Origin of the sequence: Brevibacillus nitrificans, from assembly GCF_003710965.1 — a bacterium.
Taxonomy (GTDB): Bacteria; Bacillota; Bacilli; order Brevibacillales; family Brevibacillaceae; genus Brevibacillus; species Brevibacillus centrosporus.
In genome coordinates this window covers 1-57,671 of record NZ_RHHU01000002.1, presented here as the reverse complement: position 1 = coordinate 57,671, position 57,671 = coordinate 1, and the positions used below count along the sequence as shown (strand labels likewise).

Below are 57,671 nucleotides of genomic sequence, written 5' to 3'. Positions count from 1 at the left end.
TTCTGAAGTCCCTCTCCGACTTTAGCGTGACCGGACACAGTCTGAGCGCGGCGGTGGTTGCGACCTTGTACGGAGCGCTTCTGGCCAACCTGCTGGCTCTGCCATGCTACTACCGCATGATGGATATCTATGACCGGGAAATGTTTGAAAAGCGCCTGTTTATTGAAGGCTGTGTCGGCTTGCAGCGGATGGAAACACCGCGCTTGCTGTTCGAAAAATTGAATTCGTTCCTGCCAGGTGACCAGAAGCTGGTGCTGATCAAAGAGGCGGGCAGTACGAAAGGAACGATTGAAAGGCAGGATCGCTATGCATGATGATCGGCTGTACGATGAAAAGGAGCTGGAGAAAAGCTGGCTGCTCAGCTACAGCGATCTGATTACTCTCTTGTTCGTCATCGTGGTGATTATTGCCGCATCCCAGGCTAGCAATATCCAATCGCAGCGTGAAGAGGCGCGAAAGGAAAGCGTGGAGCAGCAGGCAACCCTCAAGCAGGTGCATGAGAGCCTGGATCTCTTGAATCTGCAAAAGCTGGAGCTGCAGCGGGAAGTGCATCAGCTGGAAGCGCAGAAAAAGTCGCTGACGGGCACAGAACAGGACAACCCGGATGTTGCCTCGGCAGTGAAACCGCCGCCACCCATTGGTTCGCAGGATAAAGACGTTGCTGAGCGCGATATGGAGACAGTCCGAACGCAGCTTTCCTCTGCATTGGCAGAACTGAATCTGGATTTCGAAGAGACCGAAGAGGGATTGCGTATCCGTCTGCCCGTAAGCATTTTGTTTACGAGCGGATCCTCTGAGCTGAAGGACCAAGGGAAGCAGGTGGTGGGGACAGTCGCTGGGGTATTGCAGCGTTTTGGCAACCGGGTGAGGATCGAGGGCTATACGGATGATACACCGATTGCCCATAGCTCCTACCAAACCAACTGGGAGCTTTCTACGGGACGCGCTATTGCAGTAATGCGGGAAATGGTTGATGCGTACAGTTTGCCGTCCACCCGATTTACCGTGGCGGGACTGGGAGAATCCAAGCCATTGGTGGATAATTCGAATGAGGAGAACCGTGCTCGCAATCGCAGAGTGGAGATTATCATTTTAGCGGAAAAAGAATAATTCATATTTTTCTGCAAATATATCGGATTTTGAGAAGGATTCCTGTGTATCAGATAGAAGTATATCTGACAGGAATCTTTCTTTTTTTCTGACCATTTTCCGTTCGATGTAGGTGCCGCTCTCTCGCAAAATCGCGCCTTGTGACCGGAAAATAGTTATGCCCAGCTTGTGCACAACCGCATGTGGATAATGTGGACAACTCTGTGGAGAACGCAAAAAACACGTTATTTGGTTGTGGATAATGTTGGGGAAAAGCTGTACACACAGAGATAGAATCAAGGGGGTTTTACAGTTGAAGATCGGGAAAAAGTGGTTGGCAACACTTGCGTTGACCGTTGGGGTGGGACTTTTGGTCTCAGCATGTGGATCGGGTGGTCAGCAAGCATCAGGTGGTGGTTCCGCAGCGTCAGGAGGAGACAGCAAAGTATATGTGGTAGGTACGGACGCTGCTTATCCGCCATTTGAGAAAATGGAAGCGGACAAAATCACCGGTTTTGACATTGATGTGATTCAAGCAGTTGCAGATGCAGGTGGCTTCAAGATCGAAGTGAAGAACACCGGTTGGGATCCTTTGTTTGATGGCATTGACAAAGGGAATGTCGATTTGGGCATTTCCGCAGTGACGATTACAGATGAGCGTAAACAAAAATATGATTTCTCGGAACCTTACTTCGATGCAAACCAGCTGATTCTTTTGCCGGAGGATACGACGGTTACCAAGCTGGCTGATCTGAAAGGGAAGAAGATCGGGGTACAGTCGGCGACGACAGGCGAGCAGGTCGTGAAAAAAGCCTTTGGCGATACGTATGAAGGAATTAAAGGCTTCGACGATACGCCATCCGCTGTGGACGACTTCTTTGTGGGCCGTGTAGATGCGGTGGTGGCTGACAATGCCGTTCTGCAGGATTATGCGAAAAAAGTGAAAGACAAAAAGTTCAAGCTGATCAAGGACGATTCGTTCGAGGTTGAACACTATGGCATCATGGTGAAAAAGGGCAATGCAGACCTGCTGAACAAAATCAACCAAGGTCTGAAAACCATTAAAGAAAACGGCAAGCTGAAAGAAATCAACGAAAAGTACTTCGGTCAGTAATGGCTGAAAATAGCCCCGGGGCGGGTGCGTCTATTGGCGTACCCGTTCCTTGTGCTCGGATGACTTTTTGGAAGGAGGAATGGGTTTGGATTGGAGCGTAGTCTATGATTATCGGGAATTATTTATACGTGGTGTATGGAATACGGTTCTTCTAACGACGGTTGCGGTCATTTGCGGGACGATCCTGGGCTTGTTCATCGGTTTGGGAAAGATGTCGGATAAGATTTACTTGAAAGCACCGGCTGCCATTTATGTTGAGCTGTTTCGCGGCACGCCCTTGTTTCTTCAGATTCTCTTGATTCACACGGCTGTGATCCCAGGCATTTGGGGGCTGTTTTTTCCTGAAGCGAAAGTGCCGGAAGCTCTTTTTTCCGGTTTTGTAGCCCTGACCTTGAACGCGGCTGCTTATATCGCGGAGATCTTCAGAGCGGGGATTCAATCGATTGATCCTGGTCAAATGGAAGCCGCACGATCGCTGGGAATGACAAAGGGAATGGCCATGCGGTTAATTACCATTCCTCAAGCATTTTTACGCATGCTGCCTGCGCTCGGAAATGAGTTTATAGCGTTACTGAAGGATTCTTCCTTGCTGGCCATCATTTCGACACCAGAGCTCGGCTATGCCGCTTTCAACATCGCCAAAAACACCTTCGAGCGCTTCCCGCCGTATCTCACCTCAGGGGCCATCTACCTGGTGCTTACCTTGTTCCTCTCCCGCGTTGTCGTGAGAGGACTGGAGAAAAGATATACTCCTAAATAAAGGGAATGACTGTCGCCATTTTGGGTAAACTAGGAACGAACGCTGCAGGATACTTATCCTAATTTTTTGCAAAAGAAAGGGTTGTGCTGTTTCATGCAAGGCAAAGTAAAATGGTTTAACGCAGAAAAAGGTTTCGGTTTCATTGAGCGGGAGGGTGGCGATGATGTATTCGTCCACTTCTCAGCTATCCAATCAGACGGTTTTCGTAGTCTGGAAGAGGGCCAAGCTGTAGAGTTTGACATTGTGGAAGGCGATCGAGGTCCACAAGCAGCTAACGTGGTCAAATTGTAGAAAAACACATGAAATCCCCCTGGCCCAAAGTTGGGTGCAGGGGGATTAGTATATCAGCTGATCATTTTATGAATATGTAGCTGGCGGTGCTGCCGCAAATCGAGGAATTCCTCTCCGCGACGCACCAGGGGACGCATGGGCTCATCGGTATGAATCATAATAATTTCGACGTCATCTCCGTTGCTCAAGACGGCCTTGGAGCCGACGTACAACAGGACGATGTAATGAATAAAACGGGAAACAATTAAAGGGTTCAGCTTGCCCGTGCAGGCTTGTTCCCATAAGATATGGGCGGCTTCGAAAGGCGAAGTGCCTCTGCGATAGACGCGGTCGGTACAGATGGCATCAAAAACATCCGCGACACTGATGATCTGGCATTCAAAGGGAAGCGAGTCATGGCTTCGAGCTTGCGGGTAACCAGTGCCATCCAGGCGCTCGTGATGCAATAACGCACACAGGGCCATCAGCTCGCTGGCATCTTCCATCGATTGCAGCAGGTTGTATCCGTATTTTGTGTGCTGTTTCATGATCGTGTACTCTGCATCAGACAGACGGCCTGGCTTGTTCAGCAGCTCATCGGGAATCATCATTTTTCCGACATCGTGCAAGAGGCCGCTTTGCCCCAGAAAGTAAATGTCCTGCTCCGATCTCCCTAGCAGCTTTCCTATGAGGGCAGCAACGATGCCGACATTCAAGGAATGACGATACGTATAGTTATCCGTTCCTTCTTTTAAGTAAATGAAGCGGAGAAACCCCCAGCGCTGCAATACTTGATCGAGCAAAGGGTAAAAAGCATCGTTGAAATGCTTCAAGGGCGGGATTGTGCCCGAGGCGATTTGTTGGAACAATCCTTTGGTTTGCTGCACGGCCTGCACGTATTGACGTGCTGCTTGGACTTCACTCCAATGCAAAATAGGGAGAGGCATCTCGGGCTTTGAACCGTGATCCGAGATGTGGATGTATTGGACTTGATGGGCTTCTAGCAGCCGTATGTCACTCTGATGCAGTACTGCTCCGGCGGGCAGGAGCAGCAGGCCGTACTCATTGTTAACGTCTTGTGCAAGTGTTGCTCCGATAAGAGAATGGGAAGGTTTCACCTCTGCCATGAGGATTCCTCCTGTGCGATATACGACCGCGAAATATGGATGAGTAGAGTGACTACTAGGGTATTATATCATAGGGAACATAGTAAGTATTGGTAAAATTCTGTCGATTATTAATGGAATGTAAATATTTAGTATCATTTTTTGATGGGAAACAGGAGGATTATTTACATGGACGGCGAATATTCTTAACTAGACGGAAGGAGGTTGGAACCATGAAATTTAACATTCGTGGAGAAAACATTCAAGTCACCGCAGCACTTCGAGAGTATGTGGAAAAGAAAGTCGGCCGTCTCGAAAAATATTTTGAAACACCACAGCCTACCGATGTCCATGTAACGATGAGAGTACATCGAGGAGAAGGCACGATCGAGGTAACCATCCCGCTCGGCGGGGTAATTATCCGGGCAGAGGAAACCCACGAGGATATGTATGCTGCTATCGATCTTGTGGTAGAAAAGCTGGAACGCCAGATTCGCAAGCACAAAACGAAGCTGATGCGACAGCTGAGGGTGGATACGATTAGCAAGCAGCCTCAGCGTGAAAATCAGCAAGTTGCAGTAGCGCTTGCCGAAGACAGCGAGGAAGAAGACGTGGACATTAACATCGTCCGCACGAAAAGATTCGATTTAAAACCGATGGATGCGCATGAAGCAGTGATGCAAATGGATATGCTGGGACACAGCTTTTTCGTCTTCCAGAATAGCGACACGAACGATGTGAGCGTGGTGTATCGCCGAAATGACGGCCGATACGGTTTGATTGAACCGAAATAACGAAACTTTATCTCAAATCACTCGTATAAGACTAGGGAGTTGCTATTGGCAACTCCCTTTACTTGTGTATATGTGAAACAATTTGTTAAAATAGATTTTTAGAGAGAGTTGAATTTCGGAGAATCGGTATTCCTACTTCAGGGATACGTTGAGCACTCCTATAAAGAGGCGATTCGGTCTGTTTAGGGAGCATATGGAAGGGGTGTCCTCATGTTAGGACTCGTTAAAAAGATTTTTGGCGATAGCAATGAGCGCGAAGTCAAAAAAATGTTTAAGCGCGTAGAATCCATCAATGCGCTGGAACCAAGCATAGCGGCACTCTCTGACGAGCAGCTGCGTGAGAAGACAGCAGAATTTAAGGCGCGCCTGCAAAACGGAGAGGATCTGGACAAGATTTTGAACGAAGCGTTTGCCGTCGTTCGGGAAGCATCCAAACGGGTTCTCGGTATGAGGCACTTTGACGTTCAGCTGATCGGTGGTATGGTCCTGCAAGAAGGACGCATCTCCGAGATGAAGACCGGTGAAGGGAAAACGCTGGTGGCAACACTGGCTACCTATCTCAATGCCCTGTTGGGAAAAGGTGTTCACGTTGTAACGGTCAATGAATACTTGGCGGAGCGCGACTCGACCATCATGGGTCAGCTGTACAACTTTTTGGGACTCACTGTTGGTCTGAACAAAAATGGACTGGATGCCGAAGAAAAACGGGCAGCCTACGCGTGCGATATTACTTACGGTACCAACAATGAATTCGGTTTTGACTACCTGCGTGACAACATGGTGCTGTACAAAGAACAGATGGTACAGCGTCCACTGTTCTATGCCATCATCGACGAAGTGGACAGCATCCTGATCGACGAAGCGCGTACGCCATTGATCATTTCGGGTTCTGCGAATCGTTCGACAGAGCTGTACTACATTTGCTCGCACTTCGTCAAACGCATGGAGCAAGACAAAGACTTTACGATCGATGAAAAGCTGAAAATCGTTTCCTTGACAGATGATGGTGTCAGCAAGGTCGAGCAAGCTTTCAATATTGAAAACCTGTATGACACCGCGCACATGACGCTGAACCATCACATTACAGCTGCTTTGAAAGCACAAGTGCTGTTCAAGCGCGACGTAGATTACGTCGTTCAGGAAGGCGAAGTTGTGATCGTTGACGAGTTCACAGGTCGTCTGATGGTGGGACGTCGTTACAGCGATGGTCTGCACCAAGCGATTGAAGCCAAGGAAGGTCTGCGCGTTCAGAGCGAGAGCATGACGCTCGCGACCATTACCCTGCAAAACTACTTCCGTATGTATCAAAAGCTGTCCGGTATGACCGGTACGGCGAAAACGGAAGAAGAAGAATTCAAGAAGATTTACGGTCTCGATGTTGTTGTGATTCCGACAAACAAACCGGTAGCACGTATCGACCTGCCAGATCTGGTGTTTAAAACAGAGGCAGCCAAGTATCGCGCGGTTGTGAACGACATCGTAGAGCGTCATAAAAAAGGCCAGCCGATTCTGGTCGGTACCATTTCTATTGAAAACTCTGAGCGACTGTCTCAGATGCTGAAGCAAAAAGGTGTTCCGCACAACGTCTTGAACGCGAAGCAGCATGCGCGCGAGGCAGAGATCGTCGCACGTGCCGGTCAATACGGTGCAGTCACCATCGCAACCAACATGGCAGGTCGTGGTACGGACATTCAGCTGGGCGAAGGTGTAGCTGATTTGGGCGGCTTGCACATCATCGGTACGGAGCGTCACGAGAGCCGCCGTATTGATAACCAGCTGCGCGGTCGTGCCGGCCGTCAAGGGGACCCGGGTTCGTCTCAATTCTTCCTGTCGATGCAGGATGAGCTGATGCGCCGCTTTGGTGCCGACAACATCATGAACATGATGGACCGCTTGGGCATGGAAGAAGACATGCCGATCGAGAGCCGTCTCGTAACACGCGCTGTCGAATCCGCTCAAAAACGGGTAGAGGGCTCCAACTTCGATGCTCGTAAAGGCGTCCTGCAGTACGACGATGTCATGAACCAACAGCGTTTGGTGATCTACAAGCAGCGCCGCGACATTTTGGAGCAGGAAAACCTCAGCGAGATCGCACTTGGCATGCTGAACAGCGTGCTGGAACGCAATGTCGAGCTGCATTGTCCAAAAGAAGAGGTACCAGAGGATTGGGACCTGCAAGCTCTGGCGGATGCAGCCAACAATACCTTCCTGCACGACGAAACGATTACCGCAAAAATGCTGAAAGGCAAAGAAGCGGAAGAAATCATGGAACTGCTGAAAAACGAAGTCTCCAAGCAATACGCACAGCGTGAAGCGGAGATTGGCGATATGATTCGCGAATTTGAAAAAGTGGTCATCCTGCGTGCGGTCGACAGCAAATGGATGGATCACATCGATGCGATGGATCAGCTGCGTCAAGGGATTCACTTGCGCGCGTACGGTCAAAACGATCCATTGCGCGAGTACCAATTCGAGGGCTACGAAATGTTCCAATCCATGGTGGCTGCCGTGGAGGAAGAAGTGGCCATGTATATCATGAAGGCAGAAGTCAGTCAAAACCTGGAGCGTCAGGATGTCATTCGCGGGCAAGGCATGGATCCAAGCCAGCTCCAAACCTCCGGACCATCCGAGCGTCCTGACGATGAGACTTCCGGTGATGCCGATCCGAAAAACCGTGCGCAGCGCCGTGCACAGGAGCAGGAGCGCCGCCGCAGCAACAAGCGCAATCAATAATGGTCCAAACGCCAAAGCATCCCTTCCAAACAGCGAAAGCTGCGGAAGGGATGTTTTTTTCTGCTTCAATCCCTCCTGCATAGACAGCGTTCGTCCCGATCCTGTGTTCCTCGTCGGCATCGGCACGTCGATTTGTCTAACACTGGAAAAAGCCATCGAACGATTCTAGTGGAAAAGATTTGTAAAAACCATAGAATCATAGGTACAACACTTTTTTCCAAATACACGATGACGGGGGAATGAACAATGAAGGCGTCAGTCAACGTGATGGGCATACAAGCGGTAAGCATCCTGGAGCGAATTGCCGGCACATTAAAAGCGGTGCTGCGTGTAGGAAAAGAAAATAGATCGGTACAAATCATCAGTGAGAAAGAGGAGCAATCCTACAAAAAGCCAATCGAGGTGTTTACGGCAAGGGACGCAGTCTTTGCTGAAGAGAGAGTCGTTTCAGAAATTCCGCAGACGCTCTGGATGAACGCCTTTGTGGTTGATCCCAAGGTACTCACAGACAAAGGAAAAGCCGGGGAACCAATACAGGTGCATAACGAATACAAAAAGGTGAATAAACATACATCCGGTAAAAAACGAGCGACAACATCGCGAGGCGGCCATTTAACATTGGTGAAGGCAAATCAGGTGGGGACAGCCTCCAGAGAAATCCGAGATCTCCGCTCCTCGCCATCACCACCGGCTCGCTGAGTGGCTAAAAACAGAAAAACCAATCACCTTCCCCCTGCCTGGCACTGAAGTCAGGTTGCGGATCTGGCAAATTACGTTACAATAAACATAGCTTACAGAAGAGAAGGTGATTCGCAACATGGCATTAATCGATATTGCGGACATCAAACAAGAGATGTCCAGTATGGCTAAGCGTTTAGCAGATATCAGGGGGTCTCTTTGACCTCCCAGTAAAAGAGGAGCGGATCGGGGAACTGGAAGAGCGCATGCTGGCACCAGACTTCTGGGATGACAACGATGCAGCGCAGAAAACAATCAGTGAACTGAACGCCGTGAGAAGTCTCGTGGAGACGATGGGCAAGCTGGATTCCCAATACGAGGACCTGCAACTGATGCTCGAGCTGGTCATTGAAGAAGGGGATCAGTCCCTCATCCAGGATTTGTACGACAGCACCCAAGAGCTGAGGAAAGCTTTTGAGAGCTTTGAGCTGGAACTGTTGCTGAGCGATCAGTACGATAAGAACAATGCAATCCTGGAGCTGCACCCTGGCGCGGGTGGTACGGAATCTCAGGATTGGGCATCCATGCTCCTGCGCATGTATACACGCTGGGGCGATGCCAAGGGCTTCAAGGTGGAAACCCTGGACTATCTTCCAGGGGACGAAGCGGGCGTCAAAAGTGTAACGCTTTTGATCAAAGGACATAATGCTTACGGGTATTTGAAATCAGAAAAAGGGGTTCATCGACTCGTACGCATTTCGCCATTCGACGCATCCGGACGTCGGCATACTTCCTTTGTGTCCTGCAACGTTCTTCCAGAAATTGAAGACGATAATGCAATCGACATTCGCTCGGAGGACCTCAAGATCGATACGTACCGTTCCAGTGGTGCCGGCGGTCAGCACATCAATACGACCGACTCCGCAGTCCGGATCACCCACTTGCCGTCGGGGATCGTCGTGACGTGTCAAACAGAGCGTTCGCAGATTAAAAACCGTGAGCGTGCGATGAAAATGCTGACAGCACGATTGTTTGAGCGCAAACGGGAAGAGCAGGAAAAAACGATGGCAGCCATTCAGGGTGAGCAAAAAGACATCGCATGGGGCAGCCAGATTCGTTCCTATGTCTTCCACCCGTACAGCCTGGTCAAGGACCACCGCACCAACGTAGAGGTAGGCAACGTGCAAGCGGTCATGGACGGGGAGATTGACGTTTTCATCGACGGTTACTTGAGATCTCAAATTAAACGGTAATCAAAGGGTAAAGCGGCCAGGGTGCATCCTGCCGCTTTTTTTATGGCCACGCACCTGTACCTGTATCCCAAGGTAGGCAGCAGGTTGTGACAGTGGTAAAATTCAAAATAAACAGACGAGCACTGGAGAGGAGAGCGCGCATGATCAAAAAGGCAGAGCATGTAGCCATCATCGTTACAGATATGGACAAGTCAATTGCGTTTTACCAGGAGATGTTTGGCTATCAGGTACGTCTGAGGGGAGAGGGAGCCACTCGTGAGATGGCTTTTTTGTTTCACGAAAACCAGCCAAGCTTTGAGATTGAGCTGATTCGCGACCTGCAGCCAATGGGGGATTACGCAGCAGCAGGGATTGTCAATCACCTGGCATTTACAGTTGATAATATCGACGAAGCCATCGCCTACTACCGGGAGAAAGGTATCACGTTTAAAACAGACGGGCCAACCCCTTCCCTGGATGGAGGCAGAATCATTCTCTTTGATGGACCGGAAGGCGAATTGCTGCAATTTGTAGAGCCGGGCAAGGACCGAAAGCGCTAAAAAGGTTTACCGTCTCATCGGCAAAGTGGTAATTTGATTAAAGGAATGAATACATACCCAAACAAAGGAGCGATTCTCATGTTGTATGTAGCGTTTTTACCGATTATCGATCAAGAACTGAATGCAAAAGTAAGACCTGCCCACCTGGAATACCTCAACGACTTGTACAAGCAGGATAAAGTCTTTATGGCAGGCCCTTTCACGGATAAAGAGGGTGGCCTCGTCATTTACAAGGCGTCTTCCTTGGAGGAAGCACGGAAATTGGCTGAAGCAGATCCCGTAGTTGCGGAAGGAGCGCGTACTTTGGAGTTGCGTGAATGGAGCCCACTGGAGCTGCCGCTGACGTAATTTAAGGAATGAGTTTGGGATCCATGAGGCATACTTAGCGAAGAATTATCTAGTAAAGGAGGAAACAGCCCATGAAACGTTCATCACTGTTTGTGGTTGCGGCTGTACTCGTATTCTCGCTAAGTGCCTGTGGCGGAGGAAACACTGCACAACCGCCGGCCAATCAGCCTTCTACCGAAACACCGTCCACGACTGCTCCATCGGGTAGCTACGATGCGGCGACTGCGGAAGCCTTGTTCAAAAATACTTGTGCAGGCTGCCACGGTCAAACTCTGGAAGGTGCTGTAGGTCCGAATCTCCAAAAAGTTGGCGGGCAGCTGAACAAAGATCAGATTTTGGAAATTTTGAATAACGGTAAAGGCGCCATGCCCCCTGGTTTGGTAAAGGGTGCCGATGCAGAAACACTGGCAGCGTGGCTGGCAGATAAGAAATAAGTAGGTTCGATCCAAGGAAGCGTCCGAGCATATCGGGCGCTTTTTCACGTTCTTCCGGTTTTTAGGGTTGTATTCTCCATGAATTTTTATTATTATTCATGTATAAAAATACAGAGAATTCAGCGGAGAAGGGGAGAGATCTATGATTCGGGTCGGGATTGTTGGGGCTACCGGTTACGGTGGAGCGGAATTGATTCGCTTACTGGTGGGACACCCACATGTGCAAATCGCCAATTTGTATTCAAGCTCAGCCGAAGGAGAGTCGTTGGAAAAAACGTTCCCGCACGTGAGCGGACTGGGGCTGCCGAAATTGGCGCCAATCGATGCGCAGAGCATGAGCAAGGATAACGATGTCATTTTCCTGGCAACTCCAGCGGGTGTAAGTGCAGATCTTTCCCCGCAATTGATGAAGCTCGGTGGTACAAAGGTCATCGACTTGTCGGGGGATTTCCGACTGGAGTGCGCCGATGCCTATCGGAGCTGGTACAAGAAAGAGCCCGCCCCAGCAGAGTGGGTGGAAAAAGCGGTGTACGGCTTGACGGAGTGGAACTACGAGCAAGTGGCAGGAGCATCGCTCGTCGCCAATCCTGGCTGCTATCCGACTGCTACCTTGCTGGCTTTGATCCCCCTGATGCAAAAAGGATGGGTGAAGCCGGACAGCTGGATCGTCGACGCGAAATCCGGTGTATCGGGAGCGGGACGCGGCTTGTCTATGGGGGTTCACTACAGTGAAATCAATGAGAGCATTCATGCCTATAAGGTGGCGAAGCATCAGCATACACCTGAAATTGAGCAGGAGCTGGCAAAACAATCCGGTATAGCATCACTCGTGCAATTTACTCCCCACTTGGTTCCGATGACCCGCGGGATTCTGGTAACGGCATATGGTCAGCTGGAAACCAAAGTGACACAGGCGCAGGCTCAAGAGCTTTTCGAGGCCACTTATGCGGATAAGCCTTTTGTACGCGTACGTCCGGCAGGAACCCATCCCCATACCAAAGAAGTGCTGGGCTCCAACTACTGCGATATCTCGGTGCATGTAGACGAACGTACGGGTCGCGTCATTGTCCTGTCTGTCATTGACAACATGGTCAAAGGAGCTGCAGGTCAAGCGATCCAAAACATGAACGTTATGTTCCAATTCCCAGAGAAAGCCGGACTGCCGCTCGTGCCGGTATTCCCGTAAAGAGGAGGAAAGAGGATGGAAGGAATTATCGTCATCAAATGTGGCGGCTCGACGATGGAGCAGCTGCCGGATACCTTCTTTCAAGCCATCGCCAAGCTGCAAGGCGAGGGGAAACCAATCGTCATCGTTCACGGGGGCGGACCGGCTATCAACGGGATGCTGGATAAGGTGCAAATCACACCGCAGTTTGTGGATGGATTGCGCGTGACCTGCGAGGATACCTTGCGTGTGGTGGAAATGGTGCTGTGCGGGAGCATTAACAAAGCGCTGGTTCGACGACTGACGCAAGCGGGAGCAAAGGCTTGGGGAGCGAGCGGGATCGATGGTCAGACCTTGATCGCGGAAAAGACGACCAAGCCACTCGGATGGGTAGGCGAGGTCAAGCAAGCGGATACAACCATTCCTCTGGCGATACTCGGTCAAGGCTATGTTCCGGTTATCGCGCCTCTGTCTGTGAGCGCAGACGGCTCCGATGCCTTCAATGTGAATGCAGATATTGCGGCAGGAGCCATCGCAGCTTCATTGTCGGCCGAGAAGCTGGTCATGGTGACAGATGTTCCAGGTATTCTGCGACCGTTATCCGATGGCAGCAAGGAGCTGGTACAGGAAACGAGCGCAGACGAGATCCATCAGATGATCGCAGATGGCGTGATTACTGGAGGAATGATTCCGAAGGTTCAGGCGGCTCTGGATGCTTTGGGTCAAGGCGTCGAACAGGTCGTCATTTGCCGGGGAACGGCTGAGGATATTCTGGCAGTCAGCGCAGGAGAAGCAGTCGGAACCACAGTGCGGATGAACGTGAATCAACCACAATAGGAGGGGATTTTCCATGAGTACGGTTACAGCACCCATGCATCTTATGAATAACTATGCACGATGGCCGATTAGTCTGGTGAAAGGCCAAGGCAATCAGGTCTGGGACGATCAAGGAAAGGAATACCTCGATTTTACTTCCGGTATCGCCGTAACTTCCTTGGGCCATGTTCCACCAAAGGTAACGGCCAAGCTGCATGAACAGCTCGATACGCTGTGGCATTGCTCCAATCTGGTTCATGTTCCCCAGCAAGGCATTCTCGCAGAAAAGCTGAGCCGCCTGTCCGGTCTGGACCAAGCCTTTTTCTGCAACAGCGGTGCCGAGGCAAACGAAGGGCTGATCAAGCTGGCTCGCCGCTACGCACAAAAAGTAAAGGGGACAGGACGCTACGAAATCATTACGTTTGAACAGTCCTTCCACGGCCGTACGCTGGCTACGCTTACAGCGACAGGTCAAGAGAAAGTAAAAGACGGCTTTGCTCCTCTTCCACAAGGGTTTGTCACTGTACCATACAATGACCTGGATGCAGTCAAGGCAGCCATCACGGATCAAACATGCGCGATCATGCTGGAGCTGGTCCAAGGAGAAGGCGGCGTGCACCCAGCAGAAGAAGCGTGGGTCAAAGCCCTTCGCGAGCTGTGCGATACGCACGGACTGCTCCTGCTGGTAGATGAGATTCAGACCGGTATTGGACGCACGGGCACCTGGTTTGCCTTCCAGCAGTATGATGTGAAGCCAGATGCCATTTCACTGGCAAAAGGTCTCGGCAGTGGATTCCCGATCGGTGCAGTAGTAGCGACGAAAGAAGTGGCAGAAGCCTTTGCCCCAGGTACACATGGCACCACCTTTGGGGGCAACCCTCTCGCGACGACAGCAGGAATCGCTACGCTGGATATGATGGAAGAAGAAAACATACTGGGGAAAGTGGCGAAAATCAACAGCATGATTATTCAGGAGCTGGAGCAGCTCAAAGCCCAGTATCCAGATAAAGTGGTAACCGTTCGCGGAAAAGGACTTCTTCTCGGTGTAGAGCTGTCGATCCCTGCAGCCAATGCCGTGAACTACGCCCGGGAGCAAAAGGGAGTGATTCTGCTGATGGCAGGCCCAAATGTGGTTCGTCTGCTGCCATCCTTTATTACGACCGAGGCAGAAATCAAGCAAGCGGTCGCTGCGCTGAGCGAGGGTCTGGCGCAGTCCTAAAACAAATATTGTGTGCATTGGAAAAATGCAACGAGTGAGAAAGGACAAAAAACTCGTTGCATTTTTATAATTACAAATGTATATTAATACAAAGAGTTGCATAAATTTTCGTTAGATGTGCCCTTTGGAGAGGAGTGGCTTTCATAGATGAGCAGAGAGAAAAAAGAAATTGGTGTCGGTTATCTCACGCTTGAGAGCGGGGAAGTATTCACAGGAACGTTGTACGGAGCGCCTATCACAGGATTTGGCGAAGTGGTTTTTCATACAGGAATGACAGGATACCAGGAAGTGATGACTGATCCCTCCTTTGCAGGGCAGATCGTTACATTCACATACCCATTGATCGGAAATTACGGCATTAACGAAAGAGACTACGAAGCCGCACAGCCTGCCCTGACAGGAATGATCGTGAGCGAGCTTTGCCTGGAGCCGAGTCACTACGAATCAACCAAGACGCTGGCAGAAGCAGCAGAGGATTTCGGATTCCCGATCTTGGCTGGAATCGATACACGGACGATCACCAAGCGCGTACGCCAAAACGGTCCCGTATTTGGTGTCATGTCCGACCATCCGCTAGCGGTGGAGGAAGTTGTCGCGATGCGTTACAAGCACGCGAAAAAGTCGCTGGTCGCAAACGTATCCAGCCAGCAGGTCGAGCGTCATCCCGGATCGGGGGAGCACGTCGTACTGGTCGATCTCGGCATGAAGCAATCCATTTTGGATTCCCTGCTGGAGATGGGCTGCCGCGTGACTGTAGTGCCATTTGACACGAATTTTGCTCAGATCAAAGCGCTGCAGCCAGACGGCCTGATGTTCTCCAATGGCCCTGGGGACCCGGAGCATTTGCTCGCGTATTGCAGTGAGTGGCGCAAGGCCGTCGAGCAATACCCAACCTTGGGAATTTGCTTGGGGCATCAGGTCCTGGCGCTCATGTATGGCGGCAAGACCGAGAAGCTCGCTTACGGCCACCGTGGCAGCAATCATCCGGTGAAAGAGCTTATGACCGGAAAAGTCTATCTGACTTCCCAAAATCACGGATACGTGGTCAAAGAAGAAGCGCTGGATAAGCGGTACCTGGCTGTTTCGTATCGCAACGTCAACGATGGCTCAGTCGAAGGACTCCGTCATCTCAGCCTGCCCGTTTTCAGTGTGCAATTCCATCCGGAGGCTCATCCCGGACCTAGCGATACCTCACACATTTTCCACCAATTCTTGCAGTCGATGCGCGTAGTAGGAGCGAAGAATTATGCCTAAATTGTCCCACATCCATAAAGTGCTGGTTATTGGTTCAGGCCCGATCGTCATCGGTCAGGCAGCAGAATTTGACTATGCGGGCGCACAGGCCTGCCTCTCTCTGAAAGAAGCGGGCGTGCAAGTCGTCCTGGTGAATAATAATCCAGCTACGATCATGACAGATGAACAAGTAGCTGACAAAGTATATTTGGAGCCGCTCACGGTGGAATCCGTGACAGCGATCATCGCGAAGGAGCGTCCAGACGGCCTGCTGCCGACCCTGGGCGGTCAAACCGGTCTCAACCTGGCTGTTTCCTTGTCAGAAGCGGGTGTTCTCGAAAAGTACAACGTAGAACTGCTGGGTACACCGCTGGCTGCCATTCAAAACGGGGAAGACCGTGAGCTGTTCAAACAACTGATGCAACAAATCGGCGAGCCGGTACCGGAAAGCGACACTGTTGAATCCGTGGATGCGGCTATTGCTTTTGCAAGTTCCATCGGCTATCCCGTCATCGTGCGTCCTGCCTATACATTGGGCGGAGCAGGCGGAGGGATCGCGGAGGATGAAGCTACTCTGCGCAAAGTAGCGGCTGGCGGTATCGCGGCTAGCCCGATCGGCCAAGTGCTGATCGAGCGCAGCGTAAAAGGCTGGAAAGAAATCGAATACGAGGTCATGCGGGATGCCAATGACACCTGCATCATCGTGTGTAATATGGAAAACCTCGACCCAGTGGGGATTCATACAGGTGATAGTATCGTCGTAGCCCCTTCCCAGACGCTGACGGATCGCCAGTACCAAATGCTGCGCAGCGTTTCGACCAAGGTTATTCGCTCCTTGGGCGTTGTCGGTGGCTGTAACATTCAATTCGCCCTGGATCCAAAATCGGATCGTTATGTGCTGATCGAAGTAAACCCGCGGGTGAGCCGTTCCAGTGCGCTCGCATCCAAAGCGACGGGCTATCCGATCGCTCGTATCGCTGCAAAGCTGGCTTTGGGCTTTGGTCTGGATGAAGTGCTAAATCCGATTACGGGCTACACATACGCAAGCTTCGAGCCAGCGCTGGACTACATCGTCGTAAAAATCCCGCGCTTCCCGTTTGATAAATTCCCACTGGCTGACCGCAAGCTGGGTACGCAGATGAAGGCGACCGGGGAAGTCATGTCGATCGCCCGCAACCTGGAGGCAGGGCTCTTGAAAGCCGTGCGTTCCCTGGAGCAAGGCTGCACGCACCTGTCCCGTCCCGAGATGGCGACCTGGACAAAAGAAGAGCTGTCTTTGTCCCTGCAGGAAGCGACAGACATTCGCCTGTTCGTATTCGCAGAAGCCATTCGCAAGGGCTTCACCGAGCAAGAGCTTCACAGCTTGACCGGGGTTGATCCATTCTTCCTGCGCAGCCTTCGCAAAATCATCGATCTGGAAATCGAGCTGGCTTGCTGCGAGGGCACCGAACTGCCTGAGCAATTGCTCCTGGAAGCGAAGCGCCGCGGATTTGCGGATGAGACGATCGCGTCTTTGACCGGACGCACGCCGGCTGAAATCAAAAATATGCGCGGTCAGGCAGGCATTGCCCCGACCTACAAAATCGTAGATACATGCGCAGCCGAGTTCGATGCGCAAACGCCGTATTATTATTCCGACTGGCAGGGTGTAGATGAAGTGGCTACCTTGGAAGGCCGCAAAGTCATGGTGCTCGGCTCGGGTCCTATCCGGATCGGACAAGGGATTGAGTTTGACTACTGCTCCGTGCACGCAGCCAAATCACTGCAAAAGAACGGGATCGCCGCTGTCGTGGTGAACAACAACCCGGAAACGGTAAGTACGGACTATGAAACAGCGGACCATTTGTACTTTGAACCACTCCATGTGGAGGACGTCCTGCATATTGCAGAGCGCGAGCAGGTAGAAGGCGTCATGGTGCAATTCGGTGGCCAAACGGCAATCAATCTGGCAGCCAAGCTGGAAAATGCGGGGCTGAAAGTGATGGGTACGTCCCTGTCGGCTATCGAACGTGCGGAAGACCGCGAGCTGTTCTATGAAATGCTGCGCAAGCTGGACATCCCGCACATCCCGGGAAAAGGTGTTTCCTCGCTGGAGGACGCGACCGCGATTGCAGAAGAAATCGGCTTCCCTGTCCTGATGCGCCCGTCTTACGTAATCGGCGGTCAAGGGATGGTTGTCGTTCACGACCTCACCGAGCTTGAGGCGACGATCAACGGCTGGCTGAATCATCCTGACAGCAAGACGTTCTTCCCGCTGCTGGTGGACAAATACGTACCAGGCAGCGAAGCAGAAGTGGATGCCGTTTGCGACGGCGAAAGCGTCATTATCCCAGGAATCTTCCAGCATGTTGAAAAGGCCGGAATTCACTCCGGCGATAGCGTGGCTCTGTTCCCGGCTCCTGGCTTGTCAGATGAAATCAAGCAGAAGATCGCGAGCTATACCGAGGCAATCGCGAAAGAAATGGGAGCGGTTGGCTTGATCAACATCCAGTTTGTGATCGATGGAAGCACAGTTTACGTGTTGGAAGTGAATCCGCGTGCCTCCCGTACAGTTCCAATTACGAGCAAGGTAACAGGTATCCCAATGGTTCAACTGGCTGTTCAAGCACAACTGGGTGAGAAATTGGCGGATATGGGATACGGTACAGGACTCTTGCCGGAAATTCCTTTCGCGGTCGTAAAAGCACCCGTGTTCTCAACGGTAAAGCTGAACGGCGTAGACCCGGTCTTGGGTCCAGAAATGAAATCGACAGGCGAAGTGCTCGGCTTGGGTCGCTCCTTTGCGGAAGCGGCTGGCAAGGCATTCGCGTTCAAAGATCATTTTTACGGTGACTGGAAGCAAGGCCATCTGGTGATTGCGTCCTTAAAAGACTCCGACAAGCAGGCAGATGTCAGCAAAACGCTCGCACAGCTGCAAGCAGAGGGGGGCGTGCTGGTAGCGACAGCCGGAACAGCAGCATGGCTGCAAGAGACCGGAGTAGCAGTCAGTCATGTCATCGAAAATGAGGCAAAGCTGAACGAGCTGCTGCAAAAAGACAAAGCAGCCTTTGCCCTGATCACAGCGACGATCGGAAATCGTCATGGCCGTACCGGATTCGCCCTGCGTGGTCGTCTGGTGCAGCACGGTGTACCGCTGTTCTCAGCAGTTGAAACCTTTGATTTGTACGTGAAATCCATTCTTGAGAAAAGAGGTGGCTCGCATGCAGCCAGTGAAGATATTGGAACACTTTCCAAACTTGCCGCTCAGCAAGCATAAAGGAAAGGACCTGCTCAGAATCGACGAGTTCAACGGGGAAGAACTGATGGAGCTGCTGCATCTGGCCGCTCACATCAAGCAACTGCAAAAGCTGGGACAGCCGTTCCAGCCGCTGCAGGGCAAGACCTTGGGCATGATTTTTGACAAAGCGTCTACTCGTACCCGCGTATCCTTTGAAGTAGGGATGTATCAGCTGGGGGGCATGGGTATGTTCCTGAGCGGAAAAGAACTGCAGCTGGGCCGCGGTGAGCCGATCAGCGATACAGCGAAAGTGCTGTCCCGCTATGTAGATGCGATCATGATCCGCACGTTCTCCCACTCCTATGTAGAAGAGCTGGCAGAGCATGCATCCATCCCGATCATCAACGGACTGACCGATCTGTACCACCCTTGCCAAGCCTTGGCTGACATGCTCACGATCTGGGAGCATAAAGGCAAGCTGAAGGGAATCAAGCTGGCGTATGTCGGTGATGGCAACAACGTAGCAAATTCACTGGTTCTGGCAGCGGTCCTCTTGGGGATGGACGTGCGCGTAGCGACTCCGGTCGGCTATGAAATGGACGCCGCAATCGTTCAAAAAGCGACAGAATACGCGAAACAAAGCGGCGGAAACATGACTGTGACGTATGACCCAGCTGAAGCGGTTGCCGGAGCGGATGCGGTGTATACCGACGTTTGGACCAGTATGGGCTTTGAAGCAGAGAATGAAGTCAGATTGAAAGCCTTCGCGAACTACCAAGTCAACGAAAAGCTGGTCGCACAGGCAGATCCGAGCTATTTGTTCCTGCACTGCTTGCCTGCTCACCGCGGGGAAGAAGTGACTGCCGGCGTGATTGACGGAGCTCGCTCCTTCATTTTCGATCAGGCAGAAAATCGCCTCCATGCACAAAAAGCAATTCTTGCCGCGCTAGTGTGAGGAAAGGCTAATTCAAAAGAACTATTTATAGATAAAATCTAGTAAACTATGAATATTTGATTGCCGAAATTTGTCACTTATGTGTAAAATATAGGTATGAAAGTCGCGAAGAAGTACGGACTGTATTTGGTCGCTTGGTCCGTATGGAGCCAGTAGCGAATCCGCCCTTTTTACAAAAGAAAAGGAAAGATGCGCAGGGGCTGTAAATGGTCGCTTGGCCCCTGGGTTATGACCAGTAGCGAAGCCAGCTTTCTCCACTATCTTAAAGGGGGGGAAATATATATGAAAAAATGGGTCGCAGCAATCTTGATGGTGGCAGCTATCGTAGCAGCTACATCTGCAAATTTCAACATTGGCTAATAATTGCATGGAAGAAACACCGCTTTGATGAGTGGTGTTTTTTCTTCAACCCTTGGAGGAAAGCCAAATGCTTTTGGATGTAATCTGTTTATCGTTTATAGTTGCGCTGATTCGGAAGGGAAGAATCAGAGAATTCCCTAAATTTAACAAGATATGGCTTTTAGCTATAAGTATTGGACTCCAAGTTTGTTCCGCGCTTTTTCACACACTAGGAGGCATCTTCATTTCAGCAGCATACGTGTTTATCTTGGCTTTTTTACTGTTTAATCGAAAATATGAAGATATGAGAATTTTTATGGTCGGTTGGTTTTTAAATGCCATTGCAATATGGACAAATGGTGGGAAGATGCCAATTGATTTAGAACAGGCAAAGAAGCTGCCGTATGATCTAGAACCAATTATTAATGGCACAAATTTTAAGCATAATGTACTGACGGAGGCTTCCAATCTTCCGTTTTTAACGGATGTCATCTATATGCCGTCTATTATTCCGCGGGTTATTAGTATTGGGGACATTTTTATTATGTTAGGGGCATTTTTACTTATTCAGCGCTTAATGAATAAACCAATCTCATTATTACAACTCCGAGAAGGAAAAAGTTATGCGACAAAAAGCTGATATTCTAATCTTCATAAAAGGCATTATTGTGCAATTTGGTTTTGCAATATCAGCCATGCTTATATTTGCTTCTTCCTTGTCTGAATGGGAACCGCGTGATCACTGGGGAGTATTATGTACATATACTCTCCTCACCATTTTTTCTACTTTTGCGCCGATTCGATTATCAAATACGATATTAACCTTAAATAACGCTGTGATTTTTTCGGGTATCCTACTCTTTGGCTCTTGGGTCGGTGTATGGTCTGCGGTTATTGAAGCGCTGATTATTGGTTTTTTGATTCGGTTTAACCCATCTAAAGCTTTGGCCAATATTGGTCAGTTAATGATGACTATCTGGGTAGTAGACCAATTGAAAAATTGGCTAGGAAGTTTTGAGGCATTTTCTCCAATCATTACAGATCTTTTTTTAGCGGTCATTTACTGGTTCGTAAACCTCACTCTCTGTGGGCTGGGTATTTCCTATTTTTATAAAAGCAATTGGATTACAACGATAAAAGACATGGCAAGAGGCTTTACTTCTACATATTTACTGCTGATGATATTGGCTGGAGTGGGCGCGCGTTTAGTTGAGTCATACGGCCCGCTTACGCTAATTCCCATGATGGTTGCATTTATTACGATCAGCGTTGTATTCCATCATTACTACGATAGTATTCAAAAGCTTCATCAAAAGGTTGAAGAAGCAAAATCATTTAACCATCGCTTTTTGACTACAATGGCTGCCTCTATTGATGCAAGGGATCGTTACACAAGCGGACATTCACAAAGGGTCGCCCACTGGGGCAGAGAAATCGCCAGGAAAATAGGGATGTCATCCGAGAAGGTCGAAGAAATATACGTAGGCGGCATTTTGCATGATATCGGGAAAATAGGTATTGAAGATGAAATTCTGAATAAAAAGGGCAGATTGACGCCTGAGGAATACGACAGAATCAAACAGCATACCGTCATCGGGTACGAGATCATTTTGCAGGCGGGAATGTTCAAGGAGTTGCTTCCGGCGATTCGTTCTCATCATGAACGAATTGATGGTAAGGGCTATCCGGATGGGCTCGCCGGTGATGAGATTCCGTTGATGGCGAAAATATTGGCGATTTCTGATGCGTTTGACGCGATGGTTGCTGATCGACCGTATCGAAAAGGCCTGCCTGTTGAGGAAGCGCTAAATGAAATCAGACGTGGATCGGGCACTCAGTTTGATGAGATACTGGCAGCTCATTTCATCGAGATTGTAGAAAGACTGCCACGGGAAGAATTGGAAAGCATTATCAGCCAAGAAACCCAAAGCCAAAAACAGTTACAGGAGGCGATCCATTAACGATGCCTTTTCTGTAGCTGTTTTTGTTTTTGGGAAGCACATGCGTTGTTCGCTTGCATCAAGAATCAATAGCAGACATACTGGTAGAGAATGGAAATGTCGATGAGGTGATGGAGAGATGATTCCTACCTATCAAGACGCAGAAATGATGGTAAAGCTTTACGAGCAGTACGAATCAGAGCGGCTCAGGAAAGCAAGAGCTTGGTTTACAGCCGTTCTAGGGCAAAAGGAAGAAATCGCACCCGAAGTATTTTGGGAGAAGTATCCACGAACGGGTGAAGAATTCTCGCAGTTTACGACGCTCTACGGTTTTTTTGAAATGGTTGGTGTTTTGCATAAAAACGGTCTTATACATCCAGATCTCTTGTTTGATATGTGGTATATCAATGGATTTTACAGTCGGATGTATCCGATCATCGCCTCCTGGAGAGAGGAGGGGGACATCCATATCGCAGAGAATTTCGAGCGCCTGGCGTTAGCTGAGCTGGAGTGGATTCGCAAGCATAAGGGTGCAGAGTTTGTCCCTCAGGTATCGTATACAAAGCATGAATAATAGAGCATAAAACAGCCGGACGAGTGATCCTGTACGGGGAGGATTCTATTTTTCCATCCCGTACACAAGAAGCTATGGCTACACCAAAACCTTGGTGCAGCTTAGCTTTCTCACAGGTCCGGCTGCTTTGTTTCTGTCTTCCTAAAATTGCACGGGGAAAAAGTAGAGGACAAATAAGAAAAGTGGTTGTATTTTTATTAGTTCGTTTGTATAATTACTCACATGAATAAATCTTCGGAACAGGGAGAGAGAACGATGGCAAAAGATAAAATTGTGTTGGCCTACTCGGGCGGCTTAGATACATCCGTAGCAATTAAATGGCTCCAAGAAACATACAACTTTGATGTAATTGCGGTGGCACTGGATGTAGGGGAAGGCAAAGACCTGGATTTCGTACAGAAAAAAGCGCTGCAAGTCGGTGCGCTGAAATCCATCGTCGTTGATGCGAAGGAAGCATTTGCAGAAGAGTTCGTATTGCCTGCATTGAAAGCAAACGCGATGTATGAAGGAAAATATCCGCTGGTATCTGCGCTGTCCCGTTACCTGATTTCGCGCGTACTGGTAGAGATCGCAGAAAAAGAAGGCGCTGTAGCGGTTGCTCACGGCTGCACAGGGAAAGGAAACGACCAAGTACGTTTTGACGTCTCCTTCACAGCGTTGAACCCAGATATCAAAATCGTAGCTCCAGTGCGTGAGTGGGGCTGGACTCGTGACGAAGAGATCGAGTATGCGAAAAAGAACAATATTCCAATCCCGATCGATCTGGACAATCCGTACAGCATCGACCAAAACCTGTGGGGCAGAAGCTGCGAGTGCGGCGTACTGGAAGATCCTTGGGCTGCTCCACCAGAAGGTGCGTATGATCTGACAAAATCCATTGCAGATGCACCAGAGGAAGCAGAAGAAATCGAAATCACTTTCGTACAAGGGAAGCCAACTGCACTGAACGGTGAAGAGCTGCCATTGTCCGAGCTGATTCTGAAGCTGAACAAAATCGCTGGTAACCACGGTGTGGGCCGTATCGACCACGTAGAAAACCGCTTGGTCGGTATCAAATCCCGTGAAGTATATGAAACACCTGCTGCAACTACATTGATCCTTGCTCACCGTGAGCTCGAGTTCCTGACCCAGCCTCGCGAGGTAGCATCGTTCAAACCTATCGTGGAGCAAAAGCTGGCACAGGTGATCTATGAAGGTCTCTGGTACTCGCCGATCCGCAATGCAGTTCAAGCATTCATTGAAGAAACTCAAAAACACGTAACAGGTATCGTACGTGTGAAACTGCACAAAGGTCATGCGATCGTAGTGGGCCGCAAATCCGCTTCCTCGCTGTACAGCCACGAGCTGGCTACCTACAATGCAGGCGACCAATTCGACCACAAAGCAGCGCTCGGCTTCATCAAGCTGTGGGGTCTGCCAACCAAGGTATACGCACAAGTAAACGAAGGTGTCTTGCATGAGAACATGAATACAGACATCAAGATTTTGGACGAAAAGGATGCGATCAAGCAATGAAACTCTGGGGAGGACGCTTCACGAAGCCGACGAATCAGCTCGTAGAAGAGTATACTGCTTCTATCTCTTTCGACCAGAAGATGTGGCGTCAGGACATCGTCGGTAGCCTAGCACATGTCGCTATGCTGGGTAAGTGCGGTATCCTGCCGATGGAGGAAGTACGACAAATCATTGCTGGTCTGAAAAAAGTAAAAGAAAAGATTGAGCATGGGCAAATGGAGTTTCTCGTTGCTCATGAAGATGTTCATATGAATATCGAAAAGATGCTGATTGAAGAAATCGGTCCGGTGGGGGGAAAACTCCACACCGGCCGCAGCCGCAACGACCAGGTTGCACTCGATATGCACCTGTTCCTCCGAGAAAAGCTGATGGAGATTATCCAGCTGGCTATGTATCTGCAGGAAGCGATGATCGAGCAGGCGAACCAGCATCTGGACACTGTAATGCCAGGCTATACTCATCTTCAGCGTGCGCAGCCGGTTCTCTTCGGCTACCATCTGATGGCGTACGTATCCATGCTGCAACGTGATATCGAGCGGATGACGGAGACCTGGAAGCGGGTAAATGTGCTGCCACTCGGCGCAGGTGCATTGGCTGGGACGACATTCCCGATCGACCGTGCCTTTGTGGCAGAGCTGCTGCAATTTGATGGCATCTATCAAAATAGCATGGATGCAGTCAGCGACCGCGATTTCATCGTCGAGTTTTTGGCAGATGCTTCTCTCTTGATGGCGCATCTCTCGCGTTTGTGCGAAGAGCTCGTGATCTGGAGCAGCCAGGAGTTTTCCTTTGTAGAGCTGGACGATGCCTTCTGCACAGGCTCCAGCATCATGCCGCAAAAGAAAAACCCGGATGTTGCGGAGCTGGTACGCGGAAAAACAGGTCGCGTGTACGGCAATCTCGTTGGTCTGTTGACCGTTCTCAAAGGCTTGCCGATGGCGTACAACAAAGATATGCAGGAAGACAAGGAAGGCATGTTTGATACCGTTTCGACAATCCACGGTGCCCTCGCTCTCCTGACGCCTATGATTCAAACCATGCAGGTAAGAACCGAGCGTATGCGTCAGGCAGTGACCAATGACTTCTCGAACGCCACAGACTTGGCAGACTACCTCGTACGCAAGGATATGCCTTTCCGTCAAGCGCATGAAGTTGTAGGCAGGGCAGTTCTGTATTGCATCGAGCAGCAAAAGTATTTGCTGGATCTGTCAGTGGAAGAGTTCCAAAGCTTTTCTGAAGTGATCGGCGAAGACGTATACGAAGCGCTTGCGGTTGAGACGGTTGTCAATGCGCGCAATGTCATGGGTGGTACGGCTCGTAATCAAGTAGAACAACAGATCGAATGGTATCGCGGCAAGCTGGTTGATACCCATGCATGGGTGGACACGAACAGCCAAAAGGTCATGATCGAGGCGTTGATTGACATCGGTGCACCGGTGCAGCGCGCTTTGTAAAAGAAAAAAGCGGATGGGCGACGAGCCTATCCGCTTTTTCATGTGCCGAAAGGGAGTATCTACAGTCTTACACACGTGCTTTCCATTTCTCCAGTAAGGTGAATCCATAGGCGGAAAGCCTTGTGCCCTGCTTTTTATTTCCTACCTCTATGCATCCTGTGCGGCTTAGATAGTGGAGCCTTTGGCGGATTTGAGCGTCGGTCATGGGAACTGGCAACAAGGCGTTTAATGTCTGGCGACCGATTCTCTCCTGGCGCTTGCTACAGGAAGCAAGGATCTGCAAGATCGACATGTATTCGTGCAACGCCCCGTGTCGGGACAAAAAATCAATCGTCTCCTCTAAGTCTTCTGGCTCCGAGGGCATTGTCGCAGAGGAAGCAGCAAGAAGAATTTGCTCGGGTAAGTGACACAGCTCCACGCGATTTCCCTCTGCGATCACGACGGCATAATGAATAAAGTTTTCCAGCTCCCGGATATTCCCTGGCCAGCTGTATTTCAGGAGGAGCTCCTCTACATCGGGTGAAAACGTGAGGACCTTGTTCTTTTTTTGCAGGAAGTAGTTGATCAACACCATGATATCCTCGCCTCTATCCCGCAAGGCCGGTATTTTCAGTGGCAAGACATTCAGACGATAGTACAAATCCTCGCGAAAGGTACCTCGTTGGATCATCTCAACCAGATTTCGATTGGTTGCCGCGATCACGCGTACATTTATCGGAATGACACGGTGTCCGCCGACTCTCATGACTTGGCGCTCCTGGAGGACACGAAGCAGGGAAGCCTGGATGCTGAGTGGAGCATCCCCAATCTCATCAAGAAAAATAGTTCCATTGTGAGCGAGTTCAAACAGCCCCATCTTTCCGCCTTTTCGCGCCCCTGTGAAAGAGCCTTCCTCGTACCCGAACAATTCACTCTCCACCAAGCTTTCTGTGAGTCCTGCGAAATTGACGGGAACAAAAGGACCGTCCCTGCGAATGGAGTGCTGGTGTATGGCTTGGGCAAACACTTCCTTCCCGGTGCCGTTTTCACCTGTGATGAGAATGGTAAAATCACTTTCGGCAAGCTTCATCGCGACTAGTCTGTTTGCCTGCGTCGATGGACTGCACCCGATGATGTGATCGAAGGAGTATTTGGTCATAAGTCCTAATTGTGTACTCTTTTTCCGAATCTCCTGTTCGAGCTGCTGCACCTTGGTTACGTCCTGGAAGCTAATGACGAGCCCTAAAACGTGCCCATCCAGCATCATGGGGACTTGCGAGACCAGCAGATACAGATTGCGAAAGGGAGTCAGCTGATTCACTGCCTCCACATGAGACTCCAACACCATATGCACTTGAAATTCGGGAAGGACGTCCTGAACACGTTTGCCGATACTCTCATGGGTAGACAGCTTCAAAATCTTTTCGGCTTCTGCATTCATCACGGTGATGTTCCCTGAGGCATCTGTCGCGATAATTCCTTCGTGAACGGCATCCAAGACGGATTCGAGCTTTTCATTTAGCTGTCGTTCGTTCCGCACAGAATTCGTGAGCTTCCGGCCCAAGCGTACAAAATCACTGATAAACTCAGCGGTGTAGAGGTTTGCCTTTTCCGGAGATAAATCGAGCAATCGTGCAATGTCAAAGATCGTTGTCAAATCAAGCGGGCGATGTCCCAGCTCGATGATCCTGTCAAAATGCGCCGGAATGAGCTCAGGCAAGCCGTGGCAAACCGCATAGTCTACTTCTTCCTTTTTCGGAAGAGGAGTACTCGTGCCGGGAACATAGGGAATGAAGGAGAGATGGGCAAAGCCGAGGTGTCGGAGCAGCTCGATCGCTCCCTCGACCATCTCGAGCGTATTGGATACGAAGAGACAGCGGGTTCCAGGCTTTAGGTCCATCAATCGGTCGAGATTGTTCAGATCAATGGTACGCCTCGCGACCAGGATGGGAACGTGCGCTGGCGGCTTCGGTTGGTCATCTAAAAGCTTGATATCCGATAAAAGGATGAGGTCTGCCTGATTCATTTGTTCTTGCGTGATCGGCTGGAGACCAAAATGAGCCTCCATCTGGATCCGATCGCCGAAGAACAGCTTCAGGCTATTCACAAAAAGATGGGAGATCGTCTCTAAGTTGTTGATTAATAAAACAAGTGGTTTCTCATTTGTCATGAACAGAACTCCTTTGTATGCGACAGCAGCCAATTTGGTGCGGTTTTAGGAACGTTTTAAAATAAAAACAACCTAAATTATAACCTAAAAATCCAAATGATTGTTTGTGAATACTGAAAATAATAAATTCTCTTTATTGGCATCAATCTTGCTAAAAGTAAGTCTTATACAACTGGAGGGGGATGACAGAACAGGTGAAGGATCTACACATGCCATTGAGGTTCCTGGACGGACAACGGGACAACATTCTGCAGACTTACCAAGAGCTGCACGCTTTGGCGGAGCCGAGCTGGCAAGAGGAAAAGACAGCGGCGTATCTGCGCAACAAGCTGCTCGATGCAGGGATACAGGTGAAAAGATTTGACGGGCATCATGGTTTTATCGCTGAAATCGCTGGAGAAACGAATGAAGTGGTGGCGCTCCGGGCGGACATGGATGCTCTCGTTCAAGAAGTGGATGGCGTGGTGAGGCCGAATCACTCTTGTGGCCACGATGCGCATTCAACGATGGTTTGCTATAGCGCACTAGCGATTGCGGAGTGTGGAGAAAAGCCGCTCAAGACGATTCGGTTTTTGTTTCAGCCTGCGGAAGAAAAGCTCGGTGGCGCTCTGCAGCTGATGAAGGACGGCGCTTTGCAGAATGTCACGAAGCTCATGGGAGTCCATTTGCGGCCGGAAAACGAAGTTCCTTACGGGATGGCAGCACCTGCGATTTTGCACGGTTCGTCTACCTCCTTGACCGGAACGATTACTGGTGTCCAGGCTCATGGAGCGCGTCCGGCATTCGGTCGCAACGTGATTGAGGCAGCCTCTTTCTTGGTTCAGGCGCTGCAAAACATTCGCTTGGAAACAAGCTGTCCGTTTTCTGTGAAAATGACACAGCTGCAAGCAGGCGGAGAAACGTCGAATGTTATCCCTGACCATGGGACGTTCACGTTGGACGTGCGGGCTCAGACCAATCAGGGGATGGACGAGCTGCGGAATAAAATCGAGCACGCGATAAAGCAAACAGCCGAGTTAATGGGTGTTGGAATCGAATGGAACTGGAGAGGAATCGCTCCTGCAGCGACTGCAAACGCGGAGATGATCGCCATTGCCCAAAAAGCCATTGCGCATGTCATCGGTAGCGATAACGTCGCTGAGGTATGTGTCACTCCGGGGGGAGAAGACTTTCACTTCTATTCCCTGCATCAGCCTGAGGTAGGCTCTACGATGATCGGACTCGGTTGTGGCCTGAAACCCGTGCTGCACCATCCCAAAATGACCTTTCGTCCAGACGCACTGGTCTATGGTGCGAAAATCCTGACAGCCGCTATAGTAGAAGCAGCCCATTCATAGAGATGATTTTATAAAAGCAGGGGGAACGTTCATGGAAGGCAGCAAGAATTTGTTGAAGAAGAGCTTTGCTCGCTTGGATGCTTACGTCTTATTATTTTGTATTCTCGTGGTGTGTGCCATTGCTACCTATGTAGTACCGACTGGCGAATTCGATCGTGTAAAAAACGGCAGCGTGACTGTCGTTGTACCGGGAAGCTATCATGCGGTGGAGCCCAACCCGACCGGATTTATTGACTTTTTCACTGCAATTCAGACAGGGATGGTAAAGGGCGCGCCGATCATCTTCTTGGTGCTCTTTACAGGCGGTGCCTTGTCTGTTTTGGACAAGACCGGGGCGCTGAATGCAGCCATTTTGACCTTGGTACGAAAGCTGGGGAATAAGGAGTGGCTCCTGATCATTTTGGTCACTGCCGTGTTTTCCGTATTGGGAACGCTGGGGGTTATCGTCAACTCGGTTATTGCGTTTGTCCCGCTTGGCATCATGATTGCCAGAGCGATGAAAATGGATGCCATCTTTGGTGTCGCGTTGATCTATATCGGGGTTTACTCAGGCTTCAATACGTCCATCGCCTTTCCAGGGACGCTAGGTTTGTCCCAGCAGATCGCCGAGCTTCCGCTGTTCTCCGGGATCGGCTATCGAACGATCATCTATCTTTCCTTTGTACTCGTGACCATTTTGTACATTATCCGTTATGCTCGTAAGCTGCGGAAGGATCCTTCCAAAGGCATTCTGGGCATCACTCCTTTCCCGTCCGATAGCGGTTCAGCTGCGGGAGATCTGGATAGCAACATTCTCTTTACCCTGCGACACAAGCTGACGCTGGCTTTCACCGGGACTGTGTTAATTGCCTTTATTGCATGTACCATTCTGTTCAAATGGGACGTCAACGAAATGGCTGGAATCTTTATCTTTATTGCGATTGGTGTAGGCTTGATCAACAAAATGAGCGGAAATGACATCGCCAAAACCTTTTTGAAAGGATGTCAAAGCCTCGTTTATGGTGCACTGATCGTGGGGATGGCTCGCTCGATCACGGTTATTTTGGAGGACGGAAAGTTCCTGGATACCATCGTGTATGGACTTGCTACCCTCTTGGAGTCGCTATCGCCGATGGCAGGAGCGGTAGGGATGTTCCTGGGAAGCGCTGCCTTGCACTTCCTGATCTCGTCCGGCTCAGGGGAAGCTGTCATGCTGATGCCGCTCCTCGCGCCGCTGTCCGACCTCATGAACATCACACGTCAGGTCGCTGTAGAAGCGCTGATGCTGGGAGAAGGCGTGGTCAATTGTATCAATCCGACGTCAGGGGTGCTGATGAGTATTCTCGCCATCAGCGGTATCTCCTATGGCAAATGGCTGAAGTTTATGCTCCCGTTGACAGCGATATGGACGGTTTTGTCGATTATTTTCGTCATGATCGGTGTTGCGATCAACTGGGGACCCTATTAAAAAACAACAAGAAAGCCGAACTCCTCATGGGGGTTCGGCTTTTTTCGCATGTATCGATTCATCGTGATTGGGTCACGAAAGAGGTTTTCTGCATGCTGGGTTTCTTTAAAGCGACATGCGCAGGATTTCCGCTACATCTTCGCTGGTCAGCTTCTTGAAGCTTCCGATTGGACCAAATGGCGTTGCTTTTTCCGCCATCACTTGCAGCTTGTCATCGCCGATTTGGTAGTCAGCGAGGCGAGTAGGAGCGCCGATACGTGCGAAGAAGGCTTCTACCGCAGCAATACCTTCGAGAGCGACTTCCTCATCTGATTTTCCGGTTGGATCGACATTCCATACTTCTACGGCAAAGCGAGTGAAGCGGGCCACATTTTCACGATAAACGTAGCGCATCCAGTTCGGGAAGATGATCGCCAGTCCGCCGCCATGCGGGATGTCGTAAATAGCACTGACAGCATGCTCGATAGAATGAGTCGCCCAATCCGTCTCAACACCAACAGGCAGCGTTCCGTTCAGGGCCATCGTCCCGCAATAGAGGATGTTGGCACGCGCATCGTAGTCCTCTGGGTTTTCCAGCACGCGCTCTGCATTTTCAATAACGGTTTTCAGGATCGATTCGGCAAAGCGTGTCTGCAAAGGAATTTCCGGTGTATGACTAAAGTATTGTTCAAATACATGTGACATGATATCGCTGATTCCGTAAATCGTCTGATCGCGGGGAACCGTGAATGTATTTTCAGGATCAAGAATGGAAAACGTCGGGAAGGTAGTCGTGCCTCCGTGCTTTTCTTGCGTCTCCCAGTTGGTCACCACGCTGCCGCGGTTCATTTCAGAGCCGGTAGCTGCGAGAGTCAGTACCGTTCCCAGCGGCAAAGCTGCTTGTGGCTGTGCGACTCGCGAATAGAAGTCCCACACATCGCCTTCATAGGGAACACCCACTGCTACGGCTTTGGCTGCGTCAATAACGCTTCCGCCGCCTACCGCGAGAATCCAGTCGACGCCTTCTTGACGGCAAATCTCGATCCCTTTCTTTACCGTGCTCAGGCGAGGATTTGGTTCTACACCAGGCAGTTCAAGCACGCGACAACCTGCATCCTGCAACAGGGAAACGGTTTTGTCATACAAACCGGAGCGCTTGATGCTTCCGCCACCGTAAACAATCAGGACAGTGGACCCAAGCTGTTTGGCCTTTTCTTGCAAGAGGGAAAGCTGGCCCTTCCCGAAAATAAGCTCTGTTGGATTGTGATAAACAAAGTTGTTCATCGTGCATGGCTCCTTTCGAAATCAAACTTCTTTTATTGTATCCCACGCAACAGAAAGCAGGCTAGGCTGCGATGTGCGAATTAAAACGGTTTCGACAAGAAATGAGAGATTTAGTGGATACCATACGCGAAACAGGGTGGTATAATAGGTACGATGGAAATTTCCGCTGTTTTTGTCGATACGCAGGATAGAGCGGCAGTGGATGGCAGAAGGTTTGGGTTTTCGTCGAAATTTAAAAGATCAAGAGATAGATGGATCTGACATTGTAGGATGTGATGGGCATGATCGAGATGTTTGACGTATGGAAAACGTACCCTAACGGCACAAGTGCGCTCAAGGGTGTAAACATTCGCATTGAAAAAGGTGAATTCGTGTATGTCGTGGGTCCCAGTGGTGCCGGGAAATCCACGTTTATCAAATTGATGTACCGCGAAGAAAAGCCTTCAAAGGGCCAGATTTTTCTGGGCGGCTTCAACGTAAGCCGGATCAAGGAAAGACAAATTCCATTGGTACGCCGCAGCATTGGCGTCGTATTTCAAGATTTCAAACTGTTGCCGACACTCACGGTATTTGAAAATGTGGCATTTGCCATGGAGGTTATCGAGAGCAATCCGAAGCAGATCAAGCCCCGCGTGATGGATGTACTGGGCTTGGTGAAGCTGAAGCACAAAGCGAAAATGCTTCCAAACGAGCTCTCCGGTGGGGAGCAGCAGCGCGTCGCCCTGGCACGTGCGCTGGTCAACAGCCCTGGGATTATCATTGCCGATGAGCCGACCGGAAACCTGGACCCGGAGACGTCGTGGGAGATCATGAAGCTGTTTGAAGAAATCAACCAGCGCGGCACGACGGTCGTCATGGCAACGCATAACCGGGAAATTGTAAACACCATGAGAAAGCGCGTTATCGCGATTGAAGCGGGACAAATTGCCCGTGACGAGCAGAGAGGGGAATACGGTTATGAAGATTAGAACGCTGGGGCGCCACGTCCGTGAAGGGGTAAAAAACCTCGGTCGGAACGGCTGGATGTCGTTCGCTTCAATCAGTGCCGTTACCATTACTCTTTTCATTCTGGGAGTTTTCCTCGTCCTAGCGATGAACGTCAACTACTTTGCTCAATCGGTGGAAAAACAGGTGGAAATCCGTGTATTCCTCGATGTTTTGGCAACGAAGGATAACGTCACACAGGTCGAGCAGAACATCAAGACGATCGACAAGGTGGAGTCGGTCACGTTTATCCCGAAAGATGAAGGATTGAAGCAATTTAAAGAAAGCCTCGGGGAAAAGGCTTATTTGTTTGAAGGACTGGAAAAGGACAATCCTTTGCCGGATACCTTTGTCGTAAAAACCAAGGATCCAAAGGACACATCCGTAGTTGCTGCACAGATCAAAAAGCTGCAGTACGTGAAAAACCTCAATTATGGGGAAGGAACGGTTGAAAAGCTGTTCGCCTGGACGGGAGCAGTCCGCAATGTAGGGATTGCCTTTATCATCGGACTTGGCTTTACCGCCATGTTCCTGATCGCCAATACGATCAAGCTGACGATTGTCGCTCGTCGCCGTGAGATTGAGATCATGAAGCTGGTCGGGGCTACGAACTGGTTTATTCGCTGGCCGTTCTTTGTAGAAGGGCTCCTGATGGGAGTTCTGGGTGCTTTGATTCCTACGGCCATGCTGACAGTTGGCTACTACTATTTGCTGGATGCGATTCAGTCAAGCTTTGAAGCTGCCCAACTGTTCAAACTGTTGCCACTGTTCCCGCTCGTTTATGAAGTGGCACTTGCTCTGATTGCGATTGGTGCATTTATTGGCATCTGGGGCAGCTTGGTGTCGGTTCGCCGATTCTTGCGGGTTTAATTCAGGAGAATGTGGGAGGAGTATCATGAGGAAGAAGATTATATTGGCACTCTTGATAACCGGTCTGGTAGCCGGATCTGCAATCCCGACAAATGTGACCTGGGCAGCGAGCAAGGCATCTTTGGATAAAATCAATCGGGAGCTCAAAGAGATTCAAGCCAAGAAAAAGAGTCAGCAGCAGCAGGTGAAGCAGGTAGAGGCGAAGATTAACGCCGTGCAAAAAGAACAAAAAGACCTGCAAACCGAGCTGATGCAGATCGATTTGCGTCGAAACGAGACGCAGAAAAAGCTGGACAAGCTCGAAACGCAAATGGATGAAACAAAGGAAAAGGCAGCGGAGGCGCAGGACAAGCTCGATGAAGCAAAGGATCGCGTCGCCAAGCGGGAAACCCTTTTGAAAACACGTGTGAAGTCCATGTATGAACGCGGAAATGTATCCTATCTCGACGTACTGCTCGGTTCTTCTGATTTCGGGGATTTTCTCACTCGAATGGAAGGCCTGCAAATGATTCTGGAGCAGGACACACGCATTCTGGAAGACAACATACGTGATAAACAGACGATTGAAACGAAAAAGCAAGAAATTGACCATCAGCTGACAGTGTATGTAGACATGTTTGATCAGGCGGAAAGCCTCAAAGCCGAATTGGACAAGCAGTACAAGCAAAGTCTCGTGGTCAAAGCGGAATTGAAGAAAAAAGAAGATGCGCTGGAAGAAGATCTGGAGCAATACGGACAGCAGCTGCTCACCTTGACCAAGCAGGAATCGGCCAAATACGCAGAACGTGTCCGTGCAATGAGTACAAGCTCCAGTGGGTATAAAGGCGGAAAGCTCGGTCTGCCAGTAGCGGACGGCAGCTTCCGCTTCAGCTCCGGCTTCGGGATGCGTACCGACCCGTTTACAGGGCGCTCAGCTGGGCATAATGGTGTTGATATGGCAGCGCCAAAAGGTACCACGATTATGGCTGCAGCAGCAGGGGTAGTAATCTTTGCAGGCTATTCCAATGGCTTCGGTAATACGGTCATGATCAAGCACAACTCAGAAATTACCACTCTCTATGGACATATTAGGGAGGGCGGAATTAAGGTTTCTGTGGGACAATCAGTAGAGAGAGGGCAAAAGATTGCTGAGGTCGGTTCTACTGGTCGTTCAACTGGTAACCACGTACACTTTACGGTCTACAAGAACGACGTTGCTGTCAATCCGATGCCGTATCTCAAGTAAGAGAAGATCCGGTCTCGCAAATATCGCTAGCGGAAATAGCATACACTAGCAGCATATCTTTTTGCCGGTAGCACAAAGGATGGTGACGCGAAGTGAAATGGAAGGGACGTACCGTATTTGCGCTTGTACTCGTCTCGATGGTGGCCAGCAGCTTTTTGACCATGTCGATGATGAAAACATCGGCAAATGCCAACGCGAGTCAAAGTGGGTCGCTCACAGCATCAAGCAGCACCCTATTACCTAGCAGTACAGAGTATCCGCAGGAGTTTAAAAAGCTGTACGAGGCGTACTCTGCGATCAAGAAGGACTACATCCAGAATGTTACCACGGACCAGCTGGTAGAGGGTGCGATCGGCGGCATGGTGGGCTCTCTGGAAGATCCGTACAGTGACTACATGGATCCACAATCCGCAGAAGAGTTTACATCGACTCTGCATTCGACGTTCCAAGGGATTGGGACAGAAGTGACGCTGCAAAACGGCAGAGTAACGGTGGTATCTCCGTTCAAGGACTCGCCAGCGGAGCGTGCCGGGCTGCGCCCCAACGACCAGATCATCAGTGTAAACGGTGAATCGTTGGAAGGACTGGACTTGCATGAGGCTGTGACCAAAATTCGTGGACCTAAAGGGACGAAAGCTGTCCTGAAAGTCGTGCGTGCAGGCGTGGCAGAACCGCTGAACATTGTCTGCGTACGGGATGATATTCCGATCGAAACGGTCAACAGTCAAATCATTAACAAGAACGGTGTAAAAGTCGGTGTGATCGCCATCACCCAATTCTCTACAGATACTGCGAAGCATTTCAAAGAGCAATTGGCGAGCCTGGAGAAACAGGGCATCGGTGGTTTGGTCATCGACGTGCGCGGCAACCCGGGTGGTTACTTGCTCGCGGTGAAAGAAATCGGAGAAGTGCTCGTTCCGAAAAAGGGCTTGATCGTCCAAATCGAATACGGAGCACACGGCCAACAAAAAGAAGAGTATCGCTCGACGACAGATGCAGCGAAGCCATATCCGATCTCGCTTCTGATCAACGGCGGCAGCGCCAGCGCTTCTGAGATTTTGGCAGGTGCTCTGCGGGATAGCGGCAACTACAAGCTGGTCGGTGAGAAGAGCTTCGGGAAAGGTACTGTCCAAAGCACCATGGAAATGACGGACAAGAGCCAGCTGAAGCTCACGATCGCGAAGTGGCTGACACCGAAGGGCGATTGGATTCACAAAAAAGGAATCGAGCCTGACTTCAAGGTCACGCAGCCTGCTTACTTCAACGCCACTCAGCTTCCAGCAGACAAGGAGCTGGCTCGCGACATGGCAGGAAACGATGTGAAAAACCTGCAGCTGATTCTCACAGGATTGAATTTGTCCCCGGGTCGGGATGATGGATACTTCGACGAGAAAACAGAGCAGGCGGTCAAGCAGTTCCAGACCGCGCACAAGCTGCCGGCGACCGGAAAAGTGGATGCAGCAACTCGCACACAGCTGGAAGACAGCTTGCGTGAGACTATGCGCAAACCAGAAAACGATTTGCAGCTGCAAAAAGCGCTGGAGGTCGTCAGTCAGCCAAAATAATCCAACCCTTTGAGGCAGGGAATTCCCTGACATCCGTAGAAATGGTTAACCACGGTAAATCACATGCCGTGGTTTTTCTTTTTCCTTTTGAGGTGGTGAGACAATTGGCGATACAGGCAGACATGCTCTCCATTGTGTACGGATTGGCTGCCATTTTTCTCAATCCGATTTTTTATTTGTTCCTGATTTTTATTTATCTGCATTATCGACGGCAGATGAATCTGGAAAGGCAACTGTTCGCAGTACGTATTCAATCGCCGTTGCTCCAGACGATCCGTTCGGTAGGGATGGGAATCACGGCGGGCTTGTTGATTTCCGTGCTTGCGGGCGCTCTTGGAGTCGTCGTGCAGGTGCAGGATTTGTGGTTACTATGGGGATTGGCGATTGTGATGGCGCTGATCCGTTTACGTTTTCTCTGCTTCGCGTATGCGGCAGGCTTGCTGACGATTTTAAACGGCTTTGCGCAAATCATCCATGTTGGAAATACGGTTCCGGTAATCGGCCCCTTGTGGGAGATGCTTGGACAGGCAAAACCGCTTCCTCTTCTGGCATTGGTCGCGATCATGCACTTGATGGAAGCCATGCTCGTTCGTTGGAATGGCGGTCGGGATGCCTCGCCACTCTTCGTAGAAGGGAAGCGCGGGCGAATTGTCGGCGCGTACCTGCTGCATTCCTTTTGGCTGACTCCGCTCGTCATGTTTGTTCAAATGGATAACGGAGCGATAAGCGGATCGATCTTTCCAGGCTGGCCGTTATTTTGGCCGGAAGCGTCCACATTTGGCTTGATGCTTTTGCCGACAGTGACTGGGTTTTCCGATATGACACAATCCATGACGCCCAGACAGAAGTCTTCACAGATCGCAAAGCAGCTAGCTCTTTACTCCGTCATTTTACTGGGGCTTTCCGCGCTCGCCATTTGGTTGCCTCCTTTGATGCTCTTGGCTGCCTTGTTTGCCATTGTGGGGCATGAGGCGTTGTTCTACATCAGTCAGGTGCAGGAGAGAAAGCGCACCCCGTACTTTATCCAGTCCTCACGAGGGATCAAGGTCATGGGAGTCATCCCTGATACACCTGCTGAGGAGATTGGTATCGTACCTGGGGAGATTATTGTAAAAGTGAATGGGATCAACGTTCGCAATAAGGAAGATCTCTACCCCGCTCTACAGGCGAATTCGGCCTTCTGCAAAATGGAGGTTCTGACGCATGATGGCGAGCTGAAATTTGTGCAGTGCGCCGTTTATGCAGGCAATCACCATCAGCTGGGCATCATCGTCGTTCCGGATGCCCGCACGAGTGTTTACGTAGATCTAAAGCGCGCAAGTGTTGTAGAGCTGATCAAGCAGCGATTGGAAAAGCTGCATATAGGTGCATAGAGGGTTAGAACAAGAACGGGAGTGACGATGAGCCATCGTTGCTCTTTTTCTTTTGCTCAATATAGGGTGAAATTTGTCGATAGAAATATTTTTATGGAATAGCCCGTTTATTCAGAAACAAAAACCGCGATCGTGCGTCTCAACCGTAGAGGAAAAAAGAGGGAGTGAATGTTGATCGTGGGAATGATTCGTAAACCTGCCCTGTGCGTACTTACCGGTGCGTTAGCGGCTGTGAGTCTGTATACTTCACCGATGATGCCGACACCTTATGCAAAAGCAGAAAATCTCGCGTCAAGTACGCTTGCAGCAGCTGCTGCTGTACCTGTTCCAGTCGAAGTGGCCAAAGGCGTCCAGCAGCTCGTACGGCTGATTCCGGAATTATCCCAGCGCATGGTGTCATTCGGTGGAGATGTCGATGGGCCTGGAGTAAGCGGTGTTCAAGTCATATTTGCAGCAACGGCAGCAGAAAAAGAAACGTCTACGGATCGAGCTATATTTGATCCAACGACAGGGAAGCTGTTGAATCTGAATCTGCAGCCGAAAGCAGCACCAAAGCCTGTCGCCATGACCGATCAGCAGGCAAAAACCAAGGCGTCCGCATTTGTGGCAGGCTTGCAAGCAGGCGGCAGCGCATACCAGCCAAAAGAAATTACACGAGAGTCCTCGCTCACGACAGTTCGACTGGTGAGAACCGTAAACAACGTGGTCCTAGATGACGCCTATGACGCTTTCGTTTCCTTCGATGCTGCAGGCAGAATCATTTCCTTTCGAATGTTTGATGGCAGGCTTTATGAAAAAATAAGCTTGAGCGCTCTCCCAGCCCCCAATCACGTCATATCCGCTCAGCAAGCTGTGGAAAAGTACAAGGAAAGCCATCCATTGGAGCTCATCTATTTACTCCCTAGCCAATACAGCTTGGGCGACCCCGTTCAAGCCAAACTGGCCTACGTGGTCAAAGATGGCGTCATCACACAGTCGCATACGGGCAGCGCGCTGGATGCCTTTACGGGTAAACGATTGGGAAATCCGTCTCCTGCTCAGCTGCAGCCTGCGAAAACGATTTCGGTGAACGGAACAGGCGAAAAGTGGGTGGCTCAGTCAGAGGCGCAAGCGAAAGACATCGTGCGGAAACTGCTGCGCGTGGAGCCTGAGAAGCTGCCACTGGCAACCTACACGGAAGCATACGGCGATGGGCAGGAGCGGCGCCTGTTTATTTGGGGACATTTTGGAGAGGGAACGGCCGATCAGGACAAGAGGTTTCAAATGGGGCAAATCCCTGCGGGTGTAAAAGCGAATGAACGCCTGCATGTTCTCGTGGAGACGGACGCTAAAACGGGCCAGCTGCTTCGACTCGAGATGAGCGATGGCACCAATGTCAGCGCGAAGACAGATAAAGCAAGGGACTGGAGCGCAGCGGAAGCGACACTGAAACGCCTCCTGCCTACAGGAACCAGCCAGGTGCGTGTGCGGGATGTGGGAAATGACCAATCCACGCTAATCACCGCCGATCTGATGATCAATGGACTCCCCGTCTATCAAGCCGACCAGACTGTAGAGGATGGCATGTATACGCTGCGCGTGGATTCTGCTACGGGAAAAGTGATTCAGATCCAAATGAACAGGCCGACAGAAATCATCGCCCCAGCCCGAACGAAGGCACTGATGGAGCAAGGGGCCGTCGAACGCTTGCTGAAGGCGTACCCGCTGGAGCTCACGTATATTCACCAGACGGATTTGCAGTCAGGGGCGATTTCGTGGAAGCTGGGATACGACCTTTCTTTCCGCCAGTCGAGAGCCCATTGCTTCTGCGGGGTAGAGAGCAAGGTTGATCTCACTGTTCATCTGGATGCAGGGACTGGGCAGGTCATCGTAAAAGAATAGAGAACAAAAAATCCGCGCTCATCCTGAGGGAAGAGGGCGGATTTTGTTTGGTTTAAACTAAACGGCTTTTGCTTCGTAGCCGGTAATTTGACTGAGGGACACTTTTTTCCCATCCTCCAGCACGAATTCGACTAGTCCGTTTTTCATGCTGACGGCTTGAATCACACCATTTAGGCTGTTTGTAGAGGTGCTTCCGTCAGTGTTGGTTTGAGGATCATTGTAAGTAATGGTGTAACCAATCATCTGGGCGTACTGGAGGGAGTTGCTCATTGCCTGATTATCCGGCTTGACGCTCATCCCCACGATCTCATCCAGCTTCACCGTATTGCCGTTGTCCAGCTGGAATAGGGCCGTGCCATCCTTCATGCTAAAGCCTGTGATCACGGCATTTTTGACTTCGTCTACGGTAGTGACATCGTCTGTTGTAGCCGGATTGCCATCTTTGTCGACCTGCGTGGTCGCTTTATAGGAGATGGTATTGCCGATCATATCCATGTATTTCAGGCTGCTGTCCAGTGCATTTCCGGTCATGCCCTGCGACTCCAGCCCTTTAATGTCTGCCAGCGGGATCGGGTTCGATTCGTTTTCGAGACGGAAGTAGATCTTGCCATTGTCCATATAGACAGCTTGGATGGCGCCCTCTTTGGTTTCTGTAGAGGTATCGCCGGTAATTTCATCAGCGGTGGTCAGTTCATAGGTAGCCGTTCTACCGACCAGAGACTCGTATTTTTCCAAGGTGAGCATGCTGTTGTTGGATTGTTCCATCAAGCTTGCCATCCGTGTCATTTTTTCCACCATGGTCATCATGCTCGTCTGTTGAATAAACTGTGAGTTATCCATTGGAGACATGGGATCCTGGTTTTTCAGCTGCTCCAGCAGAAGCTTCATGAACGCATTGTTATCGAGCTCTGTGGAAAATTCCTTTTTTCCTTTATAACTGAGGTGCGCAGGCACCATTGAGCTATTGCTTACGGTAGTGTTATCAGACATGTCGAGACTCCCTTCCTGTACGGGTCTTTCCGTGCGGGCATGTTCTTCCACTATCAGTATCGGAAAAAGGGTGCGAGGGGTAAAGACAAACATTTGTTCGAATTTCGGCTTATTTTTGCACGTATTGTGTTATAATGGAAATAGATAACCTTTTTGTAATGAGGAGATGAACGAGGGAATGGAGCGTTTTGAATTGGTATCGGAGTATCAGCCGTCCGGTGACCAGCCGACTGCCATAGCTGAACTGGTGGCTGGTATTCAGGCGGGCAAGAGGCACCAGACCCTCTTGGGTGCGACAGGTACGGGAAAGACCTTCACGGCAGCCCAGGTGATTGCTCAGGTGAACAAGCCGACCTTGGTCATGGCGCATAACAAGACGCTGGCGGCGCAGCTGTGTGCAGAGTTCAAGGAGTTTTTTCCGAACAATGCCGTTGAATATTTCGTCAGCTACTACGATTACTATCAGCCAGAAGCATACATTCCCCAATCGGATACGTTTATTGAAAAAGACTCCAGCATCAACGACGAGATCGACAAGCTGCGCCACTCGGCGACCAGCGCTTTGTTCGAGCGTCGGGATGTCATCATTGTCGCTTCTGTCTCGTGCATTTACGGCTTGGGTTCTCCTGAGGAATATCGGGAGCTGCTCTTGTCCTTGCGCGTCGGAATGGAAAAGAGCCGCGACGAGATCCTGCATCGACTGGTCGACATCCAATACAACCGCAATGACATCAATTTCATCCGCGGTACATTTCGGGTTCGCGGAGACGTCGTTGAGATATTCCCGGCCTCACAGAGCGAGCAGGCTATTCGCGTGGAGTTTTTCGGAGATGAAATCGAGCGGATCACAGCCATCGATGTACTGACCGGAGAGATCCTGGGTCAGCGAGATCATGTCGCGATTTTTCCGGCTTCCCACTACGTGACGCGGGAAGAAAAAATGAAGCTCGCTGTGCAGAGCATCGAGGCGGAGCTGGAGAAGCGTTTGGCCGAGCTGCGCGAAGCAGGAAAGCTCCTCGAAGCCCAGCGGCTGGAGCAGCGCACGCGCTACGATGTGGAAATGATGCTCGAGATGGGCTTCTGCTCCGGGATCGAAAACTACTCCCGCCATTTAACGGGCTTACCGGAGGGGCATGCGCCGTATACCCTCATTGATTATTTTCCGGATGATTTCCTTCTCATGATGGATGAGTCTCACATGACCTTGCCTCAGGTTAGAGCGATGTACAACGGAGACCGTGCGCGTAAAGAAGTGCTGGTCGAGCACGGCTTTCGTCTGCCTTCCGCCAAGGACAACCGACCGCTCACCTTTGCGGAGTTCGAAGCCAAGATCAAGCAGGCCGTTTACATTTCCGCTACCCCTGGTCCGTATGAAATGGAGCATTGCACGGAATTTGTACAGCAAGTGATTCGTCCGACCGGTCTGGTCGACCCAACGATCTCGGTGCGTCCGATCAAAGGCCAGATTGACGACCTCATCGGAGAGATTCAGGCGACGATTGCCAAAGACGAGCGCGTACTGGTGACGACACTGACGAAAAAGATGTCCGAGGACTTGACGGACTATTTAAAAGAAGTGGGGATCAAGGTACGCTACCTCCACTCCGATATTAAAACGATCGAACGGATGCAGATTCTGCGTTCGCTGCGCTTGGGTGAATTCGATGTTCTAGTCGGGATCAACCTGCTGCGGGAAGGATTGGACCTCCCAGAGGTATCCTTGGTGGCGATCCTTGATGCTGACAAGGAAGGCTTCCTGCGCAACGAGCGGTCCCTGATTCAAACGATCGGCCGTGCTGCCCGTAACGCGGAAGGGCGCGTGATCATGTACGCGGACAAAATGACGGACTCGATGAACGCCGCTATCCGGGAGACGGAGCGCAGACGTTCCATCCAGGAGGCTTATAACGAAGAGCGCGGTATTACGCCGCAAACGGTGAAGAAGGCTGTACGTGACGTGATTGAGGCAACCAAGGTGGCAGAAGAAAAAGCGGATTACCTGCCACACGAAGAGTTCAAGAAGATGCCGAAGAAAGACCGCTTAACGGTGATTGCACGAATGGAAGAAGAAATGAAAGAAGCGGCTCGCAACCTCATGTTCGAACGTGCGGCAGAATTGCGCGATTTGGTGCTTGAGCTGAAAGCCGAACTCTAAGGAGAGATTTTTTTCATGCCATTGGAACATATTGTGGTAAAGGGTGCGCGTGCCCATAACCTGAAAAATATTGATGTGGTGATCCCGAGGGACAAATTCGTTGTGTTGACGGGTTTGTCCGGCTCGGGGAAGTCTTCTCTTGCCTTTGATACGATTTATGCGGAGGGTCAACGCCGCTACGTGGAGTCCCTCTCTGCCTATGCCCGTCAATTTCTCGGGCAGATGGACAAGCCGGATGTCGACTCGATCGAGGGTCTCTCGCCGGCTATTTCCATCGACCAGAAAACGACCAGCCGCAACCCGCGCTCCACAGTAGGAACGGTTACGGAGATTTACGACTATCTGCGTCTTCTGTATGCCCGTGTGGGGAGAGCTGTATGTCCGGATCACGGTATCGAGATTCAATCCCAAACGGTAGAGCAGATGGTGGATCGCGTGATGGAGTATCCGGAGCGCACGCGCATGCAAATCCTGGCCCCTATGGTGCAAGGGAGAAAAGGCGAGCACGTCAAGCTGCTGGAAGACATCCGCAAGCAAGGCTTTGTTCGCGTGCGCGTAAATGGAGAAATTCGCGATCTTTCGGAAGATATCAAGCTGGAAAAAAATAAGAAACACAACATCGAAGTAGTAGTGGACAGGATCGTCGTCAAACCCGATGTGCAGTCCCGGCTGGCTGACTCGCTGGAAACGGCATTGCGCCTGGCGGATGGCAAAGTCATCGTCGACGTGATGGAGCAGGAGGAACTGCTTTTCAGTGAAAAGCACGCTTGCCCGGTTTGCGGCTTTTCCATCGGGGACCTCGAGCCGCGCATCTTCTCGTTTAACAGTCCGTTCGGTGCATGCTCCGAGTGTGACGGTTTGGGTGTGAAGCTGGAGGTAGACCCGGACATGGTCGTTCCAGATGCGACCAAGACTCTGCATGACGGCGCGGTCGGGGCGTGGGAGCCGAAGTCCTCCACGTACTATCAGCAGCTGCTGGAGTCGGCTTGCCGCCACTTTGGCATTCGCATGGACCTGCCCTATGAAGAGCTGCCAGCCGAGCAGAGACAGATTTTGATGTACGGCAGTATGGGAGAAAAGATTGAATTCCGCTATGAGAACGAATTTGGCCAAGTGCGTGAGGCCGTTGTACCTTATGAAGGGGTCATCCCCAATCTGCAGCGCCGCCATCTGGAGACCAGCTCGGATTACATCCGCGAGCAAATCGAAGGCTTTATGAGCCAAAAGCCATGCCCTGTCTGCAAAGGACAGCGCTTGCGTCAGGAAAGTCTCGCGGTAAAAGTCGGGGAACGGAGCATTTCGGAGCTGACGACACTGTCGATCATGGATGCCCATCAGTTTGTAGATGGCTTGGACTTGACGGAAAGAGAAGCGAAGATCGCCAACCTGATCGTGAAAGAGATCAAGGCGCGTCTCAACTTCCTGATCGATGTCGGTCTGGATTATTTGACCTTGAGTCGGGCAGCCGGAACCCTTTCAGGTGGGGAAGCGCAGCGGATTCGTTTGGCGACGCAGATTGGCTCCAGCTTGATGGGAGTTCTCTACATTTTGGACGAACCGAGCATTGGCTTGCACCAACGGGATAACGCGCGATTGATCAAAACGCTGGAGCATATGACCAAGCTGGGCAACACGCTGATCGTTGTGGAGCATGACGAAGATACCATGATGGCTTGTGACTACATCATCGATATCGGTCCAGGAGCGGGAATTCACGGCGGTCAGGTGATCGCGGCAGGTACTCCCGATGAAGTGATGCAGAATCCCGATTCGCTTACGGGCGCTTATTTGAGCGGACGCAAGTTTATCCCGGTGCCGATGGAGCGCCGCAAGCCTTCTGACAAATGGATCAAGATCGAGGGAGCCAAGGAAAACAACCTCAAAGGCGTCAATGCGAAGATTCCACTTGGCATGTTTGTAGCCGTAACAGGCGTCTCTGGCTCAGGCAAAAGTACACTGATCAACGAGATTCTCCAGAAGACGCTGGCGCGTGATCTGAACGGGGCCAAGGTCAAGCCAGGGGAGCATCGCCGCATCGTCGGCCTCGAGCATCTGGACAAGGTGGTCGATATCGATCAGTCACCGATCGGACGTACCCCTCGTTCCAACCCGGCTACGTACACAGGTGTATTTGACGATATTCGCGATCTGTTTGCTTCTACCAATGAGGCGAAGGTACGCGGCTACAAAAAAGGCCGCTTCAGCTTCAATGTCAAGGGCGGACGCTGCGAAGCGTGCAGCGGGGACGGGATCATCAAGATCGAGATGCACTTCCTGCCTGATGTGTACGTACCTTGCGAGGTATGTCACGGTAAGCGGTATAATCGGGAAACGCTCGATGTGAAATACAAAGGCAAGAGCATCGCTGATGTTCTGGAAATGACGATTGAGGATGCTGTGGAATTTTTCCGCAATCTGCCGAAAATCGAGCGCAAGCTGCAAACCATCGTGGATGTAGGCTTGGGGTACATGAAGCTGGGGCAGCCGGCGACTACGCTATCCGGTGGGGAGGCACAGCGCGTCAAACTGGCTTCTGAGCTCTATCGTCGCAGCACAGGACGCACGATGTACATTCTCGATGAGCCGACGACCGGTTTGCATACGGATGATATTGACCGGCTGTTGAAGGTCCTGCAGCGACTCGTGGAGAACGGGGATACGGTGCTCGTGATTGAACACAACCTCGATGTCATCAAAACGGTCGATTATATCATTGATCTGGGACCAGAGGGCGGTACCCGTGGTGGAGAGATCGTCGGTACGGGTACACCTGAAGAGGTATCCGAGCTTGCGGGCTCGTACACCGGAAAGTATCTGCGTCCGATCCTCGAGAGAGACCGTTCCCGAACAGCGGCAAGAATGGAACAATTGGTCTCCAAATAAAATAATAAGAAGAGAAAGAGGGGCGAACTCGAGTGACTGGGACCGCCCCTTTTTCTGTCAGGGAAAGATGGGCTTCTCTGGCTTCGCGGAAGGGAGCAGCAAATGGATTATCGTAAGGCTTGTTTGGATCGTTTGCCACAAAGATTGATCGAAGCAGCGCGAAGTCACTTTGACGGACAGGACCCTGCTCACGACTGGCAGCACAATCTTCGGGTAATGGCGATGTGTGAGCGCATCGGAAGAGAAGAAGGCGCTGATCTGATGATTCTCGGCTTGGGGGCGCTCCTGCACGACGTCGGACGGGCGGAGGAGCGGCGGACGGGGGAGTGTCACGCGCAAATCAGTGCCCGGTCAGCAGAAGTCCTCCTGCGTGAAGAAGGGCTCTCTGACAGCATCATCACGCGTGTGCAGGCTGTCATTCTCGCGCATCGCTTTCGCAAGGACCGTCCACCTGTTACGATTGAAGAGAAGGTCTTGTTTGACGCAGATAAGCTCGATTCCATCGGGGCCATTGGAGTAGCGCGTGCTTTTGCCTACTCAGGTGTATTGGGGCAAGTGATTCAATCGGACCAAGAGGAACAGCATACCCCTTTAAAAGAGTATGAGTGGAAGCTGCAGCGCATCAAAGACAGGCTGTTTACGCAAACGGCGCGGAATATCGCCTTGGAGCGGCACCGATTTATGACGACATTTTTTGAACAGTGGAAAGAAGAAGTGCAAGGCAACCGATAATACAAACAGAACAAAATTTGACAAGGAAGGGGAGATGAGCATGTTTCGCTGGGTTATCAAGCTGCTTTTGAACGGAGGCGCCTTGCTTTTGATTGGCAACTGGTTTCAATCCATCCAAATTAACAGCTACGGGGTTGCAGTCTTGGCCGCTTTAATTTTGGGTATCGTCAACTCGGTTATTCGCCCGATCCTGACTTTTTTCACCATGCCATTAACGATCTTGACACTGGGTCTTTTCTGGTTTGTGATCAATGCGTTGACGTTTTCGTTGACGGCTTACTTCATCAACGGTTTTGAAGTAGGGCCATGGCCTGACAATATCGGTATTGTCATCATTGCGGCTGCACTTATGAGCGTGTTTGGGTGGCTTATCGATTGGGGAGTTAGCAAAACGAAGAAGTAGTAAAAACGAACAAAAACCCGTGTCACTCGTGAAGAGCGGACACGGGTTTACTTATGAGGTAACCTGTTGAAGGTACTATCTGTCGTTTGGTTGCGTGTTTTTTTCTCGTAGATGAGGCGGAATCGGTTCGTAGAGAGCCCCAGTTTTTAAAACGCCAATCACGTTTAATGAAGATAACAGAGCAAAAAAACCACCAAGAATCAGCTGAAATTTCTTCACTGACAATCACCCTCTCAAATTGTTTTCCAAACGGGAAATCAGTCGAAAAGAACTCGGCATGAGAAGAACAGATTGCAAGAGAATTGCAAATGTGTAGGTCATGGAGAGTTGATAGGTATATCCTACCAAACTAATAGAGATAGTGCAACCTACTAGGATCATCCATAGGATAATAAGTCTATTTCTTCGCTGGATGGCAGGGTTATTAGGTGCATAGGTATGTGTGGCAGGCGCATAGCGAAAGTTGATCCCAAATGAAAGTCCCGAGACTACTAGTATGACAAGCTGAGCGTAAGGGGCAGGGAGGATCGGGAAATGCCTGACGACAAAGCCTCCTGCAAGCATGAGCAGCAGGGTGGCAGTCAGGCAGGTCCATGGACTGCGTAAATGTGCGCCACCTGCAATGCTTCGGAATAAGTAAAAGAGAGCAAAGAATAGAATGACTTCTTTCAGCAGTTGAAAAACGGCAGAACAAACGACAATGGCCAAAGCGCCGATGAGATTGAAAAGAAAAATTTCAATACCGTGTGCAAGCGTGCCAACGGAGTAGGGCATGTTTTCTGTCTTTAAACGTTGTGCTAGACGCATCGATACCTTTTCCATCCCTGTCATGCTTTGGCCTCCCTATGTATTCTGCGAATTATCGGGCTAGAAAGGAAATCCGAAAACGGGTGACACCATCCTCCGAGTACACATGGATTTTGCCGCCGTAACGATCGGTAACGGTTTTGACGATGACGAGCCCGAGACCTCCATCTCCATCTTTTTTGGTGGTATAGTCTGATTGGAAGATTCCAGATAGCTTGTCCTTAGGAATAGTAGGCCCACTATTTTCAATCACCAGGTAATGTTCATTCTCCGACTGTCCCCATTCTACACGGATAAAACGATTCTCCTCCAATTCGTAAGAGGTAGCCCGAATCGCGTTATCAAAGAGATTTCCCAATACCTTGATCAGGTCGTACGTCTTGATTTGCGAAAATTGATTCACTGTCTTGATGTTCATCGATAGGGAGATGCGCTCTGCAAAGCATACCTCCATTTTGGACTGCAATAGTGAGGAGACCGCCGGATTTTTGATGTTTTCCAATACTTGCGAGCTTGTATCCATTTTCTTTTCGCCCGAAACTGTTTCTTGTAGCAGCTGTTCCACGTACTCTTTGGCTAAATCGACGTACCCCTTTTTCAGGAAGCCGTTTATAGCGGTGTAATGGTTCAAGGAATCATGTTTGATGGACCGAATGGCTGTCACGAGATCATGGATACTATTTAAATAGGGCGTACCCGTTTCTTCCTCTACGCGATTGATCGTCAAGTTCAAATAAATACGGAACAAAATTACGATGATAATAAAGAGAGCTAAAATCAAGATTTGGATGATCATTTGGGACGTGAGTGAATACATGATCATGAATCTAGAGTTGTTTTCACGCAAAATGAAAGACGTGTTCAAAAACAGAATCAAGAGAAATTCGATACTACCAACCAGGACAAGCAAAAAGAGGTAACGATTATAACGATTTTGTGGCAGTAGGCGCGTTATGTCGAATTTGAGAATCCGCAAGCAAAGTGCAACCAAGAGAAAGTTTCCTAAATAGAAGGAGCGAATTGTAATCGTAAGCATGGTGCTTGAGAACATTTGCTCCATGTAAATATGCTGACTGTTATAAACCATAATCACAAAGGACTCAGACAGTAGCAAAGAACAAATGGCAACCATGCCCATAAACACTGATTTTAAAATATTGTAGCGAAAGAGAACCAACATGGTGAGAACGTAGACCACGTACATAATCAAGATCTTTGGTTGGTACGCTACGTCGAGGTAAGATAGAACCTCCCCTGGAATCGAAACGATGATGGCAAACGACAAAGCTGCTTTCCATTTTTCAAAGACCGAGTGATTGAATAATGCCAAAGCGATCGTGAGCAGCAAGAAGGCTTCTGGTATGTCTACAAGTATGAATCGAAGTATGAAATCCAAAGTTTTGCCTCCCCTCAGTCCGAAATTCGGAGCGCGAATGATGTCAAATTAACTGTAACCTATGTAGTGCCTGCTACCAATACATTTTCTATCTTAAAAAATAACGAGAAAAATGTAAATGATACGACAATTTATGCCGATAAGAGGGCGGGGGTCAAAGGTTGTCGCGGCTAGGGAGCTTTCGTTACAATAGAAGCAAACAAACGGGACGGAAAATCCCAAGCTAGGGGGACTCTCATGAGAAAGACAAATGTTAGCCATCTCGCTGAACATTTCAATATGGCTGTATTAAGCGGCGAGGAAGGCTTGGGAAGAGAAATTACCGTAACCGACCTGAGCAGACCCGGCTTGCAGCTGGCAGGCTATTATTCTTACTACGCAGATGAGCGAATTCAACTCTTTGGTTTGACAGAGATCAACTTCTTTCAAACGTTAAATCGCGAGAAACGATTAGAGAGAATGACCTTTCTCATGCAAGGAAAGACGCCATGCTTTTGCGTGACGCGAAATCAACCGGTGCCGGAGGAAATGATAGAGGTTTCAAATACATATGGTGTACCCGTCCTCCAATCTCCGCTAGCTACCACTACACTCGTGGGGAAAATGACGAACTTCCTGGAGAACCGTCTGGCTCCGACTACGACGATTCACGGCGTTCTCACAGACATTTACGGTGTCGGTGTGCTGATTATGGGATCCAGTGGGATCGGGAAAAGCGAAGCGGCTTTGGAGCTGGTCAAGCGTGGACATCGCTTGGTCGCCGATGACGCAGTAGAGATCAGACAGACACAGGCAGGTCAATTAAGCGGGAGCGCGCCTGAACTGATCCAGCATCTGCTCGAAATCCGTGGGGTGGGCATTATTAACGTAATGACCATGTTCGGGGCAGGTGCGGTGCGCAATGTGAAGAACATCGAGATGGTCGTACAGCTCGAGCTTTGGGAGCCTCAAAAAATGTATGAGCGACTGGGATTAGATGAGGAAACACTGAAGATCATGGATACGGATATTCCGATTATTACGGTACCTGTTCGTCCCGGCCGAAATTTGGCAGTCATTATCGAGGTGGCGGCGATGAACTTCCGTTTGAAACGGATGGGGTATAATGCGGCGGTTCACTTTTCGCGTAAACAGTCGGATGCCATCCTGGAAGATTCCGATTTGTAGAGGGATGAAGGAGAGCAGCTCATGAGAAAGACGACACGTTATCCCGTTCATGGCGCCAATCCGTTGTGGCAGCTGTATCGGACGGTGAGCTTTTGGAAAGTCATGAAAAACTTTATCGTGATCCAGTTGGCGAGATACACCCCTTTTTTATCATGGAAGAATTGGCTGTACCGCACCTTTCTGCGGATGGAGGTCGGCCCGCAAAGTGCTGTGGCCTTGATGGTCATGATGGACATCATGTTCCCCGAGCTGATCAAAATCGGCCGTAACTGCGTGATCGGGTACAATACGACGATTCTCGCCCATGAATATTTGGTGGAGGAGTACCGGCTGGGTGAGGTGCGTATTGAGGACGGCGTTTTGGTTGGAGCCAATTCGACGATCCTGCCAGGGGTGACGATCGGCAAAGGCGCGATTGTGGCAGCTGGGACCGTTGTACATAAGGATGTACCGCCGGGAGCTTTTGTTGGAGGAAATCCCATGCAGGTGATCCGGAATGGAAATGCGACTGGCGATGAACAGGAGTAAGAGTAAAGCCAAATAAGAATGATAAAGGGAGGTGACTGTGTTGTAGGCAGAGCCTCCCTTATTTGGTCTTTTATCATTTGTGTACAATTTTCCAACTATTCTTATCTATGTTGACCATGTGGGCGGAACGTGGTACTCTTCTTCATAACACTTTAACTTACTACCATATTAGCAGAGTAAAGCGTAATCAATGGAGGGAAGTACGATGGCAAAGCCGTTGGGATTTGAAAAGCCGCTAGGGATGAGGGACATTTTGCCTGATTCATTGGCAAAACAACGGCATTTGGAGCGGTCGTTGCGCCAATGCATTGAACGTTGGGGATATGAAGAAATCTCCACGCCGTCCCTGGAGTATTACGACACCGTAGGAGCTGCCAGTGCGACGTTGACAGACCGAATGTTTCGCCTTTTGGATAAACAGGGACATACCGTGGTGCTGCGGCCGGATATGACGGCGCCCATCGCCCGCGTGGTTTCCTCCTTATATAAAGATGTTCCGTTGCCGCTCCGCCTGTTTTATCAGGCAAATGTCTTCCGCGCACAGGAAAAGGAAGCGGGACGGAATGCGGAATTTTTTCAGACTGGGATTGAATTGATCGGGGATGCTTCTGTGGATGCGGATGCCGAAGCGATTGCTCTTGCGGTGTTTTGTTTGCGAGCTGCCGGCGTAGAGACTTTCCGTATTGCGATTGGGCATGTGGACTTCGTCGATGGCCTGCTGGAGGAATGGTTCGAGGATGAATCGATCCGCAATCAGTTCCGTCAATACCTGGTGGAACGTGACTTCGTTGGATTCCGTCAGCTGCTTTCTACACTCGATATTGATCCTGCGGCAAAGGAGCGGCTGGAAGCTCTGCTGAGACTTCGCGGAGGCAAAGGGAAAATCGACGAGGCACGCTCGCTCACGGAAAACGGAAAAGCGAGACGTGCGGTGGAGACGATCGCGTCTTTGTGGGAAGCGTTGGAGGCATATGGCGTAACAGATGACTTGCTGCTGGATTTCAATCTGATCATCAACTTGAATTATTACACGGGTGTCGTTTTCGAGGGATACGCAGCTGACCTGGGCTCTCCGCTCTTGGGGGGAGGACGGTACGATCATCTGCTGGCGCAGTTTGGGCGTCCGGCGCACGCAACAGGCTTTGCGATCAAGATGGATCGTTTGCTGATGGTGACTCCAGTCATGGATGGCCCGCCTGCTACACGCATTCTTTTGTGCTATACAGAGGATCAGCGGACGGAGGCTTTGGCTGAGGCGCAATTGCTTCGGGAAGACGGACTCGTCGTCGTGACAAGACTCGTGAAAAATCAGGCAGAGGCTGCGACATTTCAGGGAGAAGCGTACAGCAAGGTCATTTGCTTGACGAAACAGGAGGAATAGGAAATGAGTTTTTCCGATAGCTCACAAAAATTGACGATCGCCATGCCAAAGGGGCGAATCTTTGAAGAGGCTGTTCACTTTTTGCAGCAGGCTGGCTTGCAGGTGACGGCAGAGCTTCAAGATTCTCGCAAGCTGGTGATACCTGTTGAAAATGCACGGCTGGAATTCATCCTGGCAAAACCTACGGATGTTCCTACCTATGTCGAGTATGGGGTCGCTGATGTTGGCGTGGTAGGGAAGGACGTACTGTTGGAAGAAGAACGGGATGTGTACGAGCTGCTCGACCTGCAGATCGGCTACTGCCGGATGATGGTAGCAGGCATGCCAGACTGGAAGCCGACCGACGCCCCGCGTGTAGCGACGAAATATCCGAAGATCGCTTCTCGTTATTTCCGCGAGCAGGGTCAGCAGGTGGAGGTTATCAAGCTGAATGGCTCCGTGGAGCTGGCGCCGATGATTGGACTGGCGGACCGGATCGTCGATATCGTTTCGACCGGACGTACGTTAAAAGAAAACGGGCTCGTGGAGCTTGAGCATATTTGCGAGATTACGACACGGTTGATTGCCAATCGGGCAAGCTACCGGATGAAGAGTGAAGCGGTGGATGATATTGCGAGCAAGTTCTTGGAAGTCATTCCGAAAAGATCGTAGAGAGAATGGGAGAGGTGAAAAAACGATGCGCATTCTGTCAGCAAGCCAATTTGATGGGAAACGCTCCGTAGATTCAGGTACCAAAGAGCAGCAGGAAGCAGTCAAAGCCATTCTTTCGGATGTGCGCCAGCGTGGAGACGAGGCCCTGCGCGATTATACAGAACGCTTTGATCGTGTGCGTTTGGAGCAATTTCGAGTAAGCGAAGAGGAGTTTGCGGAAGCAGCTTCGCAAGTCTCCCCAGAGGTACGAGCTGCTCTGGAAGAAGCGGCAGAGAATATTCGGGATTTTCATCAAAGACAAGTGCGTCAATCGTGGTTCTCCACCAAGGAAAGCGGGACGTTGCTCGGGCAGATTATTCGTCCATTGAAGCGTGCAGGTCTGTACGTGCCTGGGGGAACGGCAGCTTACCCGTCCAGTGTCCTGATGAATGCGATTCCGGCAAAAATCGCGGGAGTACCGGAAGTCGTGATTACGACACCACCTGGCCGTGATGGCAAGATCAATCCAGCGATCCTCGTAGCTGCACAGATCGCCGGGGTAAAAGAGATTTATAAAGTGGGCGGCGCACAAGCGATTGCGGCTCTTACTTACGGAACCGAGCAAATCAAAGCAGTGGATAAGATTGTTGGTCCAGGAAACATTTTCGTGGCATTGGCGAAGCGGGAAGTGTTCGGACTGGTGAGCATCGATATGGTAGCGGGACCGAGCGAGATCGCCGTACTGGCTGATGAGACCGCTAACCCGCGTTACATAGCGGCTGACTTACTTTCGCAGGCAGAGCACGATCCGATGTCCGCAGCGATTCTCGTCACCACTTCCCAGGCAGTAGCGGAGTCCGTGGCACAGGAAGTGGAAAGACAGCTGGCAGAGCTGCCGCGCAAAGAGATTGCCGAAGCGGCGATTCGAGATTTCGGCGCGATTTTGGTCGTCAATGATCTGGAAGAAGGCTTTGCGGCAATCAACCGCATTGCTCCTGAGCATTTGGAAATCATGATTGCAGAGCCATTTGAGCATTTGGGGAAAGTGGAAAACGCAGGGGCGATCTTCCTCGGGCCTTACAGCTCGGAGCCGGTGGGCGATTACTTCGCGGGAACGAACCACGTCATTCCGACCAACGGGACTGCTCGTTTCTCTTCTCCATTATCGGTGGATGACTTCATTAAAAAATCGAGTGTGGTTTCTTACAGCAAGCAAGACTTGCGTGAGAATGGACATAAAATTGTGGCGCTGGCGGAGCAGGAAGGTTTGGCGGCACACGGAAGAGCGATTACCGAACGGCTACGTGACTTTGATCGTGAAGAGCAGGAGCGTGACAGCAAATGAGTGAAATGCAGAAGCGAGCAGCACAGATCGAACGCAACACCAATGAGACGCAAATCGCCCTTTCCTTCGGGGTAGACGGTGCGGGAGAGAGCAAGCAGGATTCTGGCGTGCCTTTCCTCGATCATATGCTGGATCTGTTTACCAAGCACGGACATTTCGACCTGACCGTCAAGGCAAAAGGCGACATTGAAATCGACTATCACCATACGGTAGAAGACATCGGTATTTGTCTGGGCCATTCCTTGCGGGAAGCGTTGGGTGACAAAAAAGGCATCAAGCGTTACGGGAACGCATTTGTACCGATGGATGATGCATTGGCTCAAGTCGTCATCGACATCAGCAACCGACCGCATTTGGAGTATCGGGCGACCTATCCGACAAACGTAGTCGGGCAATTCCCTACGGAGCTGGTACACGAGTTTTTGTGGAAATTTGCTCTGGAGGCGAGAATCAATCTTCATGTCATTCTGCACTACGGGCACAATACCCACCACATGATAGAAGCGATCTTCAAAGCACTTGGCCGCGCGCTGGATGAAGCGACGACGATCGACCCACGCGTAAAAGGGGTTCCGTCTACCAAAGGGGTTTTGTAAACATGATCGGCATCATCGACTATGGCATGGGCAATCTGTATAGCTTGAGCAAAGCTTTGGAACGTCTTGGTTACTCGTATGATTTCGTCTCCCAAGGGGAGCGTTTGAACGATTATAGCGGATTGATCATTCCAGGGGTCGGGGCGTTTGGCGATGCGATCGCGAACATTCGCGAGCTCGGGCTGGAGCAGCCGATTCACGATTATGCTGCAACAGGGCGTCCGATCCTGGGCATCTGCCTCGGGATGCAGCTCTTGTTTGGGAAAAGCACGGAGCACGGCGAGCATATCGGACTTGGGCTGCTTAGCGGGGAAGCGATCCGCTTTGTCGGGGACTACAAGATCCCGCATATGGGCTGGAATCAGCTGCAGCTCACACAGGATCACTGGCTTTTGGAAGGTGTAAAGACGGGCGACTACGTCTATTTTGTACACTCCTATCACGTGCGGGTGGGGCATCCGGAAGAGCTGCTGGCGACGAGTGACTACTATCAGGATGTCACTGCGATTGTAGGAAGAGGCAACGTGTACGGCATGCAGTTCCACCCGGAGAAGAGCGGGGAGACGGGAATGCAGCTGCTGCGCAACTTTGCCGTACAGTGTGAGGGGGTATTGGCGTGAGTTTCATCATTTATCCGGCGATTGATATTCGCGGAGGAAAATGCGTCCGATTGTTTCAGGGTGACTACGCACAGGAGACGGTCTATGCGGATTCCCCGCTGGAAATGGCAAAACGGTGGGTGGAGCAAGGGGCTTCCTGGGTACATCTGGTCGATCTGGATGGTGCAAAAGAGGGCAAGCCTGCAAACGCAGAGATCATTAAGGAAATAGCGCGTACGATTTCGGTTCCGGTTCAGGTAGGCGGGGGGATTCGCACGGAGCAGCAGATTGCCGATTATTTGGAAGCAGGTGTAGCCAGAGTCATCGTAGGAACTGCTGCGATTGAAGACGAGCCGTTTACCCAGCGCATTTTGCAAGCCTACGGGGACAAGATCGCGATTGGTCTGGATTGCCGCAATGGCATGGTTGCCACGCGCGGCTGGCTGAATACGACGGATGTATCTGCGATCGATTTGGCAAAACGCTTGGTATCGTACGGAGCGGAGACGTTCATTTATACGGACATTGCACGTGATGGCACGCTGACAGGCCCCAATGTCGAGGAAATCGCAGGGCTGGCTGTTGCGACAGGCAAGTCTGTCATCGCTTCTGGTGGGGTGAGCAACCTCGAGGATCTGCTGACGCTCTCGACGCATGAGAAGGATGGCGTCTCTGGCGCTATCGTGGGAAAAGCGCTGTACACAGACGCATTCACCTTGGATGAAGCGCTGAATCGCATGAGGGAGCGTGTGTAACCATGTTGGCGAAACGAATCATTCCCTGCCTGGATGTGAAGGATGGCCGGGTGGTAAAAGGCGTACAGTTCGTGGGTCTGCGCGATGCTGGAGATCCGGTAGAGCTTGCCAAAAAGTACAGTGAGGAGCGGGCGGATGAGCTCGTTTTTCTCGATATATCTGCTTCGCACGAAGGACGTAAAACGATGGTTGACGTCATCGAGCGTACGGCTGCCAACATCACGATTCCTTTTACAGTCGGTGGAGGCATCAATAGTGTCGAGGACATGAAGCGCATTTTGCGGGCCGGAGCGGACAAGATTTCCCTCAATACAGCGGCAGTCCTGCGTCCAGAGCTGATCGGCGAGGGGGCGACTGTATTCGGTTCGCAATGCATCGTCGTGGCGATCGATGCCCGAAACGTGGGAGGCGACCGCTGGGAAGTGTACACGCACGGTGGACGCAACGCTACCGGAAGAGACGTTGTTGCTTGGGCGCAGGAAGCGGAAGCGCTGGGAGCGGGGGAAATTCTGCTTACGAGCATGGACGACGATGGAGAGAAAAAGGGCTTTGGTATTGAATTGACGCGTCGCGTTTCGGAAGCGGTCGGTATCCCGGTGATTGCTTCTGGTGGAGCCGGTTCTCGTGAGCATTTTTACGATGTCCTGACAGAAGGAAAAGCAGATGCGGCGTTGGCTGCTTCGATTTTTCACTACGAAGAGACCTCGATCCACACAGTGAAAGAGTATCTTCAAACCAAAGGAGTTGTGGTGCGGCCATGACAGCAGAGATTGCGTGGGAACAGTTGAAATTCGATGAAAATGGCCTCATTCCCGCCATTGTGCAGGATGCAGTGAGCAAGGAAGTCCTGACGCTCGCTTATATGAACAAGGAATCGCTGGAAAAATCGTTGGAAACGAAAGAGACATGGTTCTGGAGCCGTTCGCGTGCCGAGCTGTGGCATAAAGGAGCAACCTCTGGAAATACGCAGCAAATCGTTTCCATGCGCTATGATTGCGATGGGGACGCGCTGGTCGTACGAGTAGTGCCAAACGGCCCGGCCTGCCACACAGGGGCGTACAGCTGCTTTGCTGGTGAGCTGGTAGAAGGTGCCGAGGAGGCATCCAGTGCAGGTGTTGACGATCGTTTTGCCATTCTTGCGGAGCTGGAAGCATTGATTGCCGCCCGTGAGGCAGAGCGCCCGGAAGGCTCTTATACCACCTATTTATTTGAAAAAGGCGTGGACAAGATCTTGAAAAAGGTTGGGGAAGAAGCGGCGGAGGTTATTATTGCTGCGAAAAATCGCAGCCATGAGGAATTGCGCTACGAGGCTTCTGATTTGATCTTCCACCTGCTTGTGCTTCTGCGCGAGCAAAAGCTGCCGTTGGACCAAGTCCTAAGCGAGCTTCAGCGCCGACGTTGACAATTGTATGGAAGTGCCACTCTCTGGTATAGGGAGTGGCTTTTGCATGAAAAGAGTAGCGAACTTAAAGCGATTTTTAGTATTGGCAGAAAAATCCTTTTAAATTTACCCTTGATTTCAATTTTGGGATGTGATAGATTATTCCTTGTCGCCAATGAGCGATGACAAAATACGAGAAAAGCTAACAGGTTTCGATAAAAAACTTCTTGACTCGTAAATAACGAACGTGATAAGATGTAAATCGTTCGACAAAAAATGCTCTT

51 protein-coding genes and 1 riboswitch (1 of these 52 running past the window's edge) are annotated in these 57,671 nt (G+C 50.6%); of the genes, 45 read left to right on the top strand and 6 right to left on the bottom strand.

The genetic code is table 11. The annotated features are described in order from the left end of the window. The 5 genes from EDM59_RS01215 to cspD all read left to right on the top strand — a co-directional run. Positions 1–314 carry the 3' end of a motility protein A gene (locus EDM59_RS01215; protein WP_122921966.1) on the top strand. The gene continues 496 nt to the left of window position 1, outside the view, so only the last 314 of its 810 coding nucleotides appear in the window; its start codon lies off the left edge, out of view; it ends in the stop codon at positions 312–314. Next, entirely contained in the window at positions 307–1,110 is an 804-nt protein-coding gene (locus EDM59_RS01210) for an OmpA/MotB family protein (protein WP_122921965.1), read from the top strand. Before EDM59_RS01215 ends, EDM59_RS01210 begins: the two co-directional genes overlap by 8 nt. A 292-nt stretch (positions 1,111–1,402) precedes the next feature. After that, entirely contained in the window at positions 1,403–2,203 is an 801-nt protein-coding gene (locus EDM59_RS01205) for a basic amino acid ABC transporter substrate-binding protein (protein WP_122921964.1), read from the top strand. Between the two features lie 79 nt (positions 2,204–2,282). Next, complete coding sequence (locus EDM59_RS01200) at positions 2,283–2,963, top strand: amino acid ABC transporter permease (protein WP_170184488.1); 681 nt, start codon at positions 2,283–2,285, stop codon at positions 2,961–2,963. 93 nt (positions 2,964–3,056) lie between these two features. Next, a complete protein-coding gene (gene cspD, locus EDM59_RS01195) occupies positions 3,057–3,254 on the top strand; it encodes a cold-shock protein CspD (protein ID WP_055746341.1) in 198 nt (65 codons plus the stop codon). Between the two features lie 53 nt (positions 3,255–3,307). Here cspD and EDM59_RS01190 read toward each other — a convergent pair whose 3' ends face one another. Beyond that, positions 3,308–4,360, bottom strand: a complete 1,053-nt coding sequence (locus EDM59_RS01190; protein WP_122921962.1) for an HD-GYP domain-containing protein — start codon at positions 4,358–4,360, stop codon at positions 3,308–3,310. A 212-nt stretch (positions 4,361–4,572) separates the two neighbouring features. Here EDM59_RS01190 and hpf point away from each other — a divergent pair, with 212 nt between their 5' ends. From hpf to argH, 18 genes are all read left to right on the top strand, one after another. After that, positions 4,573–5,133 carry a ribosome hibernation-promoting factor, HPF/YfiA family gene (gene hpf / locus EDM59_RS01185; protein ID WP_092275531.1) on the top strand — a complete coding sequence of 187 codons (561 nt, stop codon included), beginning with the start codon at positions 4,573–4,575 and terminating at the stop codon, positions 5,131–5,133. A gap of 210 nt (positions 5,134–5,343) precedes the next feature. Further along, entirely contained in the window at positions 5,344–7,866 is a 2,523-nt protein-coding gene (gene secA / locus EDM59_RS01180) for a preprotein translocase subunit SecA (protein ID WP_122921961.1), read from the top strand. Positions 7,867–8,112: 246 nt separating this feature from the next. Beyond that, positions 8,113–8,565 (top strand): hypothetical protein, encoded by a 453-nt coding sequence (locus EDM59_RS01175; RefSeq protein WP_122921960.1) that lies wholly within the window; start codon positions 8,113–8,115, stop codon positions 8,563–8,565. A 118-nt stretch (positions 8,566–8,683) separates the two neighbouring features. Next, positions 8,684–9,797 (top strand): peptide chain release factor 2 gene (prfB, locus tag EDM59_RS01170; RefSeq protein ID WP_122921959.1). Its coding sequence is split into 2 segments (ribosomal slippage): positions 8,684–8,764 and positions 8,766–9,797, totalling 1,113 coding nucleotides; the frame shifts between segments, so codons are not numbered across the junction. A gap of 140 nt (positions 9,798–9,937) precedes the next feature. After that, positions 9,938–10,336, top strand: a complete 399-nt coding sequence (locus EDM59_RS01165; protein ID WP_122921958.1) for a VOC family protein — start codon at positions 9,938–9,940, stop codon at positions 10,334–10,336. Between the two features lie 78 nt (positions 10,337–10,414). Continuing rightward, positions 10,415–10,684 carry a YciI family protein gene (locus tag EDM59_RS01160; protein WP_122921957.1) on the top strand — a complete coding sequence of 90 codons (270 nt, stop codon included), beginning with the start codon at positions 10,415–10,417 and terminating at the stop codon, positions 10,682–10,684. A 71-nt stretch (positions 10,685–10,755) separates the two neighbouring features. Next, positions 10,756–11,118: a cytochrome c551 gene (cccB, locus tag EDM59_RS01155; RefSeq protein ID WP_122921956.1), complete on the top strand. Its 363-nt coding sequence runs from the start codon at positions 10,756–10,758 to the stop codon at positions 11,116–11,118. A 142-nt stretch (positions 11,119–11,260) separates the two neighbouring features. Then, complete coding sequence (gene argC, locus EDM59_RS01150) at positions 11,261–12,304, top strand: N-acetyl-gamma-glutamyl-phosphate reductase (protein ID WP_122921955.1); 1,044 nt, start codon at positions 11,261–11,263, stop codon at positions 12,302–12,304. A gap of 15 nt (positions 12,305–12,319) precedes the next feature. Next, on the top strand, positions 12,320–13,120 hold the full coding sequence (gene argB / locus EDM59_RS01145; protein ID WP_122921954.1) for an acetylglutamate kinase: 801 nt from the start codon (positions 12,320–12,322) through the stop codon (positions 13,118–13,120). A 13-nt stretch (positions 13,121–13,133) separates the two neighbouring features. Continuing rightward, a complete protein-coding gene (locus tag EDM59_RS01140; protein WP_122921953.1) occupies positions 13,134–14,318 on the top strand; it encodes an aspartate aminotransferase family protein in 1,185 nt (394 codons plus the stop codon). 147 nt (positions 14,319–14,465) lie between these two features. Next, positions 14,466–15,572: a carbamoyl phosphate synthase small subunit gene (locus tag EDM59_RS01135; protein WP_122921952.1), complete on the top strand. Its 1,107-nt coding sequence runs from the start codon at positions 14,466–14,468 to the stop codon at positions 15,570–15,572. Beyond that, positions 15,565–18,807: a carbamoyl-phosphate synthase (glutamine-hydrolyzing) large subunit gene (carB, locus tag EDM59_RS01130; RefSeq protein ID WP_122921951.1), complete on the top strand. Its 3,243-nt coding sequence runs from the start codon at positions 15,565–15,567 to the stop codon at positions 18,805–18,807. The genes EDM59_RS01135 and carB overlap by 8 nt, the downstream gene beginning before the upstream one ends. Then, positions 18,752–19,723, top strand: a complete 972-nt coding sequence (argF, locus tag EDM59_RS01125) for an ornithine carbamoyltransferase (RefSeq protein ID WP_122921950.1) — start codon at positions 18,752–18,754, stop codon at positions 19,721–19,723. The genes carB and argF overlap by 56 nt, the downstream gene beginning before the upstream one ends. A 92-nt stretch (positions 19,724–19,815) precedes the next feature. After that, positions 19,816–19,899, top strand: a riboswitch (cyclic di-GMP riboswitch). Positions 19,900–20,150: 251 nt separating this feature from the next. Next, positions 20,151–20,702, top strand: coding sequence for a DUF5317 domain-containing protein (locus tag EDM59_RS01120; protein ID WP_122921949.1), 552 nt, complete (start codon positions 20,151–20,153; stop codon positions 20,700–20,702). Continuing rightward, positions 20,686–22,023 (top strand): HD-GYP domain-containing protein, encoded by a 1,338-nt coding sequence (locus EDM59_RS01115; RefSeq protein ID WP_122921948.1) that lies wholly within the window; start codon positions 20,686–20,688, stop codon positions 22,021–22,023. Before EDM59_RS01120 ends, EDM59_RS01115 begins: the two co-directional genes overlap by 17 nt. Before the next feature lie 118 nt (positions 22,024–22,141). After that, entirely contained in the window at positions 22,142–22,576 is a 435-nt protein-coding gene (locus EDM59_RS01110; protein ID WP_122921947.1) for a DUF4760 domain-containing protein, read from the top strand. A 255-nt stretch (positions 22,577–22,831) separates the two neighbouring features. After that, a complete protein-coding gene (locus EDM59_RS01105; RefSeq protein ID WP_122921946.1) occupies positions 22,832–24,091 on the top strand; it encodes an argininosuccinate synthase in 1,260 nt (419 codons plus the stop codon). Further along, positions 24,088–25,545 carry an argininosuccinate lyase gene (argH, locus tag EDM59_RS01100; RefSeq protein ID WP_122921945.1) on the top strand — a complete coding sequence of 486 codons (1,458 nt, stop codon included), beginning with the start codon at positions 24,088–24,090 and terminating at the stop codon, positions 25,543–25,545. The genes EDM59_RS01105 and argH overlap by 4 nt, the downstream gene beginning before the upstream one ends. Positions 25,546–25,612: 67 nt before the next feature. On the opposite strand, the gene EDM59_RS01095 is transcribed toward argH, so the two are convergent. After that, positions 25,613–27,694: a sigma-54 interaction domain-containing protein gene (locus EDM59_RS01095; RefSeq protein WP_122921944.1), complete on the bottom strand. Its 2,082-nt coding sequence runs from the start codon at positions 27,692–27,694 to the stop codon at positions 25,613–25,615. Positions 27,695–27,903: 209 nt separating this feature from the next. Here EDM59_RS01095 and EDM59_RS01090 point away from each other — a divergent pair, with 209 nt between their 5' ends. Together EDM59_RS01090 and EDM59_RS01085 are read left to right on the top strand one after the other, a co-directional pair. Further along, positions 27,904–29,031, top strand: a complete 1,128-nt coding sequence (locus EDM59_RS01090) for a M20 peptidase aminoacylase family protein (RefSeq protein WP_122922084.1) — start codon at positions 27,904–27,906, stop codon at positions 29,029–29,031. 31 nt (positions 29,032–29,062) lie between these two features. Next, the gene (locus EDM59_RS01085) at positions 29,063–30,478 is read left to right on the top strand and encodes a YfcC family protein (protein ID WP_122921943.1); all 1,416 of its coding nucleotides are present in this window, start codon (positions 29,063–29,065) and stop codon (positions 30,476–30,478) included. 105 nt (positions 30,479–30,583) lie between these two features. Here the strand turns inward: EDM59_RS01085 and EDM59_RS01080 are convergent, their stop codons facing one another. Further along, a complete protein-coding gene (locus tag EDM59_RS01080) occupies positions 30,584–31,741 on the bottom strand; it encodes an iron-containing alcohol dehydrogenase (protein ID WP_092275580.1) in 1,158 nt (385 codons plus the stop codon). A gap of 281 nt (positions 31,742–32,022) precedes the next feature. Between EDM59_RS01080 and ftsE the strand changes: the two genes are divergently transcribed. The 6 genes from ftsE to EDM59_RS01050 all read left to right on the top strand — a co-directional run bounded on the left by ftsE (position 32,023) and on the right by EDM59_RS01050 (position 39,639). Beyond that, positions 32,023–32,709 carry a cell division ATP-binding protein FtsE gene (ftsE, locus tag EDM59_RS01075; protein ID WP_055746338.1) on the top strand — a complete coding sequence of 229 codons (687 nt, stop codon included), beginning with the start codon at positions 32,023–32,025 and terminating at the stop codon, positions 32,707–32,709. Continuing rightward, on the top strand, positions 32,699–33,595 hold the full coding sequence (gene ftsX, locus EDM59_RS01070; protein ID WP_122921942.1) for a permease-like cell division protein FtsX: 897 nt from the start codon (positions 32,699–32,701) through the stop codon (positions 33,593–33,595). The genes ftsE and ftsX overlap by 11 nt, the downstream gene beginning before the upstream one ends. Before the next feature lie 25 nt (positions 33,596–33,620). Further along, positions 33,621–34,820, top strand: a complete 1,200-nt coding sequence (locus EDM59_RS01065) for a murein hydrolase activator EnvC family protein (RefSeq protein ID WP_122921941.1) — start codon at positions 33,621–33,623, stop codon at positions 34,818–34,820. A gap of 92 nt (positions 34,821–34,912) precedes the next feature. Next, the gene (locus EDM59_RS01060) at positions 34,913–36,385 is read left to right on the top strand and encodes a S41 family peptidase (RefSeq protein ID WP_122921940.1); all 1,473 of its coding nucleotides are present in this window, start codon (positions 34,913–34,915) and stop codon (positions 36,383–36,385) included. Positions 36,386–36,489: 104 nt separating this feature from the next. Then, positions 36,490–37,758, top strand: a complete 1,269-nt coding sequence (locus EDM59_RS01055) for a PDZ domain-containing protein (RefSeq protein ID WP_122921939.1) — start codon at positions 36,490–36,492, stop codon at positions 37,756–37,758. Positions 37,759–37,926: 168 nt separating this feature from the next. After that, positions 37,927–39,639, top strand: coding sequence for a hypothetical protein (locus tag EDM59_RS01050; protein WP_122921938.1), 1,713 nt, complete (start codon positions 37,927–37,929; stop codon positions 39,637–39,639). Positions 39,640–39,696: 57 nt separating this feature from the next. On the opposite strand, the gene EDM59_RS01045 is transcribed toward EDM59_RS01050, so the two are convergent. After that, positions 39,697–40,629, bottom strand: coding sequence for a flagellar hook assembly protein FlgD (locus EDM59_RS01045; protein ID WP_122921937.1), 933 nt, complete (start codon positions 40,627–40,629; stop codon positions 39,697–39,699). Positions 40,630–40,807: 178 nt separating this feature from the next. Between EDM59_RS01045 and uvrB the strand changes: the two genes are divergently transcribed. The 4 genes from uvrB (at position 40,808) to EDM59_RS01025 (ending at position 46,802) form a co-directional block, all read left to right on the top strand. Then, positions 40,808–42,784, top strand: a complete 1,977-nt coding sequence (gene uvrB, locus EDM59_RS01040) for an excinuclease ABC subunit UvrB (protein ID WP_122921936.1) — start codon at positions 40,808–40,810, stop codon at positions 42,782–42,784. 15 nt (positions 42,785–42,799) lie between these two features. After that, the gene (uvrA, locus tag EDM59_RS01035; RefSeq protein ID WP_122921935.1) at positions 42,800–45,667 is read left to right on the top strand and encodes an excinuclease ABC subunit UvrA; all 2,868 of its coding nucleotides are present in this window, start codon (positions 42,800–42,802) and stop codon (positions 45,665–45,667) included. Positions 45,668–45,769: 102 nt separating this feature from the next. Continuing rightward, positions 45,770–46,399, top strand: a complete 630-nt coding sequence (locus tag EDM59_RS01030; RefSeq protein ID WP_122921934.1) for an HD domain-containing protein — start codon at positions 45,770–45,772, stop codon at positions 46,397–46,399. A 40-nt stretch (positions 46,400–46,439) separates the two neighbouring features. Beyond that, positions 46,440–46,802 carry a phage holin family protein gene (locus EDM59_RS01025; protein ID WP_122921933.1) on the top strand — a complete coding sequence of 121 codons (363 nt, stop codon included), beginning with the start codon at positions 46,440–46,442 and terminating at the stop codon, positions 46,800–46,802. A gap of 225 nt (positions 46,803–47,027) precedes the next feature. Here EDM59_RS01025 and EDM59_RS01020 read toward each other — a convergent pair whose 3' ends face one another. Further along, positions 47,028–47,633 (bottom strand): accessory gene regulator B family protein, encoded by a 606-nt coding sequence (locus EDM59_RS01020; protein WP_122921932.1) that lies wholly within the window; start codon positions 47,631–47,633, stop codon positions 47,028–47,030. Positions 47,634–47,661: 28 nt separating this feature from the next. Then, entirely contained in the window at positions 47,662–49,005 is a 1,344-nt protein-coding gene (locus EDM59_RS01015) for a sensor histidine kinase (protein ID WP_122921931.1), read from the bottom strand. 237 nt (positions 49,006–49,242) lie between these two features. Here EDM59_RS01015 and hprK point away from each other — a divergent pair, with 237 nt between their 5' ends. From hprK to hisIE, 10 genes are all read left to right on the top strand, one after another. Continuing rightward, positions 49,243–50,172, top strand: coding sequence for an HPr(Ser) kinase/phosphatase (hprK, locus tag EDM59_RS01010; protein ID WP_092275627.1), 930 nt, complete (start codon positions 49,243–49,245; stop codon positions 50,170–50,172). Positions 50,173–50,193: 21 nt separating this feature from the next. Next, positions 50,194–50,700: an acyltransferase gene (locus tag EDM59_RS01005; RefSeq protein WP_122921930.1), complete on the top strand. Its 507-nt coding sequence runs from the start codon at positions 50,194–50,196 to the stop codon at positions 50,698–50,700. Between the two features lie 205 nt (positions 50,701–50,905). Next, complete coding sequence (locus EDM59_RS01000; protein WP_122921929.1) at positions 50,906–52,081, top strand: ATP phosphoribosyltransferase regulatory subunit; 1,176 nt, start codon at positions 50,906–50,908, stop codon at positions 52,079–52,081. A gap of 3 nt (positions 52,082–52,084) precedes the next feature. After that, positions 52,085–52,732: an ATP phosphoribosyltransferase gene (gene hisG / locus EDM59_RS00995; protein ID WP_092275636.1), complete on the top strand. Its 648-nt coding sequence runs from the start codon at positions 52,085–52,087 to the stop codon at positions 52,730–52,732. Positions 52,733–52,757: 25 nt separating this feature from the next. Next, positions 52,758–54,056, top strand: coding sequence for a histidinol dehydrogenase (gene hisD, locus EDM59_RS00990; protein ID WP_122921928.1), 1,299 nt, complete (start codon positions 52,758–52,760; stop codon positions 54,054–54,056). Then, positions 54,053–54,652 carry an imidazoleglycerol-phosphate dehydratase HisB gene (gene hisB, locus EDM59_RS00985; RefSeq protein ID WP_122921927.1) on the top strand — a complete coding sequence of 200 codons (600 nt, stop codon included), beginning with the start codon at positions 54,053–54,055 and terminating at the stop codon, positions 54,650–54,652. Before hisD ends, hisB begins: the two co-directional genes overlap by 4 nt. 2 nt (positions 54,653–54,654) lie before the next feature. After that, a complete protein-coding gene (gene hisH / locus EDM59_RS00980) occupies positions 54,655–55,272 on the top strand; it encodes an imidazole glycerol phosphate synthase subunit HisH (RefSeq protein ID WP_122921926.1) in 618 nt (205 codons plus the stop codon). Next, entirely contained in the window at positions 55,269–56,006 is a 738-nt protein-coding gene (gene hisA, locus EDM59_RS00975) for a 1-(5-phosphoribosyl)-5-[(5-phosphoribosylamino)methylideneamino]imidazole-4-carboxamide isomerase (protein WP_122921925.1), read from the top strand. Before hisH ends, hisA begins: the two co-directional genes overlap by 4 nt. A gap of 2 nt (positions 56,007–56,008) precedes the next feature. Further along, complete coding sequence (hisF, locus tag EDM59_RS00970; protein ID WP_122921924.1) at positions 56,009–56,767, top strand: imidazole glycerol phosphate synthase subunit HisF; 759 nt, start codon at positions 56,009–56,011, stop codon at positions 56,765–56,767. Further along, complete coding sequence (gene hisIE, locus EDM59_RS00965; RefSeq protein ID WP_122921923.1) at positions 56,764–57,408, top strand: bifunctional phosphoribosyl-AMP cyclohydrolase/phosphoribosyl-ATP diphosphatase HisIE; 645 nt, start codon at positions 56,764–56,766, stop codon at positions 57,406–57,408. Before hisF ends, hisIE begins: the two co-directional genes overlap by 4 nt. Positions 57,409–57,671 lie beyond the last annotated feature (263 nt).

Coding starts and splice junctions, on each gene's coding strand:
- EDM59_RS01210 (WP_122921965.1), top strand. CDS start 307: ATGCATGATGATCGGCTGTACGATGAAAAGGAGCTGGAGAAAAGCTGG.
- EDM59_RS01200 (WP_170184488.1), top strand. CDS start 2,283: ATGGGTTTGGATTGGAGCGTAGTCTATGATTATCGGGAATTATTTATA.
- cspD (WP_055746341.1), top strand. CDS start 3,057: ATGCAAGGCAAAGTAAAATGGTTTAACGCAGAAAAAGGTTTCGGTTTC.
- EDM59_RS01190 (WP_122921962.1), bottom strand. CDS start 4,360: ATGGCAGAGGTGAAACCTTCCCATTCTCTTATCGGAGCAACACTTGCA.
- hpf (WP_092275531.1), top strand. CDS start 4,573: ATGAAATTTAACATTCGTGGAGAAAACATTCAAGTCACCGCAGCACTT.
- secA (WP_122921961.1), top strand. CDS start 5,344: ATGTTAGGACTCGTTAAAAAGATTTTTGGCGATAGCAATGAGCGCGAA.
- EDM59_RS01175 (WP_122921960.1), top strand. CDS start 8,113: ATGAAGGCGTCAGTCAACGTGATGGGCATACAAGCGGTAAGCATCCTG.
- EDM59_RS01165 (WP_122921958.1), top strand. CDS start 9,938: ATGATCAAAAAGGCAGAGCATGTAGCCATCATCGTTACAGATATGGAC.
- EDM59_RS01160 (WP_122921957.1), top strand. CDS start 10,415: ATGTTGTATGTAGCGTTTTTACCGATTATCGATCAAGAACTGAATGCA.
- cccB (WP_122921956.1), top strand. CDS start 10,756: ATGAAACGTTCATCACTGTTTGTGGTTGCGGCTGTACTCGTATTCTCG.
- argC (WP_122921955.1), top strand. CDS start 11,261: ATGATTCGGGTCGGGATTGTTGGGGCTACCGGTTACGGTGGAGCGGAA.
- argB (WP_122921954.1), top strand. CDS start 12,320: ATGGAAGGAATTATCGTCATCAAATGTGGCGGCTCGACGATGGAGCAG.
- EDM59_RS01140 (WP_122921953.1), top strand. CDS start 13,134: ATGAGTACGGTTACAGCACCCATGCATCTTATGAATAACTATGCACGA.
- EDM59_RS01135 (WP_122921952.1), top strand. CDS start 14,466: ATGAGCAGAGAGAAAAAAGAAATTGGTGTCGGTTATCTCACGCTTGAG.
- carB (WP_122921951.1), top strand. CDS start 15,565: ATGCCTAAATTGTCCCACATCCATAAAGTGCTGGTTATTGGTTCAGGC.
- argF (WP_122921950.1), top strand. CDS start 18,752: ATGCAGCCAGTGAAGATATTGGAACACTTTCCAAACTTGCCGCTCAGC.
- EDM59_RS01120 (WP_122921949.1), top strand. CDS start 20,151: ATGCTTTTGGATGTAATCTGTTTATCGTTTATAGTTGCGCTGATTCGG.
- EDM59_RS01115 (WP_122921948.1), top strand. CDS start 20,686: ATGCGACAAAAAGCTGATATTCTAATCTTCATAAAAGGCATTATTGTG.
- EDM59_RS01110 (WP_122921947.1), top strand. CDS start 22,142: ATGATTCCTACCTATCAAGACGCAGAAATGATGGTAAAGCTTTACGAG.
- EDM59_RS01105 (WP_122921946.1), top strand. CDS start 22,832: ATGGCAAAAGATAAAATTGTGTTGGCCTACTCGGGCGGCTTAGATACA.
- argH (WP_122921945.1), top strand. CDS start 24,088: ATGAAACTCTGGGGAGGACGCTTCACGAAGCCGACGAATCAGCTCGTA.
- EDM59_RS01095 (WP_122921944.1), bottom strand. CDS start 27,694: ATGACAAATGAGAAACCACTTGTTTTATTAATCAACAACTTAGAGACG.
- EDM59_RS01090 (WP_122922084.1), top strand. CDS start 27,904: ATGCCATTGAGGTTCCTGGACGGACAACGGGACAACATTCTGCAGACT.
- EDM59_RS01085 (WP_122921943.1), top strand. CDS start 29,063: ATGGAAGGCAGCAAGAATTTGTTGAAGAAGAGCTTTGCTCGCTTGGAT.
- EDM59_RS01080 (WP_092275580.1), bottom strand. CDS start 31,741: ATGAACAACTTTGTTTATCACAATCCAACAGAGCTTATTTTCGGGAAG.
- ftsE (WP_055746338.1), top strand. CDS start 32,023: ATGATCGAGATGTTTGACGTATGGAAAACGTACCCTAACGGCACAAGT.
- ftsX (WP_122921942.1), top strand. CDS start 32,699: ATGAAGATTAGAACGCTGGGGCGCCACGTCCGTGAAGGGGTAAAAAAC.
- EDM59_RS01065 (WP_122921941.1), top strand. CDS start 33,621: ATGAGGAAGAAGATTATATTGGCACTCTTGATAACCGGTCTGGTAGCC.
- EDM59_RS01050 (WP_122921938.1), top strand. CDS start 37,927: ATGTTGATCGTGGGAATGATTCGTAAACCTGCCCTGTGCGTACTTACC.
- EDM59_RS01045 (WP_122921937.1), bottom strand. CDS start 40,629: ATGTCTGATAACACTACCGTAAGCAATAGCTCAATGGTGCCTGCGCAC.
- uvrB (WP_122921936.1), top strand. CDS start 40,808: ATGGAGCGTTTTGAATTGGTATCGGAGTATCAGCCGTCCGGTGACCAG.
- uvrA (WP_122921935.1), top strand. CDS start 42,800: ATGCCATTGGAACATATTGTGGTAAAGGGTGCGCGTGCCCATAACCTG.
- EDM59_RS01030 (WP_122921934.1), top strand. CDS start 45,770: ATGGATTATCGTAAGGCTTGTTTGGATCGTTTGCCACAAAGATTGATC.
- EDM59_RS01025 (WP_122921933.1), top strand. CDS start 46,440: ATGTTTCGCTGGGTTATCAAGCTGCTTTTGAACGGAGGCGCCTTGCTT.
- EDM59_RS01020 (WP_122921932.1), bottom strand. CDS start 47,633: ATGACAGGGATGGAAAAGGTATCGATGCGTCTAGCACAACGTTTAAAG.
- hprK (WP_092275627.1), top strand. CDS start 49,243: ATGAGAAAGACAAATGTTAGCCATCTCGCTGAACATTTCAATATGGCT.
- EDM59_RS01005 (WP_122921930.1), top strand. CDS start 50,194: ATGAGAAAGACGACACGTTATCCCGTTCATGGCGCCAATCCGTTGTGG.
- EDM59_RS01000 (WP_122921929.1), top strand. CDS start 50,906: ATGGCAAAGCCGTTGGGATTTGAAAAGCCGCTAGGGATGAGGGACATT.
- hisG (WP_092275636.1), top strand. CDS start 52,085: ATGAGTTTTTCCGATAGCTCACAAAAATTGACGATCGCCATGCCAAAG.
- hisD (WP_122921928.1), top strand. CDS start 52,758: ATGCGCATTCTGTCAGCAAGCCAATTTGATGGGAAACGCTCCGTAGAT.
- hisB (WP_122921927.1), top strand. CDS start 54,053: ATGAGTGAAATGCAGAAGCGAGCAGCACAGATCGAACGCAACACCAAT.
- hisH (WP_122921926.1), top strand. CDS start 54,655: ATGATCGGCATCATCGACTATGGCATGGGCAATCTGTATAGCTTGAGC.
- hisF (WP_122921924.1), top strand. CDS start 56,009: ATGTTGGCGAAACGAATCATTCCCTGCCTGGATGTGAAGGATGGCCGG.
- hisIE (WP_122921923.1), top strand. CDS start 56,764: ATGACAGCAGAGATTGCGTGGGAACAGTTGAAATTCGATGAAAATGGC.